This window comes from Streptomyces sp. NPDC025638, assembly GCF_055558775.1.
On record NZ_JBVHLX010000005.1, the window covers coordinates 564,466 to 618,814 of the forward strand.

Annotated in this window: 58 protein-coding genes (2 of these 58 running past the window's edge); 32 read left to right on the top strand and 26 right to left on the bottom strand. The window is 71.4% G+C overall.

The features are described 5' to 3' along the window. Positions 1-477, top strand: the 3' portion of a protein-coding gene (locus tag ACZ4EG_RS16660; RefSeq protein ID WP_453548542.1) for an enoyl-CoA hydratase/isomerase family protein. 327 nt of this gene lie to the left of the window's left edge; only the last 477 of its 804 coding nucleotides appear in the window; the start codon falls outside the window, past its left edge; its stop codon occupies positions 475-477. A 12-nt stretch (positions 478-489) separates the two neighbouring features. Here the strand turns inward: ACZ4EG_RS16660 and ACZ4EG_RS16665 are convergent, their stop codons facing one another. Further along, positions 490-1,209 (bottom strand): nucleopolyhedrovirus P10 family protein, encoded by a 720-nt coding sequence (locus tag ACZ4EG_RS16665; RefSeq protein WP_453548543.1) that lies wholly within the window; start codon positions 1,207-1,209, stop codon positions 490-492. A gap of 89 nt (positions 1,210-1,298) precedes the next feature. Here ACZ4EG_RS16665 and ACZ4EG_RS16670 point away from each other — a divergent pair, with 89 nt between their 5' ends. Genes ACZ4EG_RS16670 through amaP form a run of 5 tightly spaced genes read left to right on the top strand, consistent with a single transcriptional unit; the run spans position 1,299 to position 3,611 of the window. After that, on the top strand, positions 1,299-1,778 hold the full coding sequence (locus ACZ4EG_RS16670; RefSeq protein WP_453548545.1) for an Asp23/Gls24 family envelope stress response protein: 480 nt from the start codon (positions 1,299-1,301) through the stop codon (positions 1,776-1,778). A 39-nt stretch (positions 1,779-1,817) separates the two neighbouring features. Then, positions 1,818-2,012 carry a hypothetical protein gene (locus ACZ4EG_RS16675; RefSeq protein ID WP_453548548.1) on the top strand — a complete coding sequence of 65 codons (195 nt, stop codon included), beginning with the start codon at positions 1,818-1,820 and terminating at the stop codon, positions 2,010-2,012. After that, a complete protein-coding gene (locus tag ACZ4EG_RS16680; protein ID WP_453548550.1) occupies positions 2,009-2,392 on the top strand; it encodes an Asp23/Gls24 family envelope stress response protein in 384 nt (127 codons plus the stop codon). The genes ACZ4EG_RS16675 and ACZ4EG_RS16680 overlap by 4 nt, the downstream gene beginning before the upstream one ends. Continuing rightward, positions 2,389-3,027, top strand: a complete 639-nt coding sequence (locus ACZ4EG_RS16685; RefSeq protein WP_453548552.1) for a DUF6286 domain-containing protein — start codon at positions 2,389-2,391, stop codon at positions 3,025-3,027. Before ACZ4EG_RS16680 ends, ACZ4EG_RS16685 begins: the two co-directional genes overlap by 4 nt. Further along, complete coding sequence (gene amaP / locus ACZ4EG_RS16690) at positions 3,024-3,611, top strand: alkaline shock response membrane anchor protein AmaP (RefSeq protein WP_453548554.1); 588 nt, start codon at positions 3,024-3,026, stop codon at positions 3,609-3,611. The genes ACZ4EG_RS16685 and amaP overlap by 4 nt, the downstream gene beginning before the upstream one ends. Positions 3,612-3,623: 12 nt before the next feature. Here the strand turns inward: amaP and ACZ4EG_RS16695 are convergent, their stop codons facing one another. The 5 genes from ACZ4EG_RS16695 to ACZ4EG_RS16715 are packed head-to-tail and all read right to left on the bottom strand — an operon-like array spanning position 3,624 to position 8,619. Beyond that, positions 3,624-4,379 carry an SDR family oxidoreductase gene (locus ACZ4EG_RS16695; protein WP_453548556.1) on the bottom strand — a complete coding sequence of 252 codons (756 nt, stop codon included), beginning with the start codon at positions 4,377-4,379 and terminating at the stop codon, positions 3,624-3,626. 5 nt (positions 4,380-4,384) lie between these two features. Further along, the gene (locus ACZ4EG_RS16700) at positions 4,385-6,169 is read right to left on the bottom strand and encodes a glycoside hydrolase family 15 protein (RefSeq protein ID WP_453548559.1); all 1,785 of its coding nucleotides are present in this window, start codon (positions 6,167-6,169) and stop codon (positions 4,385-4,387) included. A gap of 34 nt (positions 6,170-6,203) precedes the next feature. Then, positions 6,204-6,518, bottom strand: a complete 315-nt coding sequence (locus tag ACZ4EG_RS16705) for a hypothetical protein (RefSeq protein WP_453548561.1) — start codon at positions 6,516-6,518, stop codon at positions 6,204-6,206. Continuing rightward, positions 6,515-7,081 (bottom strand): sigma-70 family RNA polymerase sigma factor, encoded by a 567-nt coding sequence (locus tag ACZ4EG_RS16710; protein WP_453548563.1) that lies wholly within the window; start codon positions 7,079-7,081, stop codon positions 6,515-6,517. The genes ACZ4EG_RS16705 and ACZ4EG_RS16710 overlap by 4 nt, the downstream gene beginning before the upstream one ends. Continuing rightward, complete coding sequence (locus ACZ4EG_RS16715; protein ID WP_453548565.1) at positions 7,078-8,619, bottom strand: sodium:solute symporter family protein; 1,542 nt, start codon at positions 8,617-8,619, stop codon at positions 7,078-7,080. Before ACZ4EG_RS16715 ends, ACZ4EG_RS16710 begins: the two co-directional genes overlap by 4 nt. Before the next feature lie 168 nt (positions 8,620-8,787). Between ACZ4EG_RS16715 and ACZ4EG_RS16720 the strand changes: the two genes are divergently transcribed. From ACZ4EG_RS16720 to ACZ4EG_RS16730, 3 genes are all read left to right on the top strand, one after another. Continuing rightward, a complete protein-coding gene (locus ACZ4EG_RS16720; RefSeq protein WP_453548568.1) occupies positions 8,788-9,003 on the top strand; it encodes a DUF3311 domain-containing protein in 216 nt (71 codons plus the stop codon). Positions 9,004-9,077: 74 nt separating this feature from the next. Continuing rightward, the gene (locus ACZ4EG_RS16725) at positions 9,078-11,225 is read left to right on the top strand and encodes a carbon starvation CstA family protein (RefSeq protein ID WP_467791087.1); all 2,148 of its coding nucleotides are present in this window, start codon (positions 9,078-9,080) and stop codon (positions 11,223-11,225) included. Beyond that, entirely contained in the window at positions 11,222-11,413 is a 192-nt protein-coding gene (locus tag ACZ4EG_RS16730) for a CstA-like transporter-associated (seleno)protein (RefSeq protein ID WP_453548572.1), read from the top strand. The genes ACZ4EG_RS16725 and ACZ4EG_RS16730 overlap by 4 nt, the downstream gene beginning before the upstream one ends. Positions 11,414-11,498: 85 nt before the next feature. Here ACZ4EG_RS16730 and ACZ4EG_RS16735 read toward each other — a convergent pair whose 3' ends face one another. From ACZ4EG_RS16735 to ACZ4EG_RS16745, 3 genes are all read right to left on the bottom strand, one after another. Next, entirely contained in the window at positions 11,499-12,296 is a 798-nt protein-coding gene (locus ACZ4EG_RS16735) for an SURF1 family cytochrome oxidase biogenesis protein (protein WP_467791088.1), read from the bottom strand. A gap of 49 nt (positions 12,297-12,345) precedes the next feature. After that, positions 12,346-12,579: a hypothetical protein gene (locus tag ACZ4EG_RS16740; RefSeq protein WP_467791089.1), complete on the bottom strand. Its 234-nt coding sequence runs from the start codon at positions 12,577-12,579 to the stop codon at positions 12,346-12,348. Positions 12,580-12,669: 90 nt separating this feature from the next. Then, a complete protein-coding gene (locus ACZ4EG_RS16745) occupies positions 12,670-13,665 on the bottom strand; it encodes a DEDDh family exonuclease (protein WP_467791090.1) in 996 nt (331 codons plus the stop codon). 202 nt (positions 13,666-13,867) lie between these two features. Here ACZ4EG_RS16745 and ACZ4EG_RS16750 point away from each other — a divergent pair, with 202 nt between their 5' ends. The 8 genes from ACZ4EG_RS16750 to ACZ4EG_RS16785 all read left to right on the top strand — a co-directional run bounded on the left by ACZ4EG_RS16750 (position 13,868) and on the right by ACZ4EG_RS16785 (position 21,572). Beyond that, positions 13,868-14,665, top strand: a complete 798-nt coding sequence (locus tag ACZ4EG_RS16750; RefSeq protein WP_453548580.1) for an acetoacetate decarboxylase family protein — start codon at positions 13,868-13,870, stop codon at positions 14,663-14,665. After that, the gene (locus tag ACZ4EG_RS16755) at positions 14,665-15,555 is read left to right on the top strand and encodes an SDR family NAD(P)-dependent oxidoreductase (protein WP_453548582.1); all 891 of its coding nucleotides are present in this window, start codon (positions 14,665-14,667) and stop codon (positions 15,553-15,555) included. Before ACZ4EG_RS16750 ends, ACZ4EG_RS16755 begins: the two co-directional genes overlap by 1 nt. Before the next feature lie 10 nt (positions 15,556-15,565). Next, positions 15,566-16,849 carry an amidohydrolase family protein gene (locus ACZ4EG_RS16760; RefSeq protein WP_453548584.1) on the top strand — a complete coding sequence of 428 codons (1,284 nt, stop codon included), beginning with the start codon at positions 15,566-15,568 and terminating at the stop codon, positions 16,847-16,849. Beyond that, a complete protein-coding gene (locus ACZ4EG_RS16765; protein ID WP_467791091.1) occupies positions 16,846-18,075 on the top strand; it encodes an amidohydrolase family protein in 1,230 nt (409 codons plus the stop codon). Before ACZ4EG_RS16760 ends, ACZ4EG_RS16765 begins: the two co-directional genes overlap by 4 nt. A 25-nt stretch (positions 18,076-18,100) precedes the next feature. Beyond that, positions 18,101-18,811 carry a VIT1/CCC1 transporter family protein gene (locus tag ACZ4EG_RS16770; protein WP_453548588.1) on the top strand — a complete coding sequence of 237 codons (711 nt, stop codon included), beginning with the start codon at positions 18,101-18,103 and terminating at the stop codon, positions 18,809-18,811. A 144-nt stretch (positions 18,812-18,955) separates the two neighbouring features. Then, on the top strand, positions 18,956-19,828 hold the full coding sequence (locus ACZ4EG_RS16775) for a sterol desaturase family protein (protein WP_467791092.1): 873 nt from the start codon (positions 18,956-18,958) through the stop codon (positions 19,826-19,828). Continuing rightward, entirely contained in the window at positions 19,825-20,490 is a 666-nt protein-coding gene (locus ACZ4EG_RS16780) for a lysoplasmalogenase (RefSeq protein ID WP_467791093.1), read from the top strand. Before ACZ4EG_RS16775 ends, ACZ4EG_RS16780 begins: the two co-directional genes overlap by 4 nt. Before the next feature lie 38 nt (positions 20,491-20,528). Further along, positions 20,529-21,572 carry a zinc-dependent alcohol dehydrogenase family protein gene (locus tag ACZ4EG_RS16785; RefSeq protein WP_453548594.1) on the top strand — a complete coding sequence of 348 codons (1,044 nt, stop codon included), beginning with the start codon at positions 20,529-20,531 and terminating at the stop codon, positions 21,570-21,572. Between the two features lie 12 nt (positions 21,573-21,584). Here the strand turns inward: ACZ4EG_RS16785 and ACZ4EG_RS16790 are convergent, their stop codons facing one another. From ACZ4EG_RS16790 to ACZ4EG_RS16810, 5 genes are all read right to left on the bottom strand, one after another. After that, a complete protein-coding gene (locus ACZ4EG_RS16790) occupies positions 21,585-22,598 on the bottom strand; it encodes a CopD family protein (protein WP_467791094.1) in 1,014 nt (337 codons plus the stop codon). Between the two features lie 119 nt (positions 22,599-22,717). Continuing rightward, positions 22,718-24,094 (bottom strand): CoA transferase, encoded by a 1,377-nt coding sequence (locus tag ACZ4EG_RS16795; RefSeq protein WP_467791095.1) that lies wholly within the window; start codon positions 24,092-24,094, stop codon positions 22,718-22,720. Between the two features lie 22 nt (positions 24,095-24,116). Continuing rightward, on the bottom strand, positions 24,117-24,644 hold the full coding sequence (locus ACZ4EG_RS16800; protein ID WP_467791096.1) for a hypothetical protein: 528 nt from the start codon (positions 24,642-24,644) through the stop codon (positions 24,117-24,119). A 98-nt stretch (positions 24,645-24,742) separates the two neighbouring features. Continuing rightward, positions 24,743-26,260: a S8 family peptidase gene (locus tag ACZ4EG_RS16805; protein ID WP_467791097.1), complete on the bottom strand. Its 1,518-nt coding sequence runs from the start codon at positions 26,258-26,260 to the stop codon at positions 24,743-24,745. A 66-nt stretch (positions 26,261-26,326) separates the two neighbouring features. Further along, a complete protein-coding gene (locus ACZ4EG_RS16810) occupies positions 26,327-27,853 on the bottom strand; it encodes a S8 family peptidase (protein ID WP_467791098.1) in 1,527 nt (508 codons plus the stop codon). Between the two features lie 248 nt (positions 27,854-28,101). On the opposite strand from ACZ4EG_RS16810, the gene ACZ4EG_RS16815 reads away from it, so the two are divergent. The 3 genes from ACZ4EG_RS16815 to moaA all read left to right on the top strand — a co-directional run bounded on the left by ACZ4EG_RS16815 (position 28,102) and on the right by moaA (position 31,225). Continuing rightward, positions 28,102-28,458, top strand: coding sequence for a DUF485 domain-containing protein (locus ACZ4EG_RS16815; RefSeq protein ID WP_467791099.1), 357 nt, complete (start codon positions 28,102-28,104; stop codon positions 28,456-28,458). Next, complete coding sequence (locus ACZ4EG_RS16820) at positions 28,455-30,080, top strand: solute symporter family protein (protein WP_467791100.1); 1,626 nt, start codon at positions 28,455-28,457, stop codon at positions 30,078-30,080. The genes ACZ4EG_RS16815 and ACZ4EG_RS16820 overlap by 4 nt, the downstream gene beginning before the upstream one ends. 155 nt (positions 30,081-30,235) lie before the next feature. Next, positions 30,236-31,225 (top strand): GTP 3',8-cyclase MoaA, encoded by a 990-nt coding sequence (gene moaA / locus ACZ4EG_RS16825; protein ID WP_467791127.1) that lies wholly within the window; start codon positions 30,236-30,238, stop codon positions 31,223-31,225. A gap of 6 nt (positions 31,226-31,231) precedes the next feature. Here moaA and ACZ4EG_RS16830 read toward each other — a convergent pair whose 3' ends face one another. Both ACZ4EG_RS16830 and ACZ4EG_RS16835 read right to left on the bottom strand, forming a co-directional pair. Continuing rightward, complete coding sequence (locus ACZ4EG_RS16830; protein WP_390711290.1) at positions 31,232-31,444, bottom strand: hypothetical protein; 213 nt, start codon at positions 31,442-31,444, stop codon at positions 31,232-31,234. Positions 31,445-31,686: 242 nt separating this feature from the next. Then, positions 31,687-32,085: a DUF3099 domain-containing protein gene (locus ACZ4EG_RS16835; RefSeq protein ID WP_467791101.1), complete on the bottom strand. Its 399-nt coding sequence runs from the start codon at positions 32,083-32,085 to the stop codon at positions 31,687-31,689. 260 nt (positions 32,086-32,345) lie between these two features. Here ACZ4EG_RS16835 and ACZ4EG_RS16840 point away from each other — a divergent pair, with 260 nt between their 5' ends. Further along, positions 32,346-32,627 (top strand): GlsB/YeaQ/YmgE family stress response membrane protein, encoded by a 282-nt coding sequence (locus ACZ4EG_RS16840; RefSeq protein ID WP_316762323.1) that lies wholly within the window; start codon positions 32,346-32,348, stop codon positions 32,625-32,627. Positions 32,628-32,693: 66 nt separating this feature from the next. On the opposite strand, the gene tyrS is transcribed toward ACZ4EG_RS16840, so the two are convergent. From tyrS to ACZ4EG_RS16855, 3 genes are all read right to left on the bottom strand, one after another. Then, positions 32,694-33,962 carry a tyrosine--tRNA ligase gene (gene tyrS, locus ACZ4EG_RS16845; RefSeq protein WP_467791102.1) on the bottom strand — a complete coding sequence of 423 codons (1,269 nt, stop codon included), beginning with the start codon at positions 33,960-33,962 and terminating at the stop codon, positions 32,694-32,696. 66 nt (positions 33,963-34,028) lie between these two features. Next, the gene (locus ACZ4EG_RS16850; RefSeq protein ID WP_467791103.1) at positions 34,029-35,432 is read right to left on the bottom strand and encodes a metallopeptidase TldD-related protein; all 1,404 of its coding nucleotides are present in this window, start codon (positions 35,430-35,432) and stop codon (positions 34,029-34,031) included. After that, positions 35,429-36,952, bottom strand: coding sequence for a TldD/PmbA family protein (locus ACZ4EG_RS16855; protein WP_453561912.1), 1,524 nt, complete (start codon positions 36,950-36,952; stop codon positions 35,429-35,431). The genes ACZ4EG_RS16850 and ACZ4EG_RS16855 overlap by 4 nt, the downstream gene beginning before the upstream one ends. Before the next feature lie 461 nt (positions 36,953-37,413). Here ACZ4EG_RS16855 and fabG point away from each other — a divergent pair, with 461 nt between their 5' ends. From fabG to ACZ4EG_RS16870, 3 genes are all read left to right on the top strand, one after another. Beyond that, positions 37,414-38,133 (top strand): 3-oxoacyl-[acyl-carrier-protein] reductase, encoded by a 720-nt coding sequence (gene fabG / locus ACZ4EG_RS16860; RefSeq protein ID WP_263207190.1) that lies wholly within the window; start codon positions 37,414-37,416, stop codon positions 38,131-38,133. Positions 38,134-38,138: 5 nt separating this feature from the next. Beyond that, the gene (fabI, locus tag ACZ4EG_RS16865; RefSeq protein ID WP_390711274.1) at positions 38,139-38,906 is read left to right on the top strand and encodes an enoyl-ACP reductase FabI; all 768 of its coding nucleotides are present in this window, start codon (positions 38,139-38,141) and stop codon (positions 38,904-38,906) included. Positions 38,907-39,089: 183 nt separating this feature from the next. After that, on the top strand, positions 39,090-39,440 hold the full coding sequence (locus ACZ4EG_RS16870) for a hypothetical protein (RefSeq protein ID WP_453561914.1): 351 nt from the start codon (positions 39,090-39,092) through the stop codon (positions 39,438-39,440). On the opposite strand, the gene ACZ4EG_RS16875 is transcribed toward ACZ4EG_RS16870, so the two are convergent. Further along, on the bottom strand, positions 39,418-40,110 hold the full coding sequence (locus tag ACZ4EG_RS16875; RefSeq protein WP_467791104.1) for a FadR/GntR family transcriptional regulator: 693 nt from the start codon (positions 40,108-40,110) through the stop codon (positions 39,418-39,420). The two genes, ACZ4EG_RS16870 and ACZ4EG_RS16875, sit on opposite strands and share 23 nt — an antisense overlap. Positions 40,111-40,192: 82 nt before the next feature. Here ACZ4EG_RS16875 and ACZ4EG_RS16880 point away from each other — a divergent pair, with 82 nt between their 5' ends. The 4 genes from ACZ4EG_RS16880 (at position 40,193) to ACZ4EG_RS16895 (ending at position 42,676) form a co-directional block, all read left to right on the top strand. Then, the gene (locus ACZ4EG_RS16880) at positions 40,193-41,512 is read left to right on the top strand and encodes a CynX/NimT family MFS transporter (RefSeq protein ID WP_467791105.1); all 1,320 of its coding nucleotides are present in this window, start codon (positions 40,193-40,195) and stop codon (positions 41,510-41,512) included. 75 nt (positions 41,513-41,587) lie between these two features. Beyond that, on the top strand, positions 41,588-41,704 hold the full coding sequence (locus ACZ4EG_RS16885; RefSeq protein WP_363297403.1) for an SGM_5486 family transporter-associated protein: 117 nt from the start codon (positions 41,588-41,590) through the stop codon (positions 41,702-41,704). 169 nt (positions 41,705-41,873) lie between these two features. Next, a complete protein-coding gene (locus ACZ4EG_RS16890; protein ID WP_467791106.1) occupies positions 41,874-42,080 on the top strand; it encodes a hypothetical protein in 207 nt (68 codons plus the stop codon). Between the two features lie 77 nt (positions 42,081-42,157). Continuing rightward, a complete protein-coding gene (locus ACZ4EG_RS16895; protein WP_390711270.1) occupies positions 42,158-42,676 on the top strand; it encodes a SixA phosphatase family protein in 519 nt (172 codons plus the stop codon). An 81-nt stretch (positions 42,677-42,757) separates the two neighbouring features. Here the strand turns inward: ACZ4EG_RS16895 and serB are convergent, their stop codons facing one another. Then, entirely contained in the window at positions 42,758-43,966 is a 1,209-nt protein-coding gene (gene serB, locus ACZ4EG_RS16900; RefSeq protein WP_390711269.1) for a phosphoserine phosphatase SerB, read from the bottom strand. A 148-nt stretch (positions 43,967-44,114) separates the two neighbouring features. Beyond that, positions 44,115-45,989, bottom strand: a complete 1,875-nt coding sequence (locus ACZ4EG_RS16905; protein ID WP_467791107.1) for a streptophobe family protein — start codon at positions 45,987-45,989, stop codon at positions 44,115-44,117. Positions 45,990-46,217: 228 nt separating this feature from the next. On the opposite strand from ACZ4EG_RS16905, the gene ACZ4EG_RS16910 reads away from it, so the two are divergent. Next, positions 46,218-48,746: an ABC transporter ATP-binding protein/permease gene (locus ACZ4EG_RS16910; protein WP_467791108.1), complete on the top strand. Its 2,529-nt coding sequence runs from the start codon at positions 46,218-46,220 to the stop codon at positions 48,744-48,746. An 82-nt stretch (positions 48,747-48,828) separates the two neighbouring features. On the opposite strand, the gene ACZ4EG_RS16915 is transcribed toward ACZ4EG_RS16910, so the two are convergent. From ACZ4EG_RS16915 to ACZ4EG_RS16925, 3 genes are all read right to left on the bottom strand, one after another. Further along, complete coding sequence (locus ACZ4EG_RS16915) at positions 48,829-49,569, bottom strand: transglycosylase SLT domain-containing protein (protein WP_467791109.1); 741 nt, start codon at positions 49,567-49,569, stop codon at positions 48,829-48,831. A gap of 299 nt (positions 49,570-49,868) precedes the next feature. Next, positions 49,869-50,954: an S-adenosylmethionine:tRNA ribosyltransferase-isomerase gene (locus ACZ4EG_RS16920; protein ID WP_467791110.1), complete on the bottom strand. Its 1,086-nt coding sequence runs from the start codon at positions 50,952-50,954 to the stop codon at positions 49,869-49,871. Further along, positions 50,951-51,646, bottom strand: a complete 696-nt coding sequence (locus tag ACZ4EG_RS16925) for an SDR family NAD(P)-dependent oxidoreductase (protein WP_467791111.1) — start codon at positions 51,644-51,646, stop codon at positions 50,951-50,953. Before ACZ4EG_RS16925 ends, ACZ4EG_RS16920 begins: the two co-directional genes overlap by 4 nt. Positions 51,647-51,873: 227 nt before the next feature. Between ACZ4EG_RS16925 and ACZ4EG_RS16930 the strand changes: the two genes are divergently transcribed. The 3 genes from ACZ4EG_RS16930 to ACZ4EG_RS16940 all read left to right on the top strand — a co-directional run bounded on the left by ACZ4EG_RS16930 (position 51,874) and on the right by ACZ4EG_RS16940 (position 54,012). After that, on the top strand, positions 51,874-53,019 hold the full coding sequence (locus tag ACZ4EG_RS16930) for a GAF domain-containing sensor histidine kinase (RefSeq protein WP_467791112.1): 1,146 nt from the start codon (positions 51,874-51,876) through the stop codon (positions 53,017-53,019). Next, positions 53,012-53,653, top strand: a complete 642-nt coding sequence (locus ACZ4EG_RS16935; protein WP_467791113.1) for a response regulator — start codon at positions 53,012-53,014, stop codon at positions 53,651-53,653. The genes ACZ4EG_RS16930 and ACZ4EG_RS16935 overlap by 8 nt, the downstream gene beginning before the upstream one ends. Positions 53,654-53,766: 113 nt before the next feature. Further along, positions 53,767-54,012 (top strand): chaplin, encoded by a 246-nt coding sequence (locus tag ACZ4EG_RS16940; RefSeq protein WP_263207162.1) that lies wholly within the window; start codon positions 53,767-53,769, stop codon positions 54,010-54,012. Between the two features lie 83 nt (positions 54,013-54,095). Here the strand turns inward: ACZ4EG_RS16940 and ACZ4EG_RS16945 are convergent, their stop codons facing one another. Further along, positions 54,096-54,349, bottom strand: the end of a protein-coding gene (locus ACZ4EG_RS16945) for a hypothetical protein (RefSeq protein WP_453561935.1). Its footprint extends 526 nt past the window's final position; the window shows 254 of its 780 coding nt (coding positions 527-780); its start codon lies off the right edge, out of view; the stop codon is at positions 54,096-54,098.

The following is a 54,349-nucleotide window of genomic DNA, read 5'->3' on the forward strand; positions in this document are numbered from 1 at the left end:
GAGGGCTTCACCTGGTGGCGGCGGAACGACATCGTGTCCATCGCCGCCGTGCAGGGGCATGCCATCGGTGCCGGCTTCCAGCTCGCCCTCGCCTGTGACCTGCGCGTTGTCGCCGACGACGTGCAGTTCGCCATGCGCGAGACGAGCCTCGGGATCGTGCCCGACCTCACGGGCACGCACCCGCTGGTCGAGCTGGTCGGATACGCCCGCGCGCTGGAGATCTGCGCGACCGGGCGGTTCGTCCATGCCGAGGAGGCCGTCGGTTCCGGGCTGGCGAACCTCGCCGTGCCCGCCGGTGAACTCGACGGCGCGGTGCGGGACCTGGCGTCCGCGCTGCTCGCCGCGCCCCGGGACGCGGTCGTGGAGACCAAGGCCCTGCTGCGCGCCGCCGGCGGCCGTACATACGAGGAACAGCGTGCCGCCGAGCGGCAGGCCCAGGCCCGCCGACTGCGGGACCTGGCCGGCGTGGGCGAATGAGCCGACGCCCACTCAGCTCACCGTGGTGACCAGCACCGCCACCGTCGGGTGATCGTCCAGCGACTCCCGCACCGCCGTGCGCACCTGCTGGGCCACGTCCAGGGCCCGGCGGTGTCCGGCCACCGCCACCTCCACCCGGACGTGGCGGTGCGGCAGCGTGGCCTCCTCCTGCCGTTCCTCGATGTGCACCGCCCGGCCCAGCCCGCCCAGGAAGCCGGTCAGATGGGTCACGCCCGGGACGGAGAGCGCCGCCGCTGCCGCGCGGACCTCGTCCGGATCCGTCGCCTCGCGGGCCCGCGCCGGCTGCGGCGGGCTCACCTCAGCGGGCTCCGTCGGCTCCTCCAGCAGGTCCGTCACGCGTAGGTCCACCTCCACGACCGTGAGGCCGAGACCGTCCGCCGCCGTGCTCGCCAGCGCCAGACGCAGCCGGGACGCCGTCGACGGCAGGGGTTCGGCCGCCGTCGCCGCGAAGTCCGCCGTCACCCGGAGCGGTCCCGGGGGAAACGCCGCCGGCGGCGCCGGTACGGCGGGCTCGTGCGCGTCCTCCGGATCGGCGAGCGTGATCCGCAGCGAGCCCGGCACGACGCCCGGCACCTCCGCCGCCGCGCGCAGCAGCACCGCGCGGGCCGCCGCCTCCGCGATCCACACGCTGTCGCGCGGGCCGCCGAGCGGAAGCAGTCTGCCGAGACCGAGTTGATGCCGTACGGCCTGTGTCCATCCATCCGCCGTCATTGCTCCAGCCTGCCGCATCCCCGGCGCACGATCGAGCAACCGCGCTTACCGTGGTCGGAGGGGACGACGACCGAAAGGGACGTACGGCCATGACCGACATGACGGAGCAGAACCGGACGACGACCCCCGAGGGCGATCAGCCGGTGTCCACGCGCAAGCCCACCCGACGCGGTGGCGGCGATCCGGCGGGCCGAGGGCGCACGACCATCGCCGACGGTGTCGTGGAGAAGATCGCCGGGATGGCCGCGCGGGACGTGCTCGGCGTGCATGCCATGGGCAGCGGACTGTCGCGGACCTTCGGGGCCGTACGGGACCGGGTGCCGGGCGGCTCGAAGTCGGTGACCCGCGGCGTGAAGGCCGAGGTCGGCGAGGTGCAGACCGCACTCGACCTGGAGATCGTCGTGGACTACGGCGTGTCGATCGGCGATGTCGCCCGGGACGTACGCGAGAACGTGGTCGCCGCGGTGGAACGGATGACCGGACTCGAGGTCGTCGAGGTCAACATCGCGGTGAGTGATGTCAAGCTGCCGGAGGAAGAAGAAGAGGAGCCGGAGCCCCGGATCCAGTGACGCCCGGCGACCAGACAACGCACGGCTGAGGAGCGCAGGATGAACATGGCCATGGTCGGCATGATCGCCGGGATGGCGCTCGGCTTCGCCGGATATTTCGGCGGGTTCGGTGCCTTCCTGCTGGTGGCGGCGCTGGGCGCCGTCGGGTTCGTCGCCGGCCGGTTCCTGGAGGGGGACCTGGAACTGGGCGACTTCTTCCGCACGCGTGACCACCGGCGCGACCGGCGGCGGTGACGTCCGTGCGCGAGGGAGCCGTTGACCTGCGCAGACTCCCGGCCGTGGTGGCACCGGGGGAGCGCGGTGCGCTGCGGATCGCCGACCGGGTCGTCGCCAAGATCGCGGGCCAGGCGGCACGCGAGGCGGTCGAACCGTTGGTGAAGGAAGCCGCCGCCCCGCAGGCCACGGTCGTCGTTCACCACGACACGGTCCGGGTCCGCGTCCACCTCGAACTCGACTACCCGAGCGACATCGGCGCCCGATGCGCGGCCGTGCGTCGCCATGTCGTCGAGCGGGTAGGCGCGTTGGTGGGAATGGAGGTGCCGGTCGTCGTCGTCCAGGTGGAGCGGCTGCACCCGGCACACCCACAGGGCACGGCACAGGGGAGGACGCGATGAGCGAGCCCCGGGGATCCGAGACCACGCCGCTGACCGTCATCGAGAAGGCGCCCGAACCGCCCCCACCGGCGGCGGAGGAAGGAACCGACGGCCGCAGCGACCGCTTCTGGTCGGTGCGCCGCCTCCCCGCGGGCATGGTCGCGCTGCTGCTCCTGGTCGGCGCGGCCGCCTTCCTCTACGACGTCGCCGCCGTACGAGCCCACCGGCCCGCGATGCGCTGGCGCCGCGAGCTGGCCGGCCAGCTCTCCACGCGGCCCCTCGACGACACCTGGGTGCTGGTCGGCGCCGGAGTCGCCACGGCCCTCGGCCTGTGGCTGATCGTGCTCGCCGTCACGCCCGGTCTGCGCGCCCTGCTGCCGATGCGGCGCCCGCACACCGACGTCCGGGCCGGACTGCGGCGCGACGCCGCCGCCATGGTGCTGCGCGACCGGGCCATGGAGATCGCGGGCGTCCGGGCGGTGCGGGTGCGGCTGCGGCGGCGGAAGGCCGACGTCCGCGCGGTCTCGCACTTCCGCGACCTCGACGATGTACGCGCAGACCTGGACGGCACCCTCAAGGACGCGATCAGGGGCCTCGGCCTGACCCGGCCGCCCGCGCTGAACCTGCATGTCGCGCGACCCGGACGGAAGGGGTGAGGGCGGTGCTCAGAGCGGTCAACCGCGTGCTGATCGGAGTCGTCGGGCTGCTGCTGGTCGTCCTCGGCGGCCCGGTGCTCGCCGTGGGCCTGGGCGTGCGGCCCCCGTCGTGGTGGATCCACGACGGGCGGCACGACGTCCTGCTCGGCGCGGCCCGGCGGACGCGCTGGCGGGACGCCGACTGGTGGTGGCCGACCGTGTTCGCCGTGCTCGCCGTCCTCGTCCTGCTCGCCCTGTGGTGGCTCGCCGCGGTGCTGCGCAGGCGCCGGCTCGCCGAACTGCTCGTCGACACCGGCGACGGCGAGGGCGCGCTGCTGCGCGGGCGGGCCCTGGAGGGCGTACTCGCCGCCGACGCGGCACGCCTGGACGGCGTGGCGCACGCACACGCCACACTGACCGGCAGGCGCACCGCCCCCGAGGCCCACGTCTGGCTCCAACTGGAGCCGGACGTCGACCCCGGGACAGCCCTGCACGACCTCACCACCGAATCCCTGACCCACGCCCGCGAATCAGCGGGCCTGGCGAAGCTACCGGCGGAGGTACGCCTGCGGGCGGTCAAACACCGTGCAGAGAGGGTCACTTGACAGCGACGCCGCTCAGAACCCGTGCCGCATCCCCCCATCGACAGGCACCATGATCCCGGTCAGATAGGACGCGGCCGGAGACATCAGAAACGCGGCCACCCGCCCGAACTCCTCCGGCGTCCCGTACCGACGCAACGGAATCCGGGACTCGTTGGCCGCCCGAGTGGCCTCGGGATCCGCGGACAACCCGTCCAGCTCGCGCACGCGATCCGTGTCGATACGAGAGGGCAACAGCCCCACGACACGGATCCCCCGCGGCCCGAGCTCGTCCGCGATCGACTTGGCGAACCCGGCCAGGCCGGGCCGCAGCCCGTTGGAGATCGTCAGCGCCGGAATCGGCTCGTGCACGGAAGCCGACAGCACGAAGCCGATGACACCGCCCGCCTCCAACTCGGCCGACGCGGCGCGAGCCAACCGCACCGCGCCGAGGAACACGGAGTCGAACGCCGTATGCCACTGCTCGTCCGTGTTGTCGGCGACGAAGCCGGGCGGCGGGCCGCCGACGCTGACGAGGATGCCGTCGAAGCCGCCGAAGTGCTCGCGGGCGGCCGCGATCAGCCGCGCCGGAGCCTGCGGGTCGGCGTTGTCGACGGCCACCCCGGCCGCGTTCGGGCCCAGTTCGGCCGCCGTGTCCGCGACGCGCTTCTCGTCCCGCCCCGTGACGACCACCTTCGCGCCGTCGGCGACGAGCTCGCGCGCCGCGGCATTGCCCAGTCCGCGCGTGGCCCCGGTGACGACGTACACCCGGTCCTTCAGTCCAAGATCCATGGCCCCTATCCTGCCCCGTCGCCCCCGAACAGGGCGAGAGCGGTGTTCACCAGGCCGATGTGGCTGAACGCCTGCGGGAAGTTGCCGAGCAGGCGGCCGGCCACCGGGTCGTACTCCTCGGCCAGCAGCCCCACGTCGTTGGCGAGGCCGACCAGCCCCTCGAACAACTCCCGTGCCTCGTCCGTACGGCCCGTCATGTGCAGGGCGTCCGCGAGCCAGAACGAGCACGCCAGGAACGCGCCTTCCGTGCCGGGAAGTCCGTCGACCGTTGCGCCCGAGCTGTCGTAGCGGCGTAGGAAGCCGCCGTGCCCGAGCGCCTCGCGGACCGCGTCCACCGTGCCGACGACGCGCGGATCGTCGGGCCGCAGGAAGCCGACGCGCGGGATGAGCAGCAGGGCGGCGTCCAGTTCGCGCGACCCGTAGTACTGCGTGAAGGTGTTCCGTTCCGGGTCGTAGCCCTTCTCGCACACCTCGCGGTGCACCTCGTCCCGCAGCGCGCGCCAGCCCGCCATGTCCCCGGGCAGCTGCGGATGCTCCTCCAGCGTGCGCACGGCCCGGTCGGCGGCCACCCACACCATGACCTTCGAGTGCACGAAGTGACGGCGGCCGCCGCGCATCTCCCACAGGCCCTCGTCCGGCTGCCGCCAGTGCTCGCGCAGCCACTCCAGCAGCACGCCCTGGAGCGACCACATGTGCGGCTTGGGCGACAGGCCCGCCCGCCGGGTCAGCCACAGCGAGTCGAGGACCTCGCCGTACACGTCCAGCTGGAGCTGGTTCACGGCGCCGTTGCCGATCCGTACGGGTGCCGAGTCGGCGAAGCCGGGCAGCCATGGCACCTCGAACTCGGGCAGCCTGCGTTCGCCCGCCACGCCGTACATGATCTGCAGATGCCCCGGGTCGCCCGCCACCGCCCGCAGCAGCCAGTCGCGCCAGGCCTCGGCCTCCTTGTGGTAGCCGGCCGACAGCAGGGCGCCGAGGGTGAGGGTGGAGTCGCGCAGCCAGCAGTACCGGTAGTCCCAGTTGCGGATGCCGCCCAGCTCCTCGGGCAGCGAGGTGGTGGCCGCGGCGACGATGCCGCCGGTCGGGGCGTAGGTGAGGGCCTTGAGGGTGATCAGGGACCGTACGACCGCGTCCCGGTACGGGCCGTCGTACGCGCAGCGGACCGTCCAGCGCCGCCAGTCCGTGATGCTGGAGCGCAGCGCTTCGTACGGGTCGACGAGCCGGGGACGGGGCTCGTGGGAGGGGTGCCAGGTGAGGACGAACGCGACCCGCTCGCCCTCCGCGACGGTGAACTCCGCGTACGTGCCGAAGTCCTTGCCCCACGTCCGCACGGCGGGCTCGCTGCGCAGCCACACCGAGTCCGGCCCGGCGACGGCGACCCGGTGGCCGCCGGATCTGCGCATCCAGGGGATGATCGCGCCGTAGTCGAAGCGCAGGCGGAGCACGCTGCGCACGGTGACGCGGCCGCTGACGCCCTCCACGATGCGTACGACGTCGGGGGCGCGCTCGCGCTGCGGCATCAGGTCGGTGACCCGGACCGTGCCCTCGGCGGTCTCCCATTCGGTGTCCAGCACCAGCGTGTCGGGGCGGTAGGCGCGGCGCGTGCACGTGCCCGCGTCCTTGGGGGCGATCCTCCAGTGGCCGTTCTCCTCGTCCCCGAGGAGCCTGGCGAAGCACGCGGCGGAGTCGAAGCGCGGCAGACACAGCCAGTCGATGGAGCCGTCCCTGCCGACCAGGGCCGCCGTCTGTTCGTCGCCGATGAGTGCGTAGTCCTCGATGCGCGGGTGCACGCAGTTGCGGGTTCCCGGCGGGCCGAGGGGGCAATCAGGGCATCGGCCGGGGGAGTGAGGCACCGGCGACGGCGGAGCCCGGTCCCGAGAAGATCACCCCCGGATCCGCCGGGGCCTGGTTGAGGACCCACAGGCCGATCAGCGTGGCCAGGGCGAAGACGACCGCGATCAGCACGGCGAGCACGAGCCGCCGCCGGCGTTCCCGGCGCAGCCACTCGCCGCGTGCCGTGCGATAGGCGTCGGGGGCGGCCCGCACCCCGCCCGCCAGCGCGGCCAGGGCTTCCTGCAGCTCGCGTTCGGTGCGGTTCGGACTGGTGCCACGCGACGGAGTCGCATCTCGATGCGTCATCGCCGGGCCTCCATCGCCTGGGTCAGTGCGGCGATGCCGCGCGCCGTGTGGGTCTTGACGGATCCGCAGGAGATCCCCATCGCCGCGGCGATCTCACTCTCCTTCAGTCCGAGCCAGTGCCGCAGCACCAGCGCCTCGCGCTGCCGGGCCGGCAGCTGCTGGAGGGCGTCGATGAGCACGCGCTGGTCGTCGTGCAGCAGCGCGGTGCTCTCGGCGGAGGCGACGAGTTCGTCCCTCGGCTTCTCCTCGTGCTTGCGGGCCACTTGGAGGTGACGTATGCGCATCCGCGTCAGATTGCAGACGGTGGACCGCAGATACGCCTCCGCCGCCTGGGTGTCCCTCAGCCGCCGCCACTTCCGGTAGATCTGGTAGAAGGCCTCGGCGACCACGTTCTCCGGGTCGTCGGCGCCGAGCAGCACGGCGAGGCGCAGCATCGAGGCGTACTGCAGCTCGAACAGACGGGCAAGAGCCGCCTCCCGCTCCAGGTCGGCCGGGTCGCTCACCGCGGGGGTGAGGGCGGTGGGCCGGGGCAGCGGTACAGGTGCGCCGGATGTGCGTCTCACGGGTTGTTCGCTCCCGTCTCCGGGCGCCACCTCACGGTCAGGCGCGGCGGCAGGTCGGTCAGATCGATGCCGCGCGGGACACCGAGGCGTTCGAGGACCGCGGTCGCGGCCACGGCGACGATCAGGTTGAGCACGAGCGCGGCGAGCCCGGCGTAGATCTCCAGCGGTCCGAAGCCCAGCGCCACGATGGACGAGAACCCCTCGCGCACGACCATGAAGGTCCCGGCCGCCATGCCCACGCCCCACCCGGCGAGCAGGGCCCGTGGATGCAGCCGCCCGGTGAACAGCCCCACGGCCACCGCCGGGAAGATCTGCAGGATCCAGACCCCGCCGAGGAGCTGGAGATTGACGGCGTCCTGGTCGCGCAGCCCGAACACGAACGCCACCGCGCCCACCTTCGCGGTCAGCGACACCGCCTTGGCGATGCGCACCTGCCGCTTGGGCGTGGCGGTCGGATGGACGTATTCGACGTACACGTTGCGTACGAAGCTGGTGGCGGCCGCTATGGACATCACGGCGGCGGGCACCAGCGCACCCACGGTGATCGCGCCGAAGACCAGCCCGGCCAGCGGTCCCGGCATCAGCCGGTCCACCAGCATCGGTACGGCCGCCTCGGCACCGCCGCTCGGCGCCCGTACGCCCGTCGCCAGCGCCGCGATGCCGAGGAACCCGAACAGGGCGAGCAGCCCGGTCCAGGCGGGCAGTGCCACAGCGGTCTTGCGCAGGGTGTGTGGGCCGTCGGCGGCGAAACCGGCGGTGAGCACGTGCGGGTACATCAGCAGGGCCAGCGCGGAGCCGAGGGCGAGGGTGGCGTAGGCCGGCTGCTGCTCGGGGGAGAGGAGCAGCGCCGGGCTGCCAAGCCGCTGCGCCGCGCCGTCGAAGACCGCACCCGGCCCGCCGAGCCGCTCCAGGACGAGCCAGCACACGGCGGTGAGCGAGACGAAGACGGCGACCGCCTTGAGCGCCGAGATCACGGTGGGCGCGCGCAGCCCGTGTCGATATGTCGCCACCGCGAGCCCGGCGAACAGCGCCACCATCACCAGATCGCCCATCGCGCCCCGCGGATACACACCGCCGGCCGCCAGCACCGCCCGTATGCCGAGCAGTTGCAGCGCCAGATACGGCATGGTCGCGAGGATCCCGGTCAGCGCGACCACCAGGGCCAGCGGCGGCGAGCCGTACCGGCCGCGCACGAAGTCGGCGGCGGTGACATAGCCGTGCCGGTGGGCGACCGTCCACAGCCGGCTCAGCAGGACGAAGGCGAGCGGGCAGACGATCACGGTGTACGGCACCGCGAAGAAGGCGGGCGCGCCGTTGCCGTACGCCAGTCCCGGCACGGCGGTGAAGGTGTACGCGGTGAAGATCGTGCCGCCCAGCAGCAGCCAGGTCCACACGGGGCCGAGGCTGCGGTCGGCCAGTGCCCAGCCCTCCAGGGACGGCAGCCGGTCGCTGGGGCGCAGCCGGCGCGCGGTCACGGCGAGCAGCGACGCTCCGCCGATCACGGCGAGGAACGTCGCGGTCATGGCGCCGTCGGCCATGGGTCACCGTCCTTGGTGTGCCTGTGCCCTCGGGCGAGAGTTGCGCGAGAGGCCGGTTCGGATGACACACGACCGGCGCGAAATCTTCTGGAAATTCGCTGTCAACCGGTTCCGGCGGGTGGGCAACTCTTGCACAGACCGACAGCGAGCGGGAGAGGAGCGCGGGTCATGGCACGGACCGGTCGTCACCGGCTACGGCGCGTCGCGATCGCCGTACTGCTCCTCGCGCCCGCCGCAGGCCTGCTGTGGGTCCCCTGGTACGCCGGCGCGGAGCCGCGGCTGGCGGGGACGCCGTTCTTCTACTGGTACCAGCTCGCCTGGGTGCCGGGGTGCGGCCTCTGCCTGCTTGCCGCGTATGCGCTGACGGACCGACAACGCCGCTGACCCGCGCTGATCCGCGCTGGTCGGCGGGCACTTCTTGTCACACCTCGTCACACCGTTCCCGGTGAGGAGCCGCCATGCCCCCGTCCGCCCTGCCTGAATCCGGCCGCGAAGCGCCGGAAAAGTCACGAATGCAATCCTTCGCGTTGTGGACTGCCGTCTCCCTGATCGGCGCGGTCGCGTGGGGAGTCATCGCGCTGGCCCGCGGGGAGAGGATCTCCGCCGTCTGGCTGGTCGTCGCCGCGCTCGGCTCGTACGCCATCGCCTACCGCTTCTATTCACGGTTCATCGCCCGCCGGGTCCTCCAGGTCGACGACACCCGCGCCACTCCGGCCGAGCGGCTGGAGGACGGGATCGACTACCACCCCACCGACCGGCGGGTGCTGTTCGGCCACCACTTCGCGGCCATCGCCGGCGCCGGGCCGCTGGTGGGCCCGGTACTGGCCGCGCAGATGGGCTATCTGCCGGGCACCGTCTGGATCATCGCGGGCGTGATCTTCGGCGGCGCGGTCCAGGACATGATCGTCCTGTTCCTCTCCATGCGCCGGGACGGCAAGAGCCTCGGCCAGATGGCCCGGGACGAGATCGGCAGGGTGGGCGGTGCCGCCGCGCTGATCGGCGTCTTCGCCATCATGATCATCCTGCTTGCGGTGCTGGCGATGGTCGTCGTCAACGCGCTGGCCGAATCCGCCTGGGGCACCTTCTCGGTCGCCATGACCATCCCCATCGCCCTCTTCATGGGCTTCTACCTGCGCTACCTGAGACCGGGCAGGGTCGTGGAGACCAGCGTCATCGGTGTCGGGCTGCTGCTGCTCGCCATCCTCGGCGGCGGCTGGATCCAGAACTCCTCGCTCGCCGACCACTTCGTCTGGAGCCCCACCACCCTGGTCTTCTGCCTGGTCGGCTACGGCTTCGTCGCCTCCGTGCTCCCCGTGTGGATGCTCCTGGCCCCGCGCGACTATCTGTCGACCTTCATGAAGGTCGGCACGATCGCCCTGATGGCCGTCGGCGTCGTCATCGCCGCGCCCACCCTCAAGGCCGCCGACGTGACGAAGTTCGCGCACACCGGAGCCGGGCCGGTGTTCGCCGGGGCGCTGTTCCCCTTCCTGTTCATCACCATCGCCTGCGGCGCCCTGTCCGGCTTCCACGCGCTGGTCTCCTCCGGCACCACGCCCAAGCTGATCCAGAAGGAGTCCCAGGTCCGGCTGATCGGCTACGGCTCCATGCTCACGGAGTCCTTCGTCGCCGTCATGGCCCTGATCGCCGCCTGTGTGCTCGAACCGGGCCTGTACTACGCGATGAACTCCCCGGCCGCGCTGCTCGGCCCGACCGTGGAGAGCGCGTCGCAGGCGGTGAAGGGCCTCGGATTCACCATCACCCCGGACCAGTTGACGGCCGCGGCCAAGGCGGTCGAGGAGCAGACGCTGGTCGGGCGCTCCGGCGGCGCCCCCACCCTCGCCGTGGGCATGTCGGAGATCTTCTCCGGGGTGTTCGGCGGCGGGATGAAGGCCTTCTGGTACCACTTCGCCATCATGTTCGAGGCGTTGTTCATCCTCACCACGGTGGACGCGGGCACCCGGGTGGGCCGCTTCATGCTGCAGGACATGCTGGGCAACGTCTGGAAGCCGATCGGCCGGGTCACCTGGAAGCCGGGCATCTGGATCACCAGCGCCCTGGTCGTGGGCGCCTGGGGCTACTTCCTCTATGCCGGTGTCACCGACCCGCTCGGTGGCATCAAGCAGCTCTTCCCGCTGTTCGGCATCGCCAACCAGCTGCTGGCCGCGGTCGCCCTGGCCGTCACCACGACCATGCTCATCAAGTCGGGCAAGTCGCGCTGGGCCTGGGTGACCGGCATCCCGCTGGTCTGGGACGTGGCCGTCACCTTCACCGCAGGCTGGCAGAAGATCTTCTCCGCCGACCCGAAGATCGGCTTCTTCGCCCAGCGCGACCTCTACGCGGACGCCATCGACGCCGGCAAGCTCCTGCCGGGTGCCACGGACGTGGACGACATGCACACCATCGTCCTCAACAACACGGTCGACGGCGTACTCATGGCGATCTTCCTGCTGCTGGTCCTGATCGTCCTCGTCAACTGCGCGGTGGTGTGCGCCCGCGCCCTTCGGGCCGGCGAGCCACTGCCGACGACGGAGGCACCGTACGTGGAGTCGCGCATCGACGTGCCGGCACATCGCAGTGACGACGCGCTGGTGGGGGCGGGCTCATGAGGACCGTGCGGAAGGCACTGGACACCGCGCTCCGGTACGCACGGGAACTGACCGGCGAGGCGGAGTACGACCGCTACTGCGAGCGGCACCGCCGCCACCACCCGCACGCACCGGTGCCGACCCGCCGGGAGTACGAGCGGATGCGCACCACGCGGCGCGAGTACGAGTCACCCGGCCGCTGCTGCTGAGCCCCGCACACCTCACCGACGGCGGGCGTGCCCTCTCGGCCCCGACGGCACGCCCGCCCCGTAGGAAGGCGTCGTGCGGGACGGCTCACGCCGCGGCCGGCTCCGGGTCCTCGCTCGGCCGCTGCGCCGCCTCGATCCGGTCGCGCAGCTCACGTCGTACCAGGACCCACCAGCCCACCGGGACGCCCGCGGCGAACAGCCACCACTGGATCATGTACGCGTAGTTCAGCGGGGCGTCCTCCTTGCCGGGCCGGCCGATCAGCTCCGGGGTGTCGCCCTTCGGCTCGGGGGCCGTCTGCGCGATGTAGCCGCCGAGCACCTGGGCGTCGAGGCGCCGGGCCTCCTGCGCGCTGCTGATCAGCATGATCTGCCGGTCCGGCAGCCCCTTGAGATCCTTGATGCCGCTCGCCGCGGTCGTCTCGTCGGGCATCAGCCGGCCGGTGACGGTGAGCTCGCCGCGGGGCGGGGCGGGGATCTCGGGGAACGCCGTCTGGCTCGTGCCGTTGGCGGGGATCCACCCCCGGTTGACCAGCAGTACCTTGCCGTCCGTCAGGACGAACGGGGTCAGGACGTGGTAGCCGATCGCGTCGTCGGAGTTGGTGCGCCGGCGCACGACGACCTCGTGGGCGGTGTCGAAGCGGCCCTTGGCGGTCACGGAGTGGTACCGCTCGCCGCTGGTCACGGTGTGCCCGGGCGAGGTCAGCTGCTCCACGGGTACCGGATCGGCGTTCAGCGCGTCGGAGACCAGCTGGTTGCGCGCGCTGCGCTCCTGGTACCGGTGCTCCTGCCAGAAGCCGAGCTTGATCATCGCCGGGATCAGTGCGATTGCGACGAGGGTGAGGATCACCCACTGGCGGGTGAGCAGGAAGCGGTAGCGGTGCACCCCACGACGGTACAACTCGGTCGCGGGGTGCAATCGGGCGGGTACCGGCTCACACGCGGTCGACGATCCCCACCTTCCCGGCCTCGCGGGCGCAGTGGGCGCCGCAGTAGAAGTTGCCTTCGGCCTCGGCGCCCTGGCCGATGATCGAGACCTTGCAGTGCTCGCAGACCGGGGCCATGCGGTGGATCGCGCAGGAGAAGCAGTCGAAGACGTGCACCGCGCCCTGGGCGTGGACCTCGAAGGTCATTCCGTAGTCATTGCCGCAAACTTCGCATTTCGCCATGAGTCACAGGGTGAGCGGTCGCCGTCGCCCGGGCGAGCGGGCTCCGGGTGAGTCGCACGGCAATCACCCATCCGTACGGTCACTTCACGGTCACTGCTCCGACGCGGGCTCGACGTCCCTGAGGAGCTGCCCGAACGCCGCCTCGTCCACCACTGGTGTCCCGAACTGGCGCGCCTTGACCACCTTCGACGTGCCCGAGTCGGGGTCGTTGGTGACGAGCAGGCTGGTCAGCCGGGAGATGCTCGTCGCGACATGCAGCCCGGCCTCGACCGCCCGGTCCTCCAGCAGTTCGCGGTCGACGGAGGTGTCCCCGGAGAACGCGACCCGCATACCCTGCTTGAGGCGTTTGCCGTCTTCGTACCGCCCGGGGTTGGGGTGGGGGCACGCGGACCGCTTGCGGGACGGACGCCAACTCGTCGGCCGGTAGCCGCCGTAGCCCCCGCCCGCCTGACGGCCGATCAGAGCCGTCGGCCGGTCGTTCCACTCGGTCAGCGGCCGGCACTCCAGCAGCGGCAGCCGCACACCGCCCTGCGCCGCGGCCCGCAGACTGGGCCGGAACGCCTCCGCGAGCACGCGCGCGTCGTCCAGCGCGTGGTGCGCCCGCTGCTGCACGACACCGAAGTGCGCGGCGAGGGACTCCAGCTTGTGGTTGGGCAGCGGCAGACCCAGTTCCTTGGAGAGCGCGATGGTGCACAGCCGCTGCCGCACCGGCGCCTCACGCTTCGCGCGCGCGTACTCGCGCGCGATCATCTGCCAGTCGAAGACCGCGTTGTGCGCGACGAGCACCCGGCCGTCGAGACGGGCGCCGAACTCCTCGGCGATGTCGTCGAAGAGCGGCGCACCCTCCAGCACATCACTCGTCAGACCGTGAATCCACACCGGGCCCGGATCGCGCTCCGGATTGACCAGCGTGTACCAGTGGTCCTCGACCTCGCCGCGCGCGTCCAGCCGGTAGACGGCCGCGGAGATTATCCGGTCGTCCCGGGCCAGGCCGGTGGTCTCCACGTCAACGACCGCGTATCCCTTCGGATACGCGGCCGGCCACCGGGTGGGGGAGGACGCTGCGGTCGTACGGTCATCGAGCATGGTCACTGAGGATACGGGCCGCGACTGACAGTCCCGTCCCCGGCCGCTCTCCTGACGCCTCGCCATGGGAGCGCGTTCGCACGCCGCGCGCGTGCCGTGAATGGCGCGAATGTCTGGCCCGCCGCTATGGACCTTTTCACCGCCCGGTGCAAGCGTGCTGGCGCCCGGGCGGATGACGGTCGACGGAAGGGCGGTACGGCGTATGGCACGCGTACGGTACGGCGCACGGACCGAGGCGGAGATCACCGCCGCGCGCACCGCGAGCGCAATGCTCCCCGACATCTGGTCCACCGGTGTGGTGGCCGTCTGGGAGACCGACCCGGACGCGGTCGCCGCGGTCCTGCCGCCCCCGCTCAAACCGACGGCACGGCCACTCGTCCGGGTGAACATCAGCAAGGTCGATCTGCCCGGACACCCGCTGGGCGCCGGTTCGTTCGCGGTCGCCGCCGCCCATGACTCGGTCGAGGGCTGGTACCCGCTCGTCATGCCGATGACCCATGAACGCGCCCTCACCGGCGGCCGCGAGGTCTTCGGGGAGCCCAAGAAACTCGGCGAGGTGACCGTGCAGCGCGACGGTCTCGTCGTCCGCGCCGCGCTCGCCCGGCACGGCATCGCCTTCGTGGAGGTGCGCGGGGCGGTGACCGGCCCCCTGCCCCTGCCGGAGCCCTCCCGCAGGACCGACTTCTACTTCAAGTTCCTTCCCGCCGTGGACGGTTCGGGCTTCGACGCCGACCCGGTGCTCGTGCACTGCGTGCGCCACGAGAAGGTCCGCAGGCTGGAGGGGATCACCGGGGAGGTCGTCCTGCGGGAGTCCATGTACGACCCGGTCGCGGACCTGCCCGTCCGCCGCCTCCTGGAGATCACCCTCGGCGAGAAGACCAGCGACCAGAGCGGCCGGGTCGCCGAACGGGTCGACGCGCGGGCCCTGTTGCCGTACATCCACCAGCGCTACGACGACCCGCGGCAGGTTCTCGACGCGCCTCCCGAGGGGAGCGCCTGATGGAACTGAGGGCGGGACAGGTCGCCGTCATCACCGGAGCGGCGAGCGGGATCGGCCTTGCGATGGCCCGGCGGTTCGCCGCGGAGGGTCTCAAAGTGGTCCTCGCCGACGTCGAGGAGAGCGCACTGGAGAAGGCCGCGGCGGACCTGCGCGCCGACGGCGCCGACGTGCACGCGCGCGTGGTCGACGTCGGCGAGCGCGAACAGGTCCTGGACCTCGCGGAGTCGGCGTACGACGCCTACGGGGCCGTCCACGTCCTGTGCAACAACGCGGGGGTCGGCTCGGGCGCCGAGGGACGCATGTGGGAGCACGAACCGAACGACTGGCAGTGGGCGTTCGCGGTCAACGTGTGGGGCGTCTTCCACGGCATCCAGGCGTTCCTGCCGCGGATGCTCGCCTCGGGCGAGCCCGGTCATGTCGTCAACACGTCCTCCGGCGACGGCGGCATCGCCCCGCTGCCCACCGCCTCCGTGTACGCCGTCACCAAGGCGGCCGTCGTCACCATGACCGAGTCCCTGTACGCCCATCTGAGGGCGGAGCACGCGCGCGTGGGCGCCTCGGTGCTGTTCCCCGGGCCGCACATGCTGCGCACCGGGCTGTGGGAGTCGCACCGCAACCGGCCCGCCCGGTACGCCAAGCAGCGGCCCCGCAGGACCCCGTACCGCAGCCTCGGCCAGTGGGAGGCCGCGATGCGCGAGGCGGGCCGGGAGGTGCGCTTCACACCGGTCGAGGAGGTCGCGGACCTCGTCGTGGACGGCATCCGCGCGGACCGCTTCTGGCTGCTGCCCGCGAGCGAGCACAGCGACGCGCAGATCCGGGCCCGGGCGCGGTCGATGCTCGACCGCGCGAACCCGTCGTACTTGGAGAGCTTCATCCTGGACCGAGACTGAGGAGGCCGACGTGACCGGCCAGGACCCGTACCTGATCATCTCCTCCGACTGCCACGCCGGGCTGCCCACCGAGGAGTACCGGCCCTATCTGGACTCCCGCTTCCACCGGGACTTCGACGAGTTCCTCGCGGGCCGCGAGCGGCGCCGCGAGGAGATGACCCGGCTCGGCATCCGCAACGAGGCGTTCGCGAGCAAGTGGTTCCAGGACAACGAGGAGGGGCTGCGCGGCGGTTGGGACACCGCGCAGCGCCTGAAGGAGCTCGACGGGGACGGGGTGGCCGCCGAGGTGGTCTTCCCGGACGCCGACGCCGTGGACAGCGGCACGGCCGCGCCCTTCGGAGTCGGCCTGGGGCTGTCCGGCGACCAAGACCCGGAGCTGGGCATGGCGGGCGCGCGGGCGCACAACCGCTGGCTGGCGGACTTCGTGTCGCAGCACCCCGAACGGCACTGCGGGGTCGCCCTGTTGCCGATCACCGGCGAGGTCCACGACGTCGTCGCCGAGGTCCACCGGGCCAGGGAGTCAGGCCTCGGCGCCCTGATGATCCCCTCCATGTGGGTCGACAAGAAGCCCTACCACGACCGCCGTTACGACCCCGTGTGGGCGGCGGCGGCCGAGTGCGGGATGCCCGTGCTCACCCACTCCGGCGCGGCCCCGCGCCACGAGTACGGCGACCACCTGGGCATCTATGTCGCCGAGGTCACCTGGTGGCCCGCGCGGCCGCTCTGGTTCCTGCTGTGGTCGGGCGTGTTCGAGCGGCACCCCGGCCTGCGGTTCGGGGTCGCCGAGTCGGGCTGCTGGTGGCTGCCCAACCTGCTGTGGTTCATGGACCGGCTCTACCTCGGCGCGCACGGCGGCAAGAAGCTCTCCCCCTTCGAGGAGCTGAAACGCCCGCCGCACGAGTACCTCGACCGCCAGGTCTTCGTCTGCGCGACCAACACCAAGCGCCGCGAACTCGCCCAGCGCTACGAGATCGGCGTCGACAACATCCTGTGGGGCAGCGACTTCCCGCACCCCGAGGGCACCTGGCCCGACACGCGCGCGTGGCTGCGGCGCACCTTCCACGACATCCCGGTCACCGAGACGCGCCGCATGCTGGGCCTGGCGGCGGCCGACGTCTTCGGCTTCGACGTCGAGCGGCTCACCCCGCTGGCCCGCCGCATTGGCCCCACGCCCGCCGACCTCGGCCAGCCGGACGACCAGGCGGCCGTCGAGGCGTCCTGGGCGCGCTCGCGCGAGGCGGGCCGCCACTGGCTGACCGACAACGACTTCCCGGTCCTGGGGGTGACGCCATGAGCGACGACCGCTACACGGTGATCTCGGCCGACTGCCACGCGGGCGCCGATCTGCTCGACTACCGGCCCTACTTGGACAAGCGCCACCACGACGCGTTCGACGCGTGGGCGGCCACCTACGTCAACCCCTACGAGGACCTGCTCGCCGACACGGCCGACAGGAACTGGAACTCCGAGCGCCGCCTCGCGGAGCTGGAGCGGGACGGCATCGTCGCCGAGGTCGTCTTCCCGAACACCATCCCGCCGTTCTTCCCCTCCGGCTCGCTGATGGCCCCGGCACCGACCGCGGCGGAGTTCGAGATGCGCTGGGCGGGACTGCGCGCCCACAACCGCTGGCTCGCGGACTTCTGCGCGGCCGCGCCGGGCCGCCGGGCGGGTGTCTTCCAGATCCTCCTGGGCGATGTCGAGGAGGCCGTGAAGGAGATCCGGTGGGCGGTGGCGGCGGGCCTCAGGGGCGGCCCGATGCTGCCCGGCACACCGCCCGGCTCCGGCCTGCCCGAGCTGTACTCGAAGGCGTACGACCCGATCTGGGCCGTCTGCGCGGAACTCGGCGTCCCCGTCAACCACCACGCGGGCTCGGCCTCCCCGCCGCTCGGCGACGAACCGGCCGCCCGCGCGGTCTTCATGGTCGAGACGACCTGGTTCTCCCACCGCGCGCTGTGGCACCTCGTCTTCGGCGGCGCCTTCCGCCGTCACCCGGGGCTGAAGCTGGTCCTGACCGAGCAGGGTTCGGGCTGGATCCCCGGTGTGCTCGACATGCTGGACTACTACCACGGCCGCATGGTCGCGGCGGCGGCGCGGGCGTCCACGGCCGAGGCCAAGTTCGGTGCGGGCCTCGCGGCCGGCATGGGCGCGGCGCCGTCCCGGGTGTGGCGCGACAACTGCTTCGTCGGCGCGAGCTTCATGCGCCCGCACGAGGTGCCGCTGCGCGACCGCATCGGCCTCGACAAGATCATGTGGGGCAGCGACTACCCGCACGACGAGGGCACCTACCCCTACTCCCGGGAAGGACTGCGCTTCGCGTTCGCGGGCGTGCCACGGGACGAGGTCGCCGCGATGCTCGGTGGCAACGCGGCCCGGGTGTACGGCTTCGACCTGGACTTCCTCGACCCGATCGCGGCGAAGGCGGGCCCCACGGTCGAGGAGCTGGCGGAGCCCCTGGCAGAGCCGCCGGCGGACGCGACGAGCCCGGTGTTCGCGCGGGGAGCGTCGGTACGGGTCTGGTGACACCGAAGGTGCGATCCTCGGTCATATGACCGAACCAACCCATGACGAGGCGCACAGCGGGGCACTCGGCTCCCGGCTGAACTGGCTGCGGGCCGGGGTACTGGGCGCGAACGACGGCATCGTGTCCACCGCGGGGCTCGTCGTCGGTGTGGCCGGGGCGACGGACGACCGGGCCGCCCTGCTCACGGCGGGCCTGGCCGGGCTGCTCGCCGGGTCGATGTCGATGGCGGCGGGCGAGTATGTGTCCGTGTCCACCCAGCGCGACTCGGAACTGGCGGCGCTGGCCATGGAGAAGCGGGAGCTGAGGGAGCAGCCGGACGCCGAACTGGAGGAGCTGACCGGGCTGCTGGAGGAGCGCGGGCTCACCCGGGACGTGGCGCGGGAGGCGGCGGTCCAGCTGACGGAACGGGACGCGCTGAGGGCCCACGCGCGCGTGGAGCTCGGTATCGACCCGGACGAGCTGACCAATCCCTGGCACGCGGCCTGGGCGAGCTTTTTGGCCTTCACCGTCGGCGCCCTGCTGCCGCTGCTCGCGATCGTCCTGCCGCCGGCCCAGGTGCGGCTCGTGGTCACCGTGGTGTCCGTGCTGGCCGCGCTCGTCATCACCGGGTGGAGCAGCGCCCGGCTCGGCGCGGCCGACCCGAGGCGTGCGGTGCTGCGGAACGTGGTCGGTGGGGCGCTGGCCATGGGGGTCACCTATGCCGCCGGAAGCCTGCTGGGGGCGGCCGGCGTCTAGACCGCCCCGCGGATGGACTGCCGCGGATGGACCGTCCTGCGGATCCCTTTGGCGGAGATCGATAACAAGCAAGCGCGTACCCCCGGTAATACTTGTGGGTAGCAACCTCTAGGCGCGGCCCACGGGCGGCCCTACGGTGCACGCATGCCGAACCTCCCCGATGTAGTGCTGTGGTCCATACCGGCCTTCGTGCTGCTCACCGTCGTCGAGATGATCAGCCTCCGCCTCCATCCCGACGAGGAGACGGCCGGATACGCGCCGAAGGACACCGCGACCAGCCTCTCCATGGGACTCGGCAGCCTGTTCTTCGACGCCATGTGGAAGATCCCGGTCGTCGCGATCTACTCGGCCGTCTACGCGCTCACCCCGCTGCGCGTGCCCGTCCTGTGGTGGACGGTGCCGCTGATGCTGCTCGCGCAGGACTTCTTCTACTACTGGTCCCACCGCGGCCACCACGTCATCCGCATCCTGTGGGCCTGTCACGTCGTGCACCACTCCAGCAGGAAGTTCAACCTCAGCACCGCGCTGCGCCAGCCCTGGACGAGCCTCACCTCCTGGCCGTTCTACGTCCCGCTGGTCGCCGCCGGCGTGCACCCGGCCGCCGTCGCCTTCTGCTCCTCGGTGAGCCTCGTCTACCAGTTCTGGATCCATACGGAGCGGATCGACAAACTGCCCCGCAGCTACGAATTCGTGTTCAACACGCCCTCGCACCACCGGGTGCACCACGCCTCCCAGGGCGGCTATCTGGACCGCAACTTCGGCGGGATCCTCATCGTCTGGGACCGGCTCTTCGGGTCGTTCGTGCCCGAGGTCGAGCGCCCCGTGTACGGGTTGACCAAGAACATCAACACGTTCAACCCGATCAAGGTCGCCACGCACGAGTACGTCGCCATCGCCAAGGACCTCAAGGCCGCAGGCAGTTGGCGGGAGCGCGCGGGACGGGTGTTCGGCGGGCCGGGTTGGCAGCCGGCGCCGGCGCCGGTGGCGGACGCGGCCGAGGAGACCGTGACCGCGTGAGACAGCCCCGTGTCCTGCCGGCCGCCTTCGCCCTCACCACCGTCGTCGACCTCGTATCCCTCGCCGTGGGGTACGACATCGGGCACACGGTGGCCAAGCCTCTCCTGATGCTCCTGCTCGCCGCCCACGCGGCCCGCTGCGCCGCCCCTCGCCTCCTGGTCGCCGCCCTGCTGTGCGGCTGGGGCGGTGACGTCCTGCTCCTGTCAGACGCGCAGCCCGCCTTCATGGCCGGCATGGCCTGCTTCGCGGCGGGACACGTCTGCTACCTGGCCCTCTTTCGCGGTTACGGCCCCTCACGCGCGCGTGGCGGACTTCTGGCCCCCGCCTACGCCGTCGTCCTCGTCGTCACGGCCGCCCTCCTGTGGCCGGACCTGCCCGCCGGCCTCCGTGTCCCCGTCGCCTGCTACAGCGCCCTGCTGACCGCCATGGCGTACGGCGCGGCCGCCCGGCTCGGCCTCGTCGCCGGCCTCGGCGGTGCGCTCTTCATGCTCTCCGACACGCTCATCGCGACGGGCATCGCCGACTGGCCGCAGCCGCCCCGGCCCGACCTCTGGATCATGCTCACCTATGCCCTGGCACAGTTCCTGCTGGTCCGGGGCACCCTCGGCGAGCGGCGCGCACCGGCGGCGGCGTACCGTGAAGTGCGCTCGACCACCCCCTGAGCGCACCCGGAACCGCGGATCAGAGAAGGACCCTCGCCATGCGCGCCACCACCATCCACGCCCCTTACGACATGCGCGTGGAGGACGTTCCCGAGCCCGTGGTGCAGCTGCCCACCGACGCCGTGGTGCGCGTGCTCCGTGCCTGCATCTGCGGCAGCGACCTGTGGGCGTACCGCGGCGAGGCGGCCCGGCAGCCGGGCCAGCGGATCGGCCACGAGTTCCTCGGCGTCGTCGAGGAGACCGGCTCCGCGGTGGGCACCGTGCGGCGCGGTGACCTCGTGGTCGCCCCGTTCATGTGGTCCGACGGGGTCTGCGACTACTGCCGCGAGGGTCTGACGACGTCCTGCGAGCACGGCGGCTTCTGGGGCTCCGTCGGCTACGACGGCGGCCAGGGCGAGGCCGTGCGCGTCCCGTTCGCCGACGGCACCCTCGTCCAGCTGCCCAAGGACGCGGCCTCCGACGACCACCTGCTGTCCGCCCTGCTGACCCTGTCCGACGTGCTCGGCACCGGCCACCACGCCGCCGTCGGCGCGGGCGCCCGGCCCGGCGCCACCGTCGCCGTCGTCGGGGACGGCGCCGTCGGCCTGTGCGCCGTGCTGGCCGCCAAGCGCCTCGGCGCCGAGCGGATCATCGCGCTCGGCCGCCACCAGGTCCGTACCGACATCGCCCGCCGTTTCGGCGCCACGGACGTCGTCGCCGAGCGCGGTGACGCGGCCGTCGAGGCGGTCCGTGAACTCACCCGCGGCCAGGGCGCGCACGCCGTCGTCGAGGCCGTCGGCACCGAGCAGTCGATGCGCACGGCGGTCAACATCACCCGTGACGGAGGCGCGATCGGCTTCGTCGGCGTGCCGCACGGCAGCGGCACCGGCCTCGACCTCGGCGTCATGTTCGACCGCAACATCGCCCTGCGCGGCGGTGTCGCACCGGTCCGCGCATACATCCCCGAGCTGCTGCCCGACGTCCTGGACGGCACCGTCGACCCGTCGCCGGTCTTCGACCTGACGGTCGGCCTGGAGGGCGTACCGGACGGCTACAAGGCGATGGACGAGCGCACCGCGCTCAAGGTCCTCGTCACCAACTGAGCCGGCGGCCGGTCACCAGCGGATCGGCAGCGGCAGCGCCGTCAGCAGCCCCGACACCGTGACGACCACGCCGAGCGCGACGACCTCGGCCCCTGCGGGCACGCACGCGGTCAGCGGGTCGGGCGCCCGGCGCAGCCGGATGCGCGCCCACAGGGCGAGCAGGGCGACGACCGTCACGAGGATCACCTTGGCGAGCAGGGCGCGACCGTAGGCGGTCGCCGTCAGCTGGTGCAGCACCGTGTCCGCCGGCATCCGGCGCAGGGTGCTCCACAGGCCGGTGGCGGTGATCGCCGCGAGCAGTACGGCGGCCACGCGCGCGTAGAGCCCCAGCAGCGCGGCGCCCGCCTCGCCACCGCGACCGGGCCAGAGCCGCAGCGTCCGCAGCACGTGCAGCAGGGCGCCCGCCCACAGGGCCGCACACGTCAGATGCACGAGCGTCAGGCCCGAGCCCACCAGCGGGCCGTGCTCCGTCGTGGGGTGCGCGCGCAGGGCCTCCGCGAGGACGACCGCGGCCAGGGGCCAGACCTGGCTGGCGGGACGGCGCGAGAGGGCGCACAGACCGGCGACGAAGAACGCGTTGACCTCGATCAGCGCGAGCGCGCCGTCGCGCGTGGAGTACAGCCCCCCGAGGTCGATCTGGGACAGGCTGTGCGGCACCAGGTTTCCGGTCGCCACGACCGAGGCGAGGCCGAGCGCGGCGACGAAACCCGTCGCGGCCGCGTACGGGGACCAGCTGCGCGGTGTGTCCGGGGGAGCGCCGGGCAGCCGGTGGGCCAGCCGGTTCACGAACAGCTCGCCCACCGGTATGCACAGGGCGGTGAACAGCGTCGTGCGCAGCAGGGCTATGCCGCCCACGCCGGGCGCGGACGCCTCACCGGTGCCGTGCAGCGCGGCGGACGGCCCCAACAGGGATATCAGCGCGGCGAGCGTCACGAGGGCCAGGACGGCGGCGGCCCGGAGCACTCCGGTCCGGCGGCCGGCCGGGCTCTCGCCGCCCGCCTTCGCGGTCGGTCGTATCAACGTCACCCCTGGATCCTCGCCAGTGGTCACAAAACGGGGCAAGCAAAGGAAAGCAACCGGGGGATGGGCGTTCCGCCCACTGATACGTTTCCGGCCACCCCTGCGCTCAGGACCAACCCCTGCGCTCAGAACCACCGGGGCGCGTCCGACCCCCAGGCTCCCGGCGGACGCGCCCAGTCGGCCGGTCCGCCGGCGAAGGACACCGGTGGCGGGGCGTACCGCAGCCGTCCCAGCGCGCTGTCCCGTTCGGCGAGGCGGGGGTGTGTCGCGTCGTGGGCGGTGTCGCCCGCCGGGCCGTGCTCGATCCCGTGCGTCAGCCAGGCCCCGGTCCGGGCCAGCGCCAGCCGCACGAACCGGCTGCCGCCGTCGTACGACTGCTCCGTCAGCGCCCGCAGCACCGCGGCCGCCAGCAGATAGCCCGTGCCGTGGTCCAGGGCCTGCGCGGGCAGGGCGCCGGGCTCTCCGGCCGCCCCCTCGATCGCGGCGATGCCGGTCGCGACCTGCACCAGGCTGTCGAAGCCCCGCCGCCCGCCCCACGGCCCGTACGCGCCCCACGCCGACACCTGCGCCACGACCAGCCCGGGCCGCCGCTCGGCGAGCGCCTCCGGGGACAGCCCGAAGCGGTCCAGGGAGCCCGGCCGGTAACCGGTGACCACGACGTCCGCCTCGGCCAGCAGATCCTCGAAGACCGCGCGCTCGGTGGCGAGGTCCAGCGTCGCCGAACGCTTCCCGATGTCCGTGTCCGCGTGCAGGTCGGGGAGTTCGGGCAGCCGTGGGGCGTCCACGCGCAGCACGTCCGCGCCGAGCAGGGCGAGTGTGCGGGTGGCGACCGGGCCCGCGAGGACCCGGGTCAGGTCCAGCACCCGCAGTCCGGCGGCCGGCAGCAGGGGAGTGCCCTCGACCGGCGCGAGCACGCGCGCGGGTGCTGGGTCCAGCCGCTCGCGTTCCACCAGAGGCCGCCGCACGAGCGCGGCGGACTGCTCGTGTGCGGCCCACTCCTCGGGCGTGCGCAGGGCGACGGCGAGGCCGCCCGCGCGGTACACCGTCTCCTCCACCTCCAGGGCGGACCGCTCAGCGAGCCGTGCGGCGACGTCCTCCACCGGGGCCGGGGCGTCCTGCGGCAATCCCAGCGCGCCCAGCAGCCGTGCCCGGTGGTGCGGATAGTTGGCGTGGGTGCGCACCCAGCCGTCCGCGGTCCGCCAGAACCGCGACAGCGGCGCGAAGACGACCGGCGCCCGCCCGTCCACCTGCAGCAGCCGCTCACTGTGGAAGGCGGCCGCGACTGCCGCGTCGTCGACCCGGACCTCCGGTATTTCGGCGTGCCCGGCCCGCCGCGCGCCCAGCTCGGCGGCGGCCAGCGCGCAGGCGCCCACACAGGAACGCGCCAACTCCCTGACGGGCAGCCTCGCTTCGAGCGCGCCCCGGCGTACGACGGTCGACACACGCGAGAGCAGAGCGGGATCGCCTCCCACCGCGTCCCAAGAGAACTTGATTTCTGTCATGACTGCACTATGCAGTATTGATTCAATCAACCTTGGTGGCGGCGGTCCACCACAGGCGCACCTCCTTGCCGACATCGGTGGGGCGCAGCTCCCAGCCTTGGGCAAGGGCGACTTCGGCGACGTAGCGGCCGCCCGCACCGCGGTAGTCGCGCAGCGGTATCGCACACTCGACCGGCGGTCGGGGCTTCTTCGGCACGACCGGCCTCGACGCCCGCCGGGTCCAGTCGGCGACCCTCTTGTCGACCCGCGCCCGGTAGTGGCCGGTGTCGCCCTCATGCCGCAGCTCCGGCCAGGTCACGCACCAGGAGGGCAGTCTCGTCGTCCGGTCCAGCACCCGGTCCGTGAACCTGTCGAACCACCGCTCGGAGTCGCTGAACGCGGCGATCACCTCGGCCACCAGCCCCACGGCGAAGAGGAAGGCCCACGACGCGGGGGCAAGCAGACACGGCACGGGCAGGTACGCGACCGTGGCCAGGAAGCGGAGCACCAACTGTCCCCGGGGCCGGACCGGTTCGGGTCTCCAGGTCGCGGGATCTTCATACTCGAGCATGACAAAGATCCTGCCGCACAAGACGCCCGGGCCGGGCGGTCGTGCCGCCCGGCCCGGGTCATCCGCACACAGGCTCTACCTGGTCACCCGCACAGGCTCTACTTGGTCACCGCGGCGAGCGCGTCCGCCGTGCCCCAGCCGTAGAAGCCGTTGTAGTTCTTCACGCCCTCGCACACCGCGTCGACCTTGCCGTCGCCGTTGATGTCGTACGGGTCCGTGCAGGGCGTGGCGTCCGCCTCGGCGTACAGCAGCGCCTTCACCAGCGCCGCCGGGGCATGCGGATGGGTTGACTTGATCAATGCGGCCACACCCACGACATGCGGGGTCGCCATCGACGTACCCGCCATGTAGCCCCACCTGCCGCCCGGCAGCGGGCCCAGGATCAGACCGCTGGTCGCCGGGGGTTCCGGCTTCTGGTAGGCCGTCGAGTCACCGCCGGGCGCGGCGATGTCGATGACCCCGAGGCCGTAGTTGGAGAACGACGACTTGATGCCCTTGGCGCCGGTCGCCGCGACCGTGACGACACCCGGCAGCTGGGTCGGTATGTCGTAGCACTTGTGCGGGTCGATCACCCGGTCCGACGGGGTGCCGTCGTTCGGCGAGACCGGGTCGGTGATCGAGTCGGACGCGAGGTCGTAGCTCTCGTTGCCCGCCGCCGCGACGTTGACCGTGCCCTTCTTCTCCGCATAGCGGGAGGCCCGGGTGATGGCGTCGACGAGCGCCTTCTGGTCCGGGTCGTCCTTGCAGTTGAAGTACCACGGGTCGGTGTAATAGCTGTTGTTGGTCACGTCCACGCCGTGGTCGGCCGCCCACATGAAGCCGCAGACCACGGCCTCCGTGTAGAAGTAGCCGGCGGTCGTGGACACCTTGATGCCGGCGACCTTGACGCCGGGCGCGACACCGGTGATACCGACGCCGTTCTTGGCACCCGCGATCTCGCCCGCCACATGCGTGCCGTGCGGGCTCTCCGCCGCGCTGGGCCGCCAGGAGCCGTCGGTCGTGTCCGGCTTGCCCGACACGCAGTTGGCGGAGGCGTCCCGGTCGAAGTTGGGCGCGATGTCGGGGTGCGTGTCGTCGACGCCGGTGTCGATGACGGCGACGGTGACGTCCCGGCTGCCGAGGGTCTTCTCGTGTGCCTTGTCAGCCTTGATGGCGGGCAGGTCCCACTGCAGCGGCTCCAACGGGTCCTGCCCGTCGGCCGCCTGCGCGTGCGCGACCTCCTCGGCGCTCAGCACCTTCGGGGTGCCGACGTCGGTGGTCGACTGCGCGGGCAGCGGCGCGTTGCGTGTGGCACCGGCCGAGTCGACCCCGCGCACCGTGCGGACGGTCTTGGCGAAGTCCGGGTTCGCCGAGTGGACGACGATCACGCCGATCCGGTCGTACGAGATCACGACCGTGCCGCCGGCCTCGGCGATGGCCTTCTTCACATGCGCGGAAGCGCCGTGCCCGGGACTGACGTTGACGACATAGCTGAGCGAGGGCGCGTCATCGGCCACCGCCGTCGTGGCGTCGGCCGCGGACGCCGTGACGTTCGGCAGGAACGCAAGGGCCGTCGCCATGGCCATCCCGACCGGGATCGCCATGGCACGGCGGTAGCGCGACTGGGGCGCTGTCATGTGTCTGTGTCTCCAGTTCGTTCGCGGTACGAGTGGTGCCGTGCGGGAAGTCCTTCGAGCCGGGCCCTACTTGACCGCGCGCAGCGCGTTGACCACGCCGAACCCGTAGAAGCCGTTGACGCGCTCGCCGCCGACGCAGGTGGCGTCCACGACCCCGTCGCCGTCACCGTCGTACGGGTCGGTCGGGCAGCCCGGGTTGTCCGCCTCCGCCTTGAGGAGGGCCTGCAACTGGGCCGGGGAGGCGTGCGGGTGGGTGGACTTCAGCAGCGCGGCCACGGCGGCCACGTGCGGGGAGGCCATCGAGGTGCCCTGGAGGAAGCCGTACTGGTTGTTGGGCAGCGTGGACAGGATCCGGCCGTTCTTCGACGGCGTGTCCGGGATCTGGTACTTGTCGCCGCCCGGTCCCGCGACGTCGACGACTCCCTTGCCGTAGCTGGAGTAGTACGACTTGGTGCCCTTGACGCCCACCGCGCTCACGGTGACCACACCGGGCAGCTGGGTCGGCACGTCGAAGCACTTGTGCGGGTCGACCGTCCGGGTCGCGGCGGTCGAGTCGTCGGGGCTGGAGTCGTCGACGAGGGCGTCCGAGTCGAGGTCGTCGTTGGAGTTGCCCGCCGAGGCGACATTGAGCGTGCCCTTGTGCTGGGCGTACATCTGGGCCCTGTTGACCGCGTCGACGATGGCACGTTGATCGGGGTCGTCCATGCAGTTGTACAGCCACGGGTCAACGTAGTAGCTGTTGTTGGTGATCTCCACGCCGTGGTCGGCGGCGAACACGAAGGCGCAGACGACGCTCTCCGGGTAGAACAGCTGCGTCGAGTCGGGCTGGGCGACGGTGATGCTCGCGACCTTCACCCCGGGGGCGACACCCGCGACGCCGATGCCGTTGCGGGCCGCGGCTATCTCGCCCGCCACATGCGTGCCGTGGTAGTGGTCGGCGTCCACTGGCCGCCAGGCGCCGTACGTCGTGTCGGCCTTGCCGCTCACACAGTTTGCCGACTGGGACGGCGAGAAGTTCGGGGCGATGTCCGGGTGCGTGTCGTCGACACCGGTGTCGATGATGCCGACAGTGACGTTCCTGCTGCCGGGGTTGATCGTGGCCGCCTTGTCGGCGCCTATCGCCCGCAGGTCCCACTGGTCGGCCTCAAGGGGCTCCTCGCCGGCCGTCGAGGTCTGCGCGACCTTTGCGGCCTCCGCCTTCGACAGGACCTGCACCGCGCCTTCGTCGGTCGTCGCCGCGGCGCTCAGTGGCGCGGTACGGGTGGCGCCGGCCGACTGCACCCCGCGCACGGCGCGCATCTGCCTGCCGAAGTCCGGGTTCGCGGAGTGGACGACGATCACGCCGATCCTGTCGTACGTCGCGACGACGGTGCCGCCGTTCGCGGCTATCGCCTTCTGCACCGCCCCGATCGTCCGGTGGTCCGTCCGGGTGTTGACCACGTACGCGAGACGGGGGCCGTCCGCCGCCTGGGACGCCCCGGCCGTCAACGGGGCCGCCGAGGCCGCCGACGGCAGAAAGCCCAGCGAGGCGGTCAGCGACAGCACGACCGGCACGGCGAGAGCGAGCCGGCGTCTGGAGCGCAGATGAGCCATGGGATCTCCACATCATCCTGAAACGAAAACCGCCCGGGCACAGGTGGTGCTCGGGCGGGTACATGACGGGTGGTGCAGGGCGAAGCTATCTCCCTGTCTCATCGGCCAGCAATGACTTGGTCAAGATGAGTTCTGAAAGAACTCATAGGACTTGAACCGGTCCTCGCGTGGCGCCGTGGACCTTCGACAGGGAGCACGAGCACGATCGGACTCCCCCGTCGCACTCACCCGCAGCACGAGGAGAATCCGTGGCCACCGAGACACCGCCCCCCTCGAAAGCGCAAGCCCAACTCCCCTCCAGCGAGGAGTTCGCCGAGGTGCAGCAGAGCGCGGAGTTCGGTGATCTGCGCCGCTCCCACCGCTCCTTCGCCTTCCCGCTGACCGTCGCCTTCATCGCCTGGTACCTGCTGTACGTCCTGCTCTCCAACTACGCGGACGGCTTCATGGGCACCAAGGTGGCCGGCAACATCAACGTGGCCCTGGTCCTGGGCCTCGCCCAGTTCCTCACCACGTTCCTCATCGCCTGGTGGTACGCGCGCCACGCCGCCGCCAAGCTCGACCCCAAGGCAGCGGCCATCAAGTCCCGGATGGAGGGCGGCGCATGAGCATCGCGCAGCAGAGCGTGCTGGCGGCCGGCGAGGCCACTGAGCACCGGCCGCTGATCATCACCCTGTTCGCGGTGTTCGTCGCCGCGACCCTGGTCATCACCGTCTGGGCGGGCCGGCAGACCAAGGACGCCGCCGACTTCTACGCGGGCGGACGGCAGTTCACCGGCTTCCAGAACGGCCTCGCCGTCTCCGGCGACTACATGTCCGCCGCGTCCTTCCTCGGCATCGCGGGCGCGATCGCCCTCTTCGGCTACGACGGCTTCCTGTACTCCATCGGCTTCCTCGTCGCCTGGCTCGTCGCCCTGCTCCTGGTCGCCGAGCCGCTGCGGAACTCGGGCCGCTACACCATGGGCGACGTCCTCGCCTACCGGATGCGCCAGCGCCCCGTCCGTACGGCGGCCGGCACGTCCACCATCGTCGTGTCCATCTTCTATCTGCTGGCCCAGATGGCGGGCGCGGGCGTCCTGGTCTCCCTGCTGCTGGGCATCACCAGCGACGGCGGCAAGATCGGCATCGTCGCCCTGGTCGGCGTGCTGATGATCGTGTACGTGACCATCGGCGGCATGAAGGGCACCACCTGGGTCCAGATGGTCAAGGCCGTGCTGCTGATCGTCGGCGCCATCCTGCTGACCTTCCTGGTCCTGCTGAAGTTTCACTTCAACGTCTCCGATCTGCTCGGCAAGGCGGCCGACAACAGCGGCAAGAGCGCCGCGTTCCTGGAGCCCGGCCTGAAGTACGGCGCGACCGGCACCACCAAGCTGGACTTCCTCTCGCTCGGCATCGCCCTGGTCCTGGGCACCGCGGGTCTGCCGCACATCCTGATTCGCTTCTACACCGTGCCCACCGCCAAGGCCGCCCGTAAGTCGGTCATCTGGGCGATCGGCCTCATCGGCGCCTTCTATCTGATGACCCTCGCCCTCGGCTTCGGCGCGGCGGCGCTGATCAAACCGGACGAGATCATCGCCTCCAACAAGGCGGGCAACACGGCGGCGCCGCTGCTGGCCCTGCATCTGGGCGGGGTGGACTCCAACTGGGGCGCCATCCTGCTCGCCTCCATCTCGGCGGTCGCCTTCGCCACGATCCTCGCGGTCGTCGCGGGCCTGACCCTGGCCTCGTCCTCCTCGTTCGCCCACGACATCTACGCCAATGTCATCAAGAAGGGGCAGGCCAGCGAGAAGCAGGAGGTCAACGCGGCCCGGTACGCCACCGTCGGCATCGGCGCCGTCTCGATCCTGCTCGGCGCCATGGCCCGCGACCTGAACGTGGCCGGCCTGGTCGCCCTGGCCTTCGCGGTCGCCGCCTCCGCCAACCTGCCGACGATCCTCTACAGCCTCTTCTGGAAGAGGTTCACCACGTCCGGCGCCCTGTGGTCGATCTACGGCGGCCTGGTCACCGCCGTCGGACTCGTCCTGTTCTCGCCGGTCGTCTCCGGCAAGCCCACGTCGATGTTCCCGGACGTGGACTTCCACTGGTTCCCGCTGGAGAACCCGGGCATCATCTCGATCCCGGTCGGCTTCCTGCTCGGCGTCGTCGGCACCTTCCTGTCGAAGGAGGCGCCGGACCCCGAGAAGTACGCGGAGCTGGAGGTGCGGTCCCTGACGGGCACCGGGGCACACTGAGCGCACCGCACGCACGGCCGCGTCGAGGGCATCGTAGGGTCCTACGACGCGGCCGTGTCGTGCCTGGGGGTATCGCGCCTCGGCCGGTGTCAGTGGTGTCACGTAGGCTCGCAGGTGATGGAAGACGACCGATGCGGATCCGGGAGGGGGCCCACGTGCTCATCGACACCTACGGCCGAGTGGCCACCGACCTGAGGGTCTCGCTGACCGACCGGTGCAATCTGCGCTGCACCTACTGCATGCCCGAGGAGGGCCTGCAGTGGCTGGCCAAGCCCGACCTGCTCACGGATGACGAGATCGTCCGCCTGATCGACATCGCGGTCCGGACGCTGGGCATCAAGGAGGTCCGCTTCACCGGCGGCGAACCCCTGCTGCGCCCCGGACTGGTCGGCATCGTCGAGCGCGTCGCCGCGCTGGAACCGCGCCCCAAGACGTCCCTCACCACCAACGGCATCGGCCTGAAGCGCACCGCCGGCGCCCTGAAGACGGCGGGCCTGGACCGGGTCAACGTCTCCCTCGACACCCTCCGCCCGGACGTCTTCAAGGCGCTCTCCCGCCGCGACCGCCACAAGGACGTCATCGAGGGCCTGGAGGCCGCCCGCGAGGCGGACCTCACCCCGGTGAAGATCAACACGGTCCTGATGCCGGGCCTGAACGACGACGAGGCCCCGGACCTCCTGGCCTGGGCGATGGAGCACGCCTACGAGCTGCGCTTCATCGAGCAGATGCCCCTGGACGCCCAGCACGGCTGGAAGCGCGAGGGCATGGTGACGGCCTCGGACATCCTGGCCTCCCTGCGCACCCGCTTCGAGCTGACGCCCGAGAGCCAGGGGGAGCGGGGCTCGGCCCCGGCCGAACGCTGGCTGGTCGACGGCGGCCCGTACCGCGTCGGCGTCATCGCCTCCGTCACCCGCCCGTTCTGCGCCGCGTGCGACCGCACCCGACTGACGGCCGACGGCCAGATACGGACGTGCCTGTTCGCCACGGAGGAGACGGACCTGCGCGCGGCCCTGCGCTCCGACGCCCCCGACGAGGAGATCGCCCGCATCTGGCGCCTGGCGATGTGGGGCAAGAAGGCCGGATCCGGCCTGGACGACCCGACGTTCCTCCAGCCGGACCGTCCGATGTCGGCGATCGGGGGCTAGACCGGGCTAGACCGACGATTCCCATTCGGTCAGCAGGACGACGTCCTTCAGGAACCCCCGCATCCCGAGGAACTGCGACAGATGCTCCCGGTGCTCCTCGCAAGCCAGCCATGTCTTGCGGCGGTCCGGGGTGTGGATCTTCGGGTTGTTCCACGCCAGCACCCACACGGCGTCGGTGCGGCAGCCCTTGGCGGAGCAGATCGGGGTCTCGTCACTCACGGCTTCGTCTCACAGGGAATGGCGGAAAAGCGCTGTAGGAAAAGCGCTGTGAAAAAGGCGACGCCGAGCAGCCACGGGGGGAGCTGCCCGGCGTCGGTCCGTCGCTCCGACGGGGGATGCGGAGCGCGTACGCAGTATGTCATGGGTCACCCGTCGCCCGGCACTGGAACTGCATGATTGATCTGAGCTTTTCTTGAGCTTGGTGCGGGGTCGCATTCCGTTTACCCCGCGCCGAGCAGCCGTCACGCCGGATCGGCCCGCTGCTCGTGGACCCCCGGTGCCGGATCGGTCAGCACATCCTCCGGGACGGGTTCCGCCTGCGTGTCCTCGGCCCGGGCAGGGGCGATCATCGGCCGCGTCGGCCCGGCCACAAACGTCGACGGGAGGGACTGCGGCCGTTCCCGGCCCGCGTTGGCGATCACCACGGCGACATAGGGGAGGAGCGCCCCCAGAACCAACGCCACGATCGCGACGTGCCGTTCGACGTTCCAGAGCGTCGCCGCGAGGATCACCGAGATGGTGCGGACCGTCATCGAGATGATGTATCGGCGCTGCCGGCCGCGCACGTCCTCGGCCAGGCCCGTCCGGGCTCCGGTGATCCGGAACACCTGGGCGTTGCCTCCGCCGTGCTGCTTCCGCATCACATTCCACCATCCGCCCGCATCGGACCCTCCCCGGCCCACAGCCATTCCCCGCACGGTCGGGGAACCGGGCCGGGCCGTCATCAACGTTACGCCGCGCCTGCGCAGCCTTCGAGACCGGGTCGCCTCCTGCCTGGGTGAACGTCCTGCGCAGTGCGGCGTACGGCCGTAATCCGTCCGGCCGTACCCGACATGCGCCGTACGGCCGACGGGCCGAGACTGACCGTAGTGCTCACGTCGATCCGTACGAGGAGGCAGCCATGGGCTGGTTGTGGGCGATCATCGTCGGATTCGTGCTGGGCCTGATCGCCAAGGCGATCATCCCCGGCAAGCAGCACAGCCCCCTCTGGCTGGTCACGATCTTCGGCATCCTGGGCGCCGTCGCCGGCAACGCGATCGCCGCGGCGTTCGGCGTCGCGCAGACCCGGGGTATCGACTGGACCCGGCACCTCTTCCAGCTCATCGCCGCGATCATCATCGTCGCCCTCGGCGACATGGCGTACATGGCGCTGTGGGGCAACAAGAAACAGCAGCGGGTCTGACCGCGGACCCGGCCACGGCACACGAAAGGGCGGCTCCCCACTCGGGGAGCCGCCCTTCTCCGTGTCTCAGACGCCCGTGACCTCGACCGCGGCCAGGTTCTTCTTGCCGCGGCGCAGCACCAGCCACCGGCCGTGCAGCAGATCCTCCTTGGCCGGGACCGCGTCCTCGGCGGTGACCTTGGCGTTGTTCACGTAGGCACCGCCCTCCTTGACCGTGCGGCGCGCGGCCGACTTGCTGGCCACCAGGCCGACCTCGGCGAACAGGTCCACGACCGGGCCCAGCTCGGTGACCTGGATGTTCGGCAGCTCGGACAGGGCCGCGGCCAGCGTCTTGGCGTCGAGGTCCGCCAGCTCGCCCTGACCGAACAGGGCCTTGGACGCGGCGACCACGGCGGCCGTCTGGTCGGCACCGTGCACCAGCGTCGTCAGCTCCTCGGCCAGCGCACGCTGCGCGGCCCGCGCCTGCGGACGCTCCTCGGTCAGCTGCTCCAGCTCCTCGATCTCCGTACGGGACTTGAAGCTGAAGATGCGCAGGAACTTCGACACGTCCCGGTCGTCCGTGTTCAGCCAGAACTGGTAGAAGGCGTACGGCGTGGTGAGCTCCGGGTCGAGCCAGACCGTGCCGGACTCCGTCTTGCCGAACTTGGTGCCGTCCGCCTTGGTGATCAGCGGCGTGGCCAGCGCGTGCACCGGGACGTGCGGCTCGACCTTGTGGATCAGGTCGGCGCCCGCCGTGAGGTTGCCCCACTGGTCGCTGCCACCGGTCTGCAGCGTGCAGCCGTACCTCCGGTACAGCTCCAGGAAGTCCATGCCCTGCAGGATCTGGTAGCTGAACTCGGTGTAGCTGATGCCCGCGTCGGAGTGCAGCCGCCGGGAGACGGCCTCCTTCGAGATCATCTTGTTGACCCGGAAGTGCTTGCCGATGTCGCGCAGGAAGTCGATGGCCGACAGCCCCTGGGTCCAGTCCAGGTTGTTGACCATCGTCGCGGCGTTCGGTCCGTCGAAGTCCAGGAACTTCTCGATCTGGCCGCGCAGCCGTGCCACCCAGCCGGCCACCACCTCGGGGTCGTTCAGCGTCCGCTCCGCCGTCGGCTTCGGGTCGCCGATCAGCCCCGTGGCACCGCCGACCAGGCCCAGCGGGCGGTTGCCCGCCCGCTGGATCCGGCGCATCGTCAGGATCTGCACGAGGTTGCCGAGGTGCAGGCTGGGCGCGGTCGGGTCGAAGCCGCAATAGAACGTGACGGGACCGTCCGCGAACGCCTTGCGCAATGCGTCCTCGTCCGTGGAGAGGGCGATCAGCCCCCGCCACTTCAGCTCGTCGACGATGTCCGTCACGGTTCTCGTGTCTCCTTGGTGGTCCTCGGGCAGCCGGGTGACAGCCGACTGCGAATGCCTACGAGGTTATACGCCCTGACTGACAGAGCTCATATTGAAGTCCGGCACCCGCAGCGCGGGCATCGCGGCCCTGGTGAACCAGTCGCTCCACTCCCGGGGCAGCGTCTTTTCCGTGCGCCCGGCCTCGGTCGCCCGCCCCAGCAGGTCCACCGGGGACTCGTTGAACCGGAAGTTGTTCGCCGCGCCGGTCACCTCGCCGTTCTCGACGAGATAGACGCCGTCCCGGGTCAGGCCCGTCAGCAGCAGCGTCGCCGGATCGACCTCGCGGATGTACCACAGGCAGGTCAGCAGCAGCCCGCGCTCGGTCGCCGCGACCATCTCCTCCAAGGAGCGGTCCTCGCCCCCGTCCAGGATCAGGTTGCCGCCCGCCGGGGCCACCGGCAGCCCGGTCAGACCCGCACTGTGCCGGGTGGTCGTCAGATGCTTCAGCTCCCCGTTCCCGACCCAGTCGACAGCGCCCGTCGGCAGCCCGTTGTCGAACACCGACTGATCGCCGCCGGAGGAGTGCGCGACGACGAACGGCGCGGACTCCAGACCCGGCTCGTTCGGGTCGCTGCGCAGGGTCAGCGGCAGCTCGGTCAGCTTCTCGCCCAGGCGGGTGCCGCCGCCCGGCTTGGAGAACACCGTGCGCCCCTCGGCCGCGTCCCGGCCCGACGCCGACCACAGCTGGTAGATCAGCAGGTCGGCCACGGCGGTCGGCGGGAGCAGCGTCTCGTAGCGGCCCGCGGGCAGTTCCACGCGCCGCTCGGCCCAGCCGAGGCGTACGGCCAGCTCGGCGTCGAGCGCGCCCGGGTCGACGTCCTTGAAGTCCCGCGTGGAGCGCCCCGCCCACGCCGAGCGCGTACGGTCCGGGGACTTGGCGTTGAGCTCCAGCGTGCCGTTGGGCTGGTCGTGCCGCAGCCGCAGGCCCGTGGACGTGCCGAGGTAGGTCGAGACGAGCTCGTGGTTGGCGAAGCCGTACAGCTCACGGTCGCCCGCACGCGCGCGTGCGAAGGCCTCGCCGAGCGCCGGGGCGAAGTCCGCGAACACCGTCGACGAGGTCTCGGCCGGCCCGTCCGTGAAGTCCGGCGACTCGGGTACGTCCGTGACCAGCGGCTGCGCGTCCTCGGCGGGCCCGGCGCCACGTGCGGCGGCCTCCGCGGCCCGGACCAGCGGCTCCAGGTCCTCCGCGGTCACGGCCGAGCGGGAGACGACACCGGAGGCCGTGCCCTCCTTGCCGTCCACGGTCGCCACGACGGTGAGGGTGCGCCCGCGCGTGACGCCGTTGGTGGTCAGCGCGTTGCCGGCCCAGCGCAGATTCGCGGTCGAGTGCTCGTCGGCGATGACGACGCAGCCGTCCGCCCGGGACAGCTCCAGAGCGCGCTCGACGATCTCGTGCGGCTTGTACGCCTTGCTGCTGCCCGCGCTCATCGACCGGCCTCCTGGGTGGTGTTGAGGATGTTGACGCCCTTGAAGAGGGCGGAGGGGCACCCGTGCGACACGGCGGCCACCTGGCCCGGCTGTGCCTTGCCGCAGTTGAAGGCACCGCCCAGGACATAGGTCTGCGGGCCGCCGACGGCCGCCATGGAGCCCCAGAAGTCGGTGGTCGTCGCCTGGTAGGCGACGTCCCGCAGCTGACCGGTGATCCGCCCGTTCTCGATCCTGAAGAAGCGCTGCCCGGTGAACTGGAAGTTGTAGCGCTGCATGTCGATGGACCAGGACCGGTCCCCTACGACATAGATGCCCCGGTCGACACCCCCGATGAGGTCCTCCGTGGACATCCCCGCCGGATCCGGCTGGAGCGACACATTGGCCATGCGCTGCACGGGCACATGCCCGGGGGAGTCGGCGAACGCGCACCCGTTGGACCGGTCGAACCCGGTCAGCTTCGCGATCCTGCGGTCCAGCTGGTAGCCGACGAGCGTGCCGTCCTTCACCAGGTCCCAGGACTGCCCCTCGACGCCCTCGTCGTCGTACCCGACCGTCGCGAGGCCGTGCTCGGCGGTGCGGTCACCGGTGACGTTCATCAGGTCGGAGCCGTACCGGAGCTTGCCGAGCTGGTCGAAGGTGGCGAAGGAGGTGCCGGCGTACGCGGCCTCGTAGCCGAGCGCCCGGTCCAGCTCGGTCGCGTGGCCGATGGACTCGTGGATGGTCAGCCACAGATTGGACGGGTCGACGACCAGGTCGTACAGGCCCGCCTGCACGCTCGGCGCGCGCATCTTCTCCGCGAGCAGTTCCGGGATCTGCTCCAGTTCGCTCTCCCAGTCCCAGCCGGTCCCGGTGAGGTACTCCCAGCCGCGTCCGACCGGCGGCGCGATGGTCCGCATCGAGTCGAACTCGCCGCTCGACTCGTCGACCGAGACCGCCGTCAGCTGCGGATGCAGCCGCACCCGCTGCTGTGTGGTGACGGTCCCCGCGGTGTCGGCGTAGAACTTGTTCTCGTGCACGGTGAGCAGCGACGCGTCGACGTGATCGACGCCGTTCGCCGCGAGCAGACGCGAGCTCCAGTCCGTCAGCAGCGCCGACTTCTCCTCGTCGGGCACCGAGAACGGGTCGATCTCGTACGAGGAGACCCACGTCCTGTCGGCGTGCACCGGCTCGTCGGCGAGCTCGACAAGCTCGTCGGAGCCGGCCGCCCGGATCACCTGGGCGGAGAGCTTCGCCATCGCGACGGCCTGCGAGGCGACCTTGGCGGCGGCGTCGAGGGTCAGATCCACGCCCGACGCGAAGCCCCAGGTGCCGCCGTGCACCACCCGCACGGCGTACCCGAGGTCGGTGGTGTCCGACGAGCCGGCGGGCTTGGCGTCCCTGAACCGCCAGGACGCGCTGCGCACCCGCTCGAACCGGAAGTCCGCGTGCTCGGCCCCGAGCGCACGCGCGCGTGCGAGCGCGGCGTCGGCCAGGGCGCGTAGGGGTAGCGCCAGAAATGTCGGATCGATTCCGTGGGCCACAGGAGGCTCCCCCAAGTCGATGAGTTCTCTTCTGCTCAAGCGGATGTCTTACGAGGTGGACGCGCCGCAGTGAAGTATGTCGCGCGGCCGTGACGGGGCCGTAGTGGATATTCGCGCGGCGCTGCGCCGAGCCGCCCCGCAACCGCCGCGCGCTCTTACCTCAGAGTGATCACGAGGTGGCATTATGACGCCCGCGCGCGGGCGGGGGAGTGATATTCGCGCCTGACTGCGGACGCCCGGCGGGCCGGGCACGCGCGATGCGCCCCGTCCATCGATCCACCGGCCACGCCCGGGCGGGCCGCCGCCCGGTCGAAACTGTAGGGATCCGACAGCGACGCCCCCATGCCACTGTCGGTGCCCGCTTCACCTCCGGAGGCCCCGTACCGATAGGTTTTCGATGAAGCCGCCTGTCATCCAGCTGTTCGGGCGGTGTGCCAGACCGCTATCGAAAGGGTGATCCGTTGAGCCGCTCGGTTCTCGTCACCGGAGGCAACCGGGGCATCGGCCTCGCCATCGCCCGCGCATTCGCCGACGCCGGCGACAAGGTCGCGATCACGTACCGCTCGGGTGAGCCGCCGGCCGCCCTGACGGACCTGGGCTGCCTCGCCGTCAGGTGCGACATCACCGACGCCGAGCAGGTGGAGCAGGCCTACAAGGAGATCGAGGCGCAGCACGGCCCCGTCGAGGTCCTCATCGCCAACGCCGGCATCACCAAGGACCAGCTCCTGATGCGTATGAGCGAGGAGGACTTCACCTCGGTCATAGACACCAACCTCACCGGCACCTTCCGCGTGGTGAAGCGTGCCAACCGCGGCATGCTGCGCGCCAAGAAGGGCCGTGTGGTCCTCATCTCGTCGGTCGTCGCGCTCTACGGCGGCCCCGGCCAGGCGAACTACGCCGCGTCCAAGGCCGGACTCGTCGGCTTCGCGCGCTCCCTCGCCCGCGAGCTGGGCTCGCGCAACATCACGTTCAACGTCGTCACGCCCGGCTTCGTCGACACCGACATGACCAAGGCGCTCACCGACGAGCAGCGCGCCACGATCATGGGGCAGGTGCCGCTCGGCCGGTACGCCCAGCCGGAGGAGATCGCCGCAACGGTGCGGTTCCTCGCCTCGGACGACGCCTCGTACATCACTGGAGCCGTCATCCCTGTTGACGGCGGACTGGGAATGGGTCACTGATCACCATGAGCGGAATTCTCGAGGGCAAGCGCGTCCTGATCACCGGTGTGCTGATGGAGTCCTCCATCGCCTTCCACACCGCCAAGCTGGCCCAGGAGCAGGGTGCCGAGATCATCCTGACCGCGTTCCCGCGGCCCACGCTCACCGAGCGCATCGCCAAGAAGCTCCCCAAGCCCACCAAGGTCATCGAGCTCGATGTCACCAACGACGAGCACCTCGCGCGCCTGGCCGACGTGGTCGGCGAGGAGCTCGGCGGCCTCGACGGCGTCGTGCACTCCATCGGCTTCGCCCCGCAGGACGCGCTCGGCGGCAACTTCCTCAACACGCCGTTCGAGTCGGTCGCCACGGCCATGCACGTCTCGGCGTTCTCCCTGAAGTCGCTGACCATGGCCTGCCTGCCGCTGATGCAGAACGGCGGCTCGGTCGTCGGCCTCACCTTCGACGCCCAGTACGCCTGGCCGCAGTACGACTGGATGGGCCCGGCCAAGGCCGCCCTGGAGGCCACCAGCCGCTACATGGCGCGCGACCTGGGCAAGCAGAACATCCGCTGCAACCTCATCTCCGCGGGCCCGATCGGCTCCATGGCCGCCAAGTCCATCCCCGGCTTCGCGGAGCTCGCGGCCGTGTGGGACAACCGCGCGCCCCTGGAGTGGGATCTCAAGGACCCGGAGCCGGCCGGCCGCGGTGTGGTCGCCCTGCTGAGCGACTGGTTCCCGAAGACCACCGGCGAGATCATCCACGTGGACGGCGGTCTGCACGCCGTCGGTGCCTGACCGGCACCGCCGAGGCCCGAGCCGGGACCGGGGCCCGCATCCTTTCGGGGGTGCGGGCCCCGGTCCGTGCGCGCGTCACCCGTTCGGCTCACCGGCCGGGCGCGGACGTGCGGCAACGGCGCACTCTGGAGTGCGAGTCCACCTCGCTGAGTCCCTCCCCAGCACGGCCGAGGAGGTCCCCTTGTGCGCCTGTCCCACAGCCTGGCCTCACTGACCGTCGCCGTCGCTCTCGTGCTGTCCCTGCCGTACGAGGCGATGCCGCACGCACGCGTGAAGGACAAGAGACCCCCGGCCCCGTCGCTGTTCGGGTCGGAGTGCCGTACGACCGTCCGCGGCTCCCATGTCGTGGCCTACTGCCACAACCCCTATGTCGACACCGATCGCGTGAGCCTGCACATCGAGTGCGCCCGCTGGTGGGACCTCGACACCGACGGCGACCTGGTCGACACCGGGCCCGCGCTGACCGTACGGCTCTCCGGCCGGTGCTGGAAGGAAGTCGGCTCGGTGTGGATCAGCCACCAGAAGGCGGGCTGAACCGCCCCGGACGGCACAGGAACGGATAGCTCGCGGCCTCCGCCGCGGCCGCCTCCGCGTCGCCCGTCCGGATCGCGTCGACGAGCCGGGCGTGGTCCATGTGCGTCTCGGGCGTCAGCACCTCGCCGACGTCCGCGCGCAGCCAGTCCCGCAGCACCTCGCCCAGGTCGGCGTACATCGCGGTCATGACCTCGTTGTGGGAGGCGGCCACCACCGCCAGATGGAAGGTCGCGTCCGCCGCCACGAAGGCCTCCGCGTCACCCGACGCCCAGACCTCCTCGCGCCGCACGAGGAGCGCGTCGAGCTGCTTGAGGTCCTTCTCGGTGCGCCGCTCGGCGGCCTGCTTCGCCGCCGCCGACTCCAGCGTGGAGCGCAGCTCGGCGATGTGCCGCGGGTCGGCGCCGGAGAAGCGGCGCTGCATGACGCCCGCCAGTTCGCTGGTGGCGACCACATAGGTGCCGGAGCCCTGGCGGATGTCCAGGAGGCCGTTGTGCGCCAGCGCCCGGACGGCCTCGCGGACCGTGTTGCGGGCGACACCGAGCTGCTCGACCAGCTCCGGCTCGGTCGGGATGCGCGAGCCGACCGGCCATTCGCCCGAGGTGATCTGGTTCCGCAGTTCGGCGATGACCTGCTCGGAGAGCGCCGAGCGGCGGGGGTGGCTCAGGGGCATGGCACACCTTCGCACGAGAGGGCCGGGAGGAGACGGCCCGGGGATGGACAACCAATCATCCTATGATTCTATGATGGACTTCATGGTGAGCGAGGAAACCAGGACGAGGACGTCGACAACCGAATGCACCATCGCCCCGGGCGCCGAACGCGCCGCGGCCCCGGACGCCAACGGCACCCCGGCCCCCGCCACGCGCGCGTGGGCGACACGGCTGCTCGTCGTCGGCATCGTGCTCGCGGCGCTCAACCTCCGCCCCGCCATCACCAGCCTCGGCGCGCTCCTCGAAGAGGTCCGCGACGGGCTGGGCATGAGCGGCAGCGTGGCCGGGCTCCTCACCTCGGTGCCCCCGCTCTGCTTCGCCGTCTTCGGCGTCATGGCACCCCGTCTCGCGCGCCGCTTCGGACCGGCCGCCGTGGTGTGCGCCGGCATGGTCGCCATCACGACGGGCCTGCTCATACGGCCCTACGCCGGGTCGACGGCCGGATTCCTGGCCGCCAGCGCGCTCACCCTCATGGGCATCGCGGTCAGCAACGTCCTGATGCCGGTCATCGTCAAGCGCTGGTTCCCGGACCGGGTGGGCTCCATGACGGGCCTGTACTCGATGGCCCTCGCCCTCGGCACCTCGGCCGCCGCCGCGGTGACCGTGCCGATGACCGACGCGCTCGGCGGCGGCTGGCAGCCGGGGCTCGCCGTGTGGGCGGTGCTCGCCGCGGCGGCGGCCCTGCCGTGGGTCGCGCTGGTACGGCACCGGGAGGCGGCGCCCGTACCCGAGGAACCGGTACGGGAGGCACGCGCGCGTGCGGAGCAGCCGCCCGCGCTGCGGATCACCCGGAGCCGTACGGCCTGGGCGCTCGCCGTCTTCTTCGGGCTCCAGGCCACCGCCGCCTACATCACGATGGGCTGGATGCCGCAGATCTTCCGTGACGCGGGCGTCTCGGCGAGCACGGCAGGGGTGCTCCTCGCCATCACCATGGTGATGGGCGTGCCGCTGGCCTTCGTCATCCCCCGGCTCGCCACCCGGCTGCCCCACCAGGGGCCGATCGTGCTGGCCCTCGGCGGGTGCGGTCTGGCCGGCTACGCGGGCCTGTACTTCGCCCCGGCCGCCGGTGCCTGGGCCTGGGCCCTGCTGCTCGGCGTGTCCAACTGCGCCTTCCCGCTGGCCCTCACGATGGTCGGCATGCGGGCCAGGACCGGCGCGGGCGTCGCCCAGCTCTCCGCCTTCGCGCAGAGCACCGGCTATCTGATCTCCATCCCCGGGCCGCTGCTGGTCGGCGTGCTCTACCAGCACAGCGGCGGCTGGGGCCTGCCGATCGCCCTCATGGCCGGTCTGATGCTCCCGCAGATGGTGGTCGGCGTCCTGGCGGGCCGGGACCGGACCGTGGAGCAGGAAGCGGGGCGCTGAGTTCACCCGCTTGAGTTCACCCGCCGAGCTCACCCCGGCAGTCCCGCAGGGGGAGGAGGGTGCGAGACTGGCCGCATGCCTGTGCTCGACCCGAACCCCCCGAACGGCCAGAAGAAGATGCTGATCATCTTCGGCTCGTTCCTCGTCATCTTCGTGCTCATCGCCATCGTCGCGACCATCGCGTCCCCCTGACCACAGCCCCCGCGGCCGATGGTGGTGCTGGCACCACCATCCCCTAGGGGGTGAGTGTCAGGGTCAAGTGGGTGGATCACCGGATGGGTTGGCGGCGGCGGATTCCGTAGTTTCGAGTTGTGCCCGCGGGACGCGGTCACGGACCACTCGCAGACCAGCGGAGGCGATCATGTCGGCCTGTACGCGGACCCCGCCCCACCCGGCGACCACGGGCGGCGTCGACATCCGGCTGCCCTGGTGGGCCCTTGTCCTGCCCGCGCTCGCCTTCGTCTCCCTGCTCCTGCTGATACTGAACCCGTCGGACGCCCACGCGGCCACCGGCGACCCCGCGGTCACCCATCTCGTCGAGCGTGTGCAGCAGCTGATCGCGCGCTAGTTCCAGGCCGTCCCGCACCGCAAATCCGCATGTCAACTCCCTGCGCCGCATGGCCTGTTTCATGCGAAGCTGGGCCCATGAGCGTCGCAGAACCCCGCAGGATTGTCCTCTTCCGGCATGCGAAAGCCGACTGGCCACAGGTGACCGACCATGAGCGGCCCCTCGCTGAGCGGGGCCGCACGGACGCCGCAGTCGCCGGACGCAAGCTGACCGACACCGGAATCCCGTTCGATCTGGCCCTGTGCTCCACCGCGGTCCGTACCCGCGAAACCTGGAAGCTCGCCGTCCACGAGTTCCCGCACCGGCCGAAAACCGTCTACGAGGAGCGGCTCTACGAGGCCTCGCCCGGCGAGCTGATCGCCGTGCTCAACGAGGTCCCGGACGACGCCCAGAACGTGATCCTGATCGGTCACAACCCAGGGGTGCACGGCCTGGCCGAGATCCTGTCCGGCTCGTCCGACGACAGCGCCCGCGAACGGATGAACCGCCGCGGCTTCCCCGCCGCCGCCTTCGCCGTCGTGTCCTACAGCGGCTCCTGGAAGAGCCTGGAGCCGGGCGCCGGCGAGCTGACCGACTACTGGGCGCCGTCCGAGTGACCCCGCCGGTGTGACGGTAGGCGTCGAGGGGCCCCGCACCGCGCTGGTGCAGGGCCCCTCGTCCGTGTCCGGTCCGGTGGCTCAGGCCTCGTCGTGCGTGTCCGCCGCCTCGACCTCTTCCCGGGTGACGCCCAGCAGATAGAGCACCGTGTCCAGGAAGGGGAAGTTCACCGCGGTGTGCGCGGCCTCGCGGACGACGGGCTTGGCGTTGAAGGCCACGCCCAGTCCGGCCGCGTTCAGCATGTCCAGGTCGTTGGCGCCGTCGCCGATCGCCACCGTCTGGGACAGCGGCACACCGGCCTCGGCGGCGAACCGGCGCAGCAGCCGCGCCTTGCCCGCCCGGTCCACGATCTCGCCGGTGACCCTGCCGGTCAGCTTCCCGTCGACGATCTCCAGGGTGTTGGCCTGGGCGAAGTCCAGCCCGAGGCGCTCCTTCAGATCGTCGGTCACCTGGGTGAATCCGCCGGAGACCACGCCCACTTGGTAGCCGAGCCGCTTGAGCGTACGGATCAGGGTGCGCGCACCCGGCGTCAGCCGCACCTCGCCGCGCACCTTCTGCACCACGGAGGCGTCCAGCCCCTCCAGCAGGGCCACGCGCGCGTGCAGCGACTGCTCGAAGTCCAGCTCTCCGCGCATCGCGGCCGCCGTGACCTCGGCGACCTTGTCCTCGCAGCCCGCGTGCGCGGCGAAGAGTTCGATCACCTCGTCCTGGATGAGGGTGGAGTCCACGTCCATGACCACCAGGCGCTGGGCCCGCCGGTGCAGCCCCGCCGACACGACCGCGATGTCGACGCCGAGCGCGCTCGCGTCGGACACCAGGGTGGTGCGCAGCGGCTCGGTCTCCACGCCGGACACCGCGAACTCGACCGCGGTCACCGGGTACTTGGCGAGCCGGAAGATACGGTCGATGTTGCCGCCGGCCTTGGCGATCCTGGCGGCGATGGCGGCGGTCGACTCGGCGGTGAGGGGGTGGCCGAGGACGGTCACCAGGGAGCGGCCGTGGCCGCGCGGGCGGTTGTCGCCGTGACCGGAGATGATCTCCGCCTGCATCTTCACCGACTCGGCCCAGCTGTGCACGGTGGCCCGGAGGTCGCCCTCCAGCCCGGCCGGCGGCTGGGTCACGAGCGCGCAGAGCACCAGCCGGCCGCGCGTGACGACCTGCTCGATGTCGACCACGTCGACCGAGTAGGCGGCAAGTGTGTCGAAGAGGCCGGCCGTGATGCCCGGCCTGTCCTTGCCGAAAATCTTGACGAGGAGGGTGGGGACCTCGGAGGTCTGCGAAGCGCTCATGGTGTATCCACCGTATCCGGCACCCAGTGCCTTCTGCCCATGTGGTCCGCCTAGCGGACAGGGAACAGTGGGTGACGGAGCAGTGTCGAGCGCCTTACTTCACGGGCACGAGTGGATCCCCCGCCGCTCGTCGGCCCGGCCCCGCACCTCAGCCACGCCCCTTCGGCCCCCTCGGCGAAGGCGAAGGCGGAGCTGGGGGCGGAGGCGGAGGTGGGGGCGGTGGACCGTCGTCGGAGGCGGACCCATGCGGGGGCCGGTCCCCGGGGCGAGGCCCGGGGCGGTGCCGGGGTGAGCGCGGCGGCGGGTCGAACGGCCGCGCCATGGTGGGCGCGCCGTACACGTCGGCGGACGGCGGCGGAGCACCGTCGGGGACTCGGCCGCCGCCAGGAGCGGGTGGGGTGCGCGGAATGTTCCGCCCGGGTTCCCGCAGCTCGTCAGGCACCTGGAGATACGGGTTCGTGTCGGGGTTGGGCGGGCGGTACGGCGTACCGGGCACGTACGGGCCGGACTGCCCTGCGCCCACCGCATCGCCGCTCCCGGCGTGTCCGGCGTGCTTCGGATACCCGGTGCCGTCCCCCGCGTCACCCAGTGCCAGCGGCGCCGCCCGTCGTCCCGCGGCGCCGGTGGCCCGGGCCAGCAGCGCTCCGGCCGCCCCGACGCCCGCGCCCCAGACGGCCCCGAGGAGCAGTGCCATGCCGAGCCGGCCGTGGAGTTCGATGCCGGCGCCGAACGCGTCGAAGCCGAGCACGGACAGCGAGGCGTCCACGGACACCTCCGTCAGCCAGGCGAGCAGGGGCAGCGCCAGCGCGGTCGCGATCCCCAGCCGCAGCGCGCACCGCCCCGCGAAACCGAGGGCACCGGAACCGCGTACACCCGATCCCGCAGTCGCCGCGGTCGTACCGGCCCCCGCCTCCACCGGCGTGCGAACCGCCGTCAGCACGCCCGCGAGCAGCATCATCAGGGCCGCCGCCACCCCCAGCAGCCACACCCGCCCGTCCAGGTCCGCCAGCCGGCCCAGCGTCACCGGCTGGTCGGACTTCCCGCCCAGCAACTCGTCGAGGGGGTGGGGCAGCACCGTGACCAGTGCGCCGGTCGCCCTGCCGTCCCACGGCACGAACAGGCCGATGGGGATCCCGAGCCACACCCCGTTGGGCGCGCCCAGGAGTGCCGCGCCCGCGATGCGCCCCGGGTGGTCGTCGCCGATCGCCGCGTACGCCGCCGCCGCGAGCCCGGCGGCCACGGCCACGACCAGCACGGTGACGAGCGCCGAGGCCGCGGGCCGTACGACCCGGTGCACGGCCTCCCAGCCGCGCGGCAGGGGAGTACGGCGCGAGGTCAGCAGGGCGATCAGAAGGATGCCGGCGGACCAGCCGAGTCCGCCCAGGAGGGTGGGCGCGGTGTCCACCGTGAAGCCCACCGCCGCCTTCGCGTCGACGAGGTCGCCGATGCGGTCGGGCAGCAGTCCACCGATGTCCCCGAGCCCGGGGATGCTCAGCCCGCCGCCCTTGCCCCCGCCGCCGCCCAGCCCGGGCAGCTTGTCGAGGCCGAGTGAACCGCCGTCGATCGTGATGACGTCGTGTCCCGCCCAGGCCAGCCCGCCCAGCGTCGCCACGAACAGCGCGATCACCGCGCCCGCGCGCGCGAGGAGTTCGGCCGGTGCGATCACAACTCCGGCCGTGCGCAAGGACCGTAGGAACACCCACGACAGCAGCAGGGCGCCCACCAGGCTCACCCCGAGTGGCGTGATCTCGATGGCCGTGTGCGCCTCCGCGCCTTTCAGGCCGAAAGCGGACACATCGCCGGACGGCGTGACCGAACCACCCGCCCCGAGCGCCACAACAGCCGCCGTCATCGGGCCCAGTGAGCCCGCCGCGTCCGCCTGCAGAAGATGCAGGCCGAGTGCGGCCGTGCCCGCCATTCCCAGCAACGCCCAGCTCACCGCGGCGATCGCGGACAGCAGGACGTCCGCCCACGGCAGCCTCGCGCCGTGTCCAGCGGTCTCGACTCCCGTGGCAGAGCTCATGGCAGACCCCCCGATCCGCGGCGCGGCCGGCGGCCGCGCGTGTCCCCCTCGCGTGGGATTACCACTCTCCGGGTCGGTTTCAACCCCGTCAACGGGAGTAGGTGAAGCGCTCGACGCCGTTCATCACAAGGCCCGACTTTCGGTCAGAGGGCCGAGCCTGAAATAGTTCCCCACGATGTTCGACATCCCTAGACTCCCTGTGATGGGGGTAACTCGGGGGACAACTCAGTGGGGCATGGAGTGCCGGAACTCGTACTGGAATCAAACGGACGGACCTGGACGCTCGATTCGTCCAGGTCCTACACACTCGGACGCGATCCGCAGGGAGACATCGTGTTCGACGACGCCAGGGTCTCCTGGCGTCACGCCACGGTCAGCTTCAACGGACGCAGTTGGGTCATCGAGGACCACGGCAGCACCAACGGCACGTTCGTGCAGGGGCAGCGGATCGGTCAGCTGGATATCGGCCCAGGAACCGCCGTGCACCTCGGCAACGCGACCGACGGACCGCGGCTGAACCTGTCCGGTGCCGCTGCCGCCGCTCAGCCGCAGCAGCCGCAGGCCGCGCCGTACGCCGCGCAGGGCGCGAGCGCCGGCTGGGCCCAGCAGGCCCCGCCGCCGCAGCAGGCCCCGCAGGCCGGTTGGCAGCAGCCGCAGCAGGCCGCGTCGATCCCGCAGCAGCAGGGCGCGCAGCAGGTGCCCGGTGGTGGCGCGGGGGCGCCGCCGGTCTACGGCGACCGCAGCCCGACCACGTTCCACCAGTTCTCGCTGGGCCGTGTGATGCGTATCGGCCGTGCGCTGGAGAACGAGCTGGTCGTCTCCGACCTCCAGGTCTCCCGGCACCACGCCGAGTTCCACGCGACGCCCGACGGCCGCTTCGAGATCCGTGACCTGGGCTCGCACAACGGCACGTACGTCAACGGCCAGCCGATCGCCAAGGGCGGCTCGCAGCTGTTGGGCCCGACCGACATCGTCGGCGTCGGCCACTCCACGTTCCGTATCGTCGGCGACCGGCTGGAAGAGTTCGTCGACACCGGTGAGGTCTCCTTCTCCGCGCGCCATCTGACCGTCACGGTCGACGGCGGCAAGCAGATCCTGAAGGACGTCTCCTTCGGCGTTCCGGAGAAGTCGCTGATCGCGGTCATCGGCCCGTCCGGTTCCGGCAAGTCGACGCTGCTGAAGGCGCTGACCGGTTACCGGCCCGCCAACCAGGGCGAGGTCCTCTACGACAACCGGAACCTGTACAAGCAGTTCGCCGAACTGCGCCAGCGCATCGGTCTGGTCCCGCAGGACGACATCCTGCACAAGGAACTGACCGTCAAGAAGGCCCTCAAGTACGCGGCCAAGCTGCGCTTCCCGGCCGACACCACGGCCGCCGAGCGCGAGTCCCGCATAGACGAGGTGCTGCGCGAGCTGAAGCTCGACATCCACAAGGAGAAGAAGGTCACCTCCCTCTCCGGCGGCCAGCGCAAGCGTGTCTCGGTGGCCCTGGAGCTGCTCACCAAGCCGTCGCTGATCTTCCTCGACGAGCCCACCTCGGGCCTCGACCCGGGCATGGACCGCGATGTCATGCAGCTGCTGCGCGGCCTGGCCGACGACGGCCGTACGGTTCTCGTCGTCACCCACTCCGTGGCCGAGCTGGCGATCTGCGACAAGCTGCTCGTGATGGCGCCGGGTGGCTCGGTGGCCTACTTCGGCCCGCCGGAGGAGGCGCTGAACTTCTTCGGCTACGACACCTGGGCCGATGTCTTCTCCGCCTTCGAGAACTACCGCGACTACGACTGGGCGGGCCGCTGGAAGGGCTCGCAGCACTACCAGATGTACGCCGCGGACATCGACGCCGTTGCGCCGCAGGCCGTACAGATGCCTCCGATGCAGGCGATGAAGCCGCCTAAGCCGCAGGGCTGGATGTCGCAGTTCGTCACGCTGGTGCGCCGCTATGTGTCGGTGATCGCGTCCGACAAGGGCTTCCTCGCCCTGATGGTGATCCTGCCGGCCGTGCTCGGCGCGGTGAGCCTGCTCATCGATGCCGACAAGGGCCTGCTGCCCAACCCGGCGAATCCGCAGACCGGCCGGATCATCCCGAACGGCACGGCCACCACGGTCCTGCTGATCCTCGCGGTCGGCGCCTGCTTCGCGGGTGCCGCGAACTCGGTCCGTGAGCTGATCAAGGAACGGGTGATCTACGAGCGGGAGCGCGCGACCGGCCTGTCCCGTTCGGCATACCTGATGTCCAAGGTGTTCGTGCTCGGCATGATCACCGTGTTCCAGGGCCTGCTGGTCGGTGTGATCGGCTTCACCAGCCGTGAGATCCCGAAGGAGGGCCTGGTCCTCGGCAGCGCGACGATCGTCGAGCTGTCCGTGCCGATCATGGCGCTCGGCTTCACCTCGATGATGTTCGGCCTGATCATCTCCTCGCTGGTGAAGACGGCCGAGAAGACCATGCCGCTGCTGGTCATGTTCGCGATCATCCAGGTCGTGTTCACGGGCTGTCTGTTCACCCTGCACGGCTCGATCGGCGTCAACGAGTTCTCGTATCTGATGCCGTCCCGCTGGGCGGTCGCCGCGGCCGGCGCCACGCTGGACTTCAACAAGATCAGCCCGCCCAAGGACGGCGGGGGCACCGACCCGCTGTGGGACCACACCGTCGGCGCCTGGAGCGTGGACATGGCCGCCCTGATCGCCCTCGGCGTGATCTGCGGCTTCTTCGTGGCCCGCTTCCTGCGCCGCCACGAGCCCGAGGTCATGCGCAAGTAACCGCGCGCGTACGACGCCGAAGGGCGGCACCCCGGCTGGGGGTGCCGCCCTTCGGCGTACGCGAGAAGAGGTCCGCGCGGCCTCAGTACGCGCTGTTGACGTTGTCCATCGAACCGTACTTGTCGGCGGCGTAGTTGCAGGCGGCAGTGATGTTGGCGACCGGGTCGTAGATGTTCCACGAGGTGCCGGGCACGTGGTACGCCTTGAAGGTCGGCGGGATGACCTGGAGCAGGCCCTTCGACGGGATGCCGTTGATGGCGTTGATGTCCCAGCCGTTGATGGCCATCGGGTTGCCGGAGGACTCCCGCATGATGTTGCGGTGCAGGCCGCTGTACGAGCCCGGGATGCCCTTGGCCTTCATGATGTCCAGGGACTCCCGGATCCAGCCGTCCAGGTTGTTGGGGTAGGACTTCGCGGGCTTGGCCGCGGCACGCTCGACGGACCGGCTCGCGGTCTGCTTGGCGGCGCGCTCCTGGGCGGCCTTCTTGGCGGCCTCGGCGACAGCCTTCGCCTTGGCGGCGGTCTCGGCCTGCTTCTTGACGAGCGCGTCGGCGGCGGCCTTCTTCTGCGCCGCGATCTCCTGGATCTTGACCGTCTCGGTGGCGAGCTGGTCGGTGACCGTGCCCTTGACGCCCTTGATCTGCTCGGTGCTGTACGCCACCCGGGCCTCGGTGGAGGGAGCCCCGGTCATGATCGTCTCGGCGCTGCTGGGAACCGCCGAGAAGGCGATGGCGGCGGTACCGAGGGCGGCGACGCCGGCGATCGCGATCTTGTGGTGCTTGGTCAGGCGATGACTGAGACGAGTGTTGGTGTTCTTGAGCATGGCAGATCGACCTCTTCGAATAGCGCGGAGTCGCCTTCTGTCCGACGGGGGAACCGGGTCCGGCCCGTACGAACGCCGCGGGGCGAAACCCACGGCGTCCGGCGACAGGAGCAATTCTTAGCGGCCGCAAAATCGCCTGGCAAAGGTGTGACGTACGACCCTGGATAGTGGATCGGGGAAGGGCAAAACGGGACAGACTGGAGCGTCTGCCCCGTTCGGGACGTGTCGGTATATCTCCTATGTCCGTTCGTACGTGATCCGCGCCCTATGCGCGGGCTCACACCGCGGGCGATGAATCCTCACCGAAAGTTGCCAAAGCAACGCTCTGTGTCAGGGCTCTCCTCCGGCAGGATGAGATGCACGTCGCCGAACTCGTGCCACAGATAGAGCCGGCGCCGCGCCTCCTCGTACGCGCGGTCGACCACCGCCCGCCCCGCGATCGCCTCCAGCATCAGCAGATGCGAGGCCTCCGGCTCGTGCAGCCCGGTCAGCAGCCCGTCGACCACCCGCACCCCGCGCTCGGGCGTCACCACGAGATCGGTCCATCCCTCGATCGCCCGCACTGTCCCGTCCGCCCCGGCCGCCGACTCCACGGCCCGTACCGCCGTCGTACCGACCGCGACCACCCGGCCGTCCCCGGCCCGCACGTCATTGATCAGCCGCGCGGACGCCTCGGACACGGCGTACCGCTCCGGATACGGCGGCTCGTGCGCCTCCGCCGACGCCACCCCGGTGTGCAACGTGACCGGCGCGAACCGCACACCCCGGCTCACCAGCTCCGTCACCAGCCGCGGTGTGAAGGGCCGGGCGGCACTCGGCATCTCCGCACTGCCCGCCCCGTCGGCCGACGGCAGCGCGAACACCGTCTGGTACACCGACAACGGCTGGTCCCGCTCCGTATAGGAGTAGCGAATGGGCCGCCCGTGCTCCCGCAGCAGTCCGAGGACGTCAGCCCCGGCCACCCGCGCCCACCACAGCCGCTCACCCCGTGGGCTCAGCGGTTCCTCCAGCACCAGCCCCGCACCCCCGGGAAGCCGCACCTCTGTACCCGCGGGCCCGCCCGCACGCGCGCGCGTAGTCCCCCTGCTGTCCGGATCCCGCAGCTCGACGGCCCACCGCCCGTCGTCGCCGAGCGTGGAGAAGTGCACCACCACGCGCGTGTGCCCGATCCTCCCGTCCACCGCGGCGGCCAGCGTGGGCGAGGTGTTCACCACCAGCAGGTCCCCGGCCCGCAGCAACCGCGGCAGCTCCGCGAACACGTGGTGCGACACCTCGGACCCGCGCGACACCAGCAGCCGTACGGCATCCCGACCCAGACCCGGCCCGCGCTGCTCGGCGGGCACCCGCGCCGACAGCTCCTCGGGCACCCTCAGCGCCGGCGTCATCGCCCCTCCAGCAGGGAGGGCGCCCCATAGCGGCCGCTCGCCGGACGCTCGTCCAGCAGCCGCAGGAAGGCGGGCACCACACTCGCCGGCTCCGGCCGCGGACCGTTGTCGTCCGGTACGGCCGCCGCATACAGCTCCGTGGCCATGTCCCCGGGGTCGACCGCCCACACCCGTAGCCGCGGCTCCTCCTCGGCGAGCACCCCTGCGAGCTGGTCCAGGGCCGCCTTGGACGCCCCGTAGCCGCCCCAGGTCTCGTACGCCTCGGCGGCCGCGTCCGAGCTGACCGCGACCACCGCGCCCGCCGGCGACTCCCGCAGCAGCGGCAGCGCCTCCTGGACCAGGCCCAGCGCCGCCACCACATTCACCTCCAACGCCCGCCGCAGCCCCTGCAGGGGCAGCTCCGCCAGCCGCACCAGCGGTTCGGCGCCCAGCGCGCTCGCGTTGTTCACCAGCAGATCGACACCGCCCAGCTGCCACGCCGCCGCCACCAGCTCCGCCCGGTGCCCGGCGTCCGTGACGTCCCCGGGCAGCGCCTCGACCCGCGTGCCGTGCCCGGCCACGGCCGCGGCCGCCGCCGTGAGCGCGTCGGCGCCCCGGGCGTCGAGCACCAGATCCCAGCCGCGCGTGGCCAGCGCCTCGGCGAGCGCCCGTCCCAGCCCCTTCGAGGCCCCCGTGATGATCGCTACCGGCATGACAACCGTCCCCTCTGCCGCGCCGACCTCCGATCGGCGGTGGCTTCAACCTAGGAACGGCACCGACCCGGCCGCCTCGGACGCGGGCCGCACATGGGTGCGGTCCTTCGCCCTAAGCCGCACGTCCGGGGCCGGAGACCTACGTCCTGCGGACCAGGACCACCGGCCCAGGTCCGGCCGCCACAGGTCCGATCCGCACTGTCACACCCCGCCGGTACCGTGAGGTCATGAGTCAAGGCCCCCGGTCCGGCCTCGCCGCGGTGAGTTCCGCGCTGCTGGCCATGAGCAGGCACCTGGAGGTGCGCGACGTCCTCAAGACGATCGTCGCCTCGGCCCGCGAGCTGCTCGACGCGCAGTACGCCGCCCTCGGGGTCCCGGACGACCACGGCGGCTTCGCCCAGTTCGTCGTCGACGGGGTCAGCGACGAACAGTGGAAGGCCATCGGCCCGCTCCCGCGTCAGCACGGCATCCTCGCCGCGATGCTCCAGGAGGCCCGCCCGGAGCGCCTCGCCGATGTGCGCAAGGACCCCCGCTTCGAGGGCTGGCCGGCCGCCCACCCCGAGATGTCCGACTTCATCGGCCTGCCGATCCGCGACGGCGACGAGATCATCGGCGCGCTGTTCCTGGCGAACAAGCGCTGTCCCAAGCCCGAGGGAAGCTGCGGCTTCACACAGGAGGACGAGGAGCTGCTGGCCATCCTCGCCCAGCACGCCGCGATCGCCCTCACCAACGCCCGTCTGTACGAGCGCAGCCGCGAGCTGACGATCTCCGAGGAGCGCTCGCGGCTCGCCCACGAACTGCACGACGCGGTGAGCCAGAAGCTGTTCTCCCTGCGCCTGACGGCACAGGCGGCCGCGGCCCTGGTCGACCGCGACCCGTCCCGCGCCAAGGGCGAACTGCATCAAGTGGCCCGGCTCGCCGCCGAGGCCGCCGACGAACTGCGCGCCGCCGTGGTGGAGTTGCGCCCCGCCGCCCTCGAAGAGGACGGCCTGGTCGCCACCCTGCGGACCCAGATCCAGGTCCTCGACCGCGCCCACAGCGCGCGCGTGTCCTTCGCCTCCAGCGGCTTCCGCGCCCTGCCCGCCGCACAGGAGGATGCGCTGCTGCGCGTCGCCCAGGAGGCACTGCACAACGCCCTGCGGCACTCCGGGGCACAGCATGTGGACGTCACCCTCGGCCGCCGCGCCTGCGGAGCCGTCCTGCGCGTCACCGACGACGGCAGCGGCTTCGAGCCGAAGTCGATCCGCCGCGCGGGACGTCATCTGGGACTGGTCTCCATGCGGGACCGGGCCGGCGGGGTGGGCGGCTCGCTCACGGTGGAGTCCGCGCCCGGCAAGGGCACCACGATCGAGATGGAGGTCCCCGGTGGCTGACGCAATCAGGGTGCTGCTCGTCGACGACCACCAGGTCGTCCGCCGCGGTCTGCGCACCTTCCTGGAGGTGCAGGACGACATCGAGGTCGTCGGCGAGGCGGCCGACGGCACCGAAGGGGTCGCCCGCGCCGAGGAACTGAAGCCCGACGTGGTCCTCATGGACGTCAAGATGCCGGGCATGGACGGCATCGACGCGCTGCGCAGACTCCGCGAACTCGACAACCCCGCGCGCGTGCTCATCGTCACCAGCTTCACCGAGCAGCGCACGGTGGTCCCGGCCCTGCGCGCGGGCGCCGCCGGATACGTCTACAAGGACGTGGACCCCGACGCGCTGGCCGGCGCCATCCGCTCGGTGCACGCCGGGCACATCCTCCTCCAGCCGGAGGTGGCCGGCGCGCTGCTCTCCCCGGAGGACGCCAACTCGGGCCAGAGCAGGGGAGGTTCACTCACCGAGCGGGAGCGCGAGGTGCTGGGCCTGATAGCGGACGGCCGCTCCAACCGCGAGATCGCCCGCGCCCTCGTCCTGTCCGAGAAGACCGTCAAGACGCACGTCTCGAACATCCTGATGAAACTCGACCTCGCGGACCGGACCCAGGCGGCGCTGTGGGCCGTTCGTCACGGTGTGACAGGGTGAGATTCATACCGTCGGGGGAATGTCACCCGGACGGCGCACCCTCCGGCGATCTCCGCCGTTCTCCAGTGCGTGCCGCGGCGACTGCCGCGGTGATCGCCAAGGAGGGGTTGAAAGTGAAGAACCTGAAGAAGGCCGCGGCCGTGACGATGGTGGCCGGGGGCCTGCTGGCGGCCGGTGCCGGAATGGCCTCCGCCACGAACGGCTCCTGGGCCGGCGGCGAGGCCAAGGGCTCCCCGGGCGTCGTCTCGGGCAACGTCGTCCAGGCCCCGGTGCACGTCCCGGTGAACGTGGTGGGCAACAGCGTGAACGTCATCGGCGCCCTGAACCCGGCCTTCGGCAACGTGGGCCTCAACCACTGAGCCCACCCCCGCGGACCCCCGGCCTCCCGACACCTCACCGGGAGGCCGGTCACTCATCGGCGCAGGTCACCACCGGCCGACGCTCACCGCCCCCGCTCCTCCACAACGGAGTTGTACGCCGCGACCTGCGCCCGCCGTGCCGTCCGCTCCACCGGCCGCAGCGCGGCCCCCCGCGCCGCCATCTCCGACGCGCTCACCGCACCCCCGTGGCCGTTCTCATGGGCCAGGGAAATCAGCAGCCCCACCCGCTGAGCCAGCTCCAACACCCGCACCGCCCGTGGCGGATACCCCGGCGCCAGCACCTCGTTCCCCCGCTCGGCCCGCGCGCGGTACGCAT

What these genes read in the sequence shown, in the direction of transcription:
- ACZ4EG_RS16875 (WP_467791104.1), bottom strand. Translation starts at nt 40,110, where the DNA reads ATGCCCCTGAGCCACCCCCGCCGCTCGGCGCTCTCCGAGCAGGTCATC.
- ACZ4EG_RS16695 (WP_453548556.1), bottom strand. Translation starts at nt 4,379, where the DNA reads ATGGATCTTGGACTGAAGGACCGGGTGTACGTCGTCACCGGGGCCACG.
- ACZ4EG_RS16730 (WP_453548572.1), top strand. Translation starts at nt 11,222, where the DNA reads ATGAGGACCGTGCGGAAGGCACTGGACACCGCGCTCCGGTACGCACGG.
- ACZ4EG_RS16685 (WP_453548552.1), top strand. Translation starts at nt 2,389, where the DNA reads ATGAGCGAGCCCCGGGGATCCGAGACCACGCCGCTGACCGTCATCGAG.
- ACZ4EG_RS16665 (WP_453548543.1), bottom strand. Translation starts at nt 1,209, where the DNA reads ATGACGGCGGATGGATGGACACAGGCCGTACGGCATCAACTCGGTCTC.
- ACZ4EG_RS16785 (WP_453548594.1), top strand. Translation starts at nt 20,529, where the DNA reads ATGCGCGCCACCACCATCCACGCCCCTTACGACATGCGCGTGGAGGAC.
- ACZ4EG_RS16755 (WP_453548582.1), top strand. Translation starts at nt 14,665, where the DNA reads ATGGAACTGAGGGCGGGACAGGTCGCCGTCATCACCGGAGCGGCGAGC.
- ACZ4EG_RS16715 (WP_453548565.1), bottom strand. Translation starts at nt 8,619, where the DNA reads ATGGCCGACGGCGCCATGACCGCGACGTTCCTCGCCGTGATCGGCGGA.
- fabI (WP_390711274.1), top strand. Translation starts at nt 38,139, where the DNA reads ATGAGCGGAATTCTCGAGGGCAAGCGCGTCCTGATCACCGGTGTGCTG.
- ACZ4EG_RS16675 (WP_453548548.1), top strand. Translation starts at nt 1,818, where the DNA reads ATGAACATGGCCATGGTCGGCATGATCGCCGGGATGGCGCTCGGCTTC.
- ACZ4EG_RS16795 (WP_467791095.1), bottom strand. Translation starts at nt 24,094, where the DNA reads ATGACAGAAATCAAGTTCTCTTGGGACGCGGTGGGAGGCGATCCCGCT.
- ACZ4EG_RS16800 (WP_467791096.1), bottom strand. Translation starts at nt 24,644, where the DNA reads ATGCTCGAGTATGAAGATCCCGCGACCTGGAGACCCGAACCGGTCCGG.
- ACZ4EG_RS16840 (WP_316762323.1), top strand. Translation starts at nt 32,346, where the DNA reads ATGGGCTGGTTGTGGGCGATCATCGTCGGATTCGTGCTGGGCCTGATC.
- ACZ4EG_RS16775 (WP_467791092.1), top strand. Translation starts at nt 18,956, where the DNA reads ATGCCGAACCTCCCCGATGTAGTGCTGTGGTCCATACCGGCCTTCGTG.
- ACZ4EG_RS16835 (WP_467791101.1), bottom strand. Translation starts at nt 32,085, where the DNA reads ATGCGGAAGCAGCACGGCGGAGGCAACGCCCAGGTGTTCCGGATCACC.
- ACZ4EG_RS16720 (WP_453548568.1), top strand. Translation starts at nt 8,788, where the DNA reads ATGGCACGGACCGGTCGTCACCGGCTACGGCGCGTCGCGATCGCCGTA.
- ACZ4EG_RS16880 (WP_467791105.1), top strand. Translation starts at nt 40,193, where the DNA reads ATGGTGAGCGAGGAAACCAGGACGAGGACGTCGACAACCGAATGCACC.
- ACZ4EG_RS16705 (WP_453548561.1), bottom strand. Translation starts at nt 6,518, where the DNA reads ATGACGCATCGAGATGCGACTCCGTCGCGTGGCACCAGTCCGAACCGC.
- ACZ4EG_RS16850 (WP_467791103.1), bottom strand. Translation starts at nt 35,432, where the DNA reads ATGAGCGCGGGCAGCAGCAAGGCGTACAAGCCGCACGAGATCGTCGAG.
- serB (WP_390711269.1), bottom strand. Translation starts at nt 43,966, where the DNA reads ATGAGCGCTTCGCAGACCTCCGAGGTCCCCACCCTCCTCGTCAAGATT.
- ACZ4EG_RS16810 (WP_467791098.1), bottom strand. Translation starts at nt 27,853, where the DNA reads ATGGCTCATCTGCGCTCCAGACGCCGGCTCGCTCTCGCCGTGCCGGTC.
- ACZ4EG_RS16920 (WP_467791110.1), bottom strand. Translation starts at nt 50,954, where the DNA reads ATGACGCCGGCGCTGAGGGTGCCCGAGGAGCTGTCGGCGCGGGTGCCC.
- ACZ4EG_RS16820 (WP_467791100.1), top strand. Translation starts at nt 28,455, where the DNA reads ATGAGCATCGCGCAGCAGAGCGTGCTGGCGGCCGGCGAGGCCACTGAG.
- ACZ4EG_RS16805 (WP_467791097.1), bottom strand. Translation starts at nt 26,260, where the DNA reads ATGACAGCGCCCCAGTCGCGCTACCGCCGTGCCATGGCGATCCCGGTC.
- ACZ4EG_RS16750 (WP_453548580.1), top strand. Translation starts at nt 13,868, where the DNA reads ATGGCACGCGTACGGTACGGCGCACGGACCGAGGCGGAGATCACCGCC.
- ACZ4EG_RS16885 (WP_363297403.1), top strand. Translation starts at nt 41,588, where the DNA reads ATGCCTGTGCTCGACCCGAACCCCCCGAACGGCCAGAAGAAGATGCTG.
- ACZ4EG_RS16890 (WP_467791106.1), top strand. Translation starts at nt 41,874, where the DNA reads ATGTCGGCCTGTACGCGGACCCCGCCCCACCCGGCGACCACGGGCGGC.
- ACZ4EG_RS16745 (WP_467791090.1), bottom strand. Translation starts at nt 13,665, where the DNA reads ATGCTCGATGACCGTACGACCGCAGCGTCCTCCCCCACCCGGTGGCCG.
- ACZ4EG_RS16765 (WP_467791091.1), top strand. Translation starts at nt 16,846, where the DNA reads ATGAGCGACGACCGCTACACGGTGATCTCGGCCGACTGCCACGCGGGC.
- ACZ4EG_RS16895 (WP_390711270.1), top strand. Translation starts at nt 42,158, where the DNA reads ATGAGCGTCGCAGAACCCCGCAGGATTGTCCTCTTCCGGCATGCGAAA.
- ACZ4EG_RS16905 (WP_467791107.1), bottom strand. Translation starts at nt 45,989, where the DNA reads ATGAGCTCTGCCACGGGAGTCGAGACCGCTGGACACGGCGCGAGGCTG.
- ACZ4EG_RS16740 (WP_467791089.1), bottom strand. Translation starts at nt 12,579, where the DNA reads ATGGCGAAATGCGAAGTTTGCGGCAATGACTACGGAATGACCTTCGAG.
- ACZ4EG_RS16925 (WP_467791111.1), bottom strand. Translation starts at nt 51,646, where the DNA reads ATGCCGGTAGCGATCATCACGGGGGCCTCGAAGGGGCTGGGACGGGCG.
- ACZ4EG_RS16770 (WP_453548588.1), top strand. Translation starts at nt 18,101, where the DNA reads ATGACCGAACCAACCCATGACGAGGCGCACAGCGGGGCACTCGGCTCC.
- ACZ4EG_RS16670 (WP_453548545.1), top strand. Translation starts at nt 1,299, where the DNA reads ATGACCGACATGACGGAGCAGAACCGGACGACGACCCCCGAGGGCGAT.
- ACZ4EG_RS16930 (WP_467791112.1), top strand. Translation starts at nt 51,874, where the DNA reads ATGAGTCAAGGCCCCCGGTCCGGCCTCGCCGCGGTGAGTTCCGCGCTG.
- ACZ4EG_RS16915 (WP_467791109.1), bottom strand. Translation starts at nt 49,569, where the DNA reads ATGCTCAAGAACACCAACACTCGTCTCAGTCATCGCCTGACCAAGCAC.
- ACZ4EG_RS16725 (WP_467791087.1), top strand. Translation starts at nt 9,078, where the DNA reads ATGCCCCCGTCCGCCCTGCCTGAATCCGGCCGCGAAGCGCCGGAAAAG.